Raw genomic sequence first — 43637 nt, forward strand, 5'->3', positions numbered from 1 at the left:
AGCCGACATCTATGTTGGATGTCCTGACGCCATCGCGAGCAAGCTCGGCTCCTACAGGGGTGGCGGTGATCAGGTAGCGGCGGTAGACGGCTCCAACTGCCTTTGCGCCAGCCAGATTTCCTCCTGCAACCACTGGCTGAACACCTGCAATTGCGGCAGCGACTGCTCGGGGCGGGTCACCAGCCAGTACGACTGATGGCCTTCGACGTGCACGTTGAGCACCTGGGTCAACTGACCGCTGGCCAGTTCCGGCGCGACCATGTGCCAGTCGGCGATGGTGATGCCCAGGCCGTCGATGGCGGCGCGAATGGCCAGGTCGAGCAGGTCGAATTCGTACCCGCCCTGGGTGTCGACGCCGCTGATGCGCGCGGCGTCCAGCCAGTGTTTCCAGGTCAGGTAACGCTGGTCTTCCCGGGCCAGCACATGCAACAGCGTCAGGCGATTGAGGTCGATGCCCTGCTCGCTCCACTCCCGCGCATACAACGTCGGTGCGCACACCGCGATGTGCCGTTCCTGAAACAGCAGCGAACTGTCCAGGCCATCCCATTCGCCGTCGCCAAAACGGATCGCGCAATCGAGCGTACTGGTTTCCGCCAGACTGTCCTGCAAGCGGGTGGTGATGCTCAACTCCAGCTCCGGATGCTTCTCGCGCAGGCGCCCCAGACGTGGCATCAGCCAGCGATTGGTGAAGGTCGGCGGCGCATTGATATGCAGGCGGTTGGCATGGGATTTCTGCTGGATGCTGCGCACCGTCAGCTCGATCTTGTCGAAGGATTGATGCAATGCCCGTAGCAATACCCGACCGGCGCTGGTCAACTCCAAGTGATGATGGCGCCGCTCCAGCAGGTTCTCGCCCAGCTGTTCTTCCAGCTGCCGCACCTGACGGCTCACGGCACTCTGGGTGACGTTTAGCAACTCGGCGGCGCGGGTGAAGCTGCCCGTGCTACCGGCCACTTCGAACGCTTTGAGCGCATTCAGGCCGGGCATTTTGCGTTTCATGAAAGGCTCTCAAGGACCAGTGACGAGGCGGCAAGGATCACATGGGAGCGGCACATTGTCCTACAGGATTTTTTAAGTAACATGCATTCGAGGAAGGTTTAAGCGGATTTTTAATCGTTTGTTCAACGCACCTCAGATCGCAAGACTTGCCGGCATCTCTAATAAAAATAGCCGAGAGCTGCCACATGCCCTTCCCCGCTTCTTTGCGCCTCAGCCCTTCGTATCTCGCTCTACTCTGCACCTTTGCGGCCCCGGCCATGGCCGTGCAAGTCACTGACAACCTCGACCTCGGCGGCGCCGTTCGTGCCCGCTGGGATTACGATCCGGATCGCGACATCCAGAAGTTCGGCCTGGACACGGTGTTCCTCAGCGCCAAATACAACTCCGACAGCTGGATCGGTGAGGCTCAGTACCGTTTCTACGGTCGTTCCTATCCCTACCAGTACACCAAGAATTACGGCGATATCCAGTTCGCCAAGTTCGCGTGGGTCGGCTACAAGTTCAACCCCGATCAGCAGGTGCAAGTGGGCCTGAACACGGTGCCGTTCGGTTTGCAGCCGTACTTCGGCAGCACCTTCTACGAAACCCTGGGCAACGTCATCGGCCTGGAAGACGTGCAACAAGTCGGTGCCAAATACGTCCAGCAATCGGGCGACTGGAACATCCAGGCCGGTTACTACCTGCGCCCGGCGTGGCAAGGCAAAGGCACCAGCAATGGCGTCACCTACTCCAGCGTAGTGTCGGAAGCCGACAGCTATGTGGCCGACGGTAGCGACAATCAGGAGCGCAACACCGCGGTACTGCGCGTGGCCAAGGCGCTGGACCTGGGGCCGTGGAAATCCGAGGTCGGTCTCTCCGGCCTGACCTCCAGCCTGCAGAACCGCGACACCAACGATGACGGCCGCCGCAACGCCGTGGCCTTGCATTACCTGGGCAAGAACGGCCCGTGGGAAGTGCAGTTGCAGGCAGCACGACAACAGATGTCGCCGCGCAACCCCGGCAGCGACGAAGTGGTGACCCTCGGCGGTTACGACGGCACCTACAACATTGCCAGCCGCGGCAATCTGTACGTGGCGGACCTCAGTTACGACGTGGCCGGCAAGTACCTGTTCGATCAGGTGAGCGGGGTGAAGCTGTACGCCAACTACAGCGCCTTCGACAAATCCGCCAGCGACTTCGAGACCTCGGAACGGGTGATCCTCGGCACATCGTTCTCCTTGAGCAAACTGTGGATCGCCACTGAATGGATATTCGGCAAGAACGATCCATACATCGGCGGCAGCAGCTACACCCAGAGTCTGGGGGCTGGCGGGACGGATCATTGGGAGAATCAGTTGTACATGAACATCGGGTATTACTTCTGAGGTCCTGAGGACGCCTTCGCGAGCGGGCTCGCTGCCGTTTCGTTTCAGACCAGCAGCGATTTCAGGTCGTTGTACAGCGCCTCTGGAATCTGCACGCCCTCCGCCAGGCTGCGCACCCGCGCTGCATAACGTCGTTGTGACGGCAAGCGTGCGCCCTGCCCTTCGATGCCCTCGAACAACGTTTCCGCTCTGGCCAGATGTTGTTCGGTGGCGTCGCCCAAAAAGCGCCGGGGGTCCAGGGCGATGATCAACTCGCCATGGTACGGCGACGACTTGCTGCCGCCGTCGTAAGCCAGCGACTCGGCGCTGGTCAGGTCACCGATCAGCGGCCCGGCGATCAGCTCCACCATCGCCGCCAATGCCGAACCCTTGTGCCCGCCGAACGTCAGCATCGCGCCGCTGTCGAGCACCACGTTGGCGTCGGTGCTTGGCTGGCCCTGTGCGTCCACGCCCCAACCCTCGGGAATCGCCTTGCCGGCCCGGCGATGCAACTCGATGTCGCCACGGGCAATCGCGCTGGTGGCGAAATCGAACACAAACGGGTCGCGCCCCGCGCGTGGCCAACCGAAAGCGATGGGATTGGTGCCGAACACCGGCACGCGGCCGCCGGCAGGCGCCACCCAGGCATGGCTCGGATTACACGCCAGCGCCACCAGCCCGGCAGCGGTCAGTTGCTCGATCTCCACCCACAGTGCCGAGAAGTGCACACAACGGTTGATTGCCAATGCGGCAATGCCATTGTCGCGAGCCTTTTGTGCCAGTAACGGCAACCCGGCCTGAAACGCCAACTGCGAAAAACCACCGCCAGCATCCACCCGCACGATCGAAGGCGCCTGATCGATCACCTGCGGCTCGGCATCGGCCGACACCTTGCCGGCCCGCAGGGAATTCACGCAGCCCAGTACCCGGTATAAACCGTGGGAGGCACAGCCGTCGCGTTCACCGGCAATCACCGTCGCCGCCACCGCTTGCGCATGGGCCGGATTGAAACCGTTGTGCAGCAGGATCGATTCGGCCAGCTCGCGGGCCTGGATCAGGGTCAATCGAATCATGGTCATCTCCTTGAACAGACCGCTCAGGGTGGTCTATCCGGGGCGAGATGGCTTGATGGCTTTGGCCGTTGACGACGACGAAATCGGCACAGCGCGGGCGCACTAGACCTTCGGCTGGTGACTGGTCACGCAGTGGATGCCGCCGCCACCGGCCGAGACGGCATCGATGTTGAGCTGCACCACTTCGCGCTCCGGATACAGTTGAGTGAGCAGATCAAAAGCTTTGCGGTCTGCAGCCTTGTCACCAAACTGCGGCGCAATGATCGCCCCGTTGATCACGAAGTAATTGATGTAGCCGGCGGCGAAGTCCGGATTGTTCTTGCTGAACTTGCTCTGCCGTGGATTGAGCGGCGGCGACACGGTGTGCACCTGCAACCGGCGGCCATCGGCGTCGGTAGCGTTTTTCAGTATCTCCAGATGGGCTCGGGTGACCTTGTAGTCGTAGGACTCGGGGTCGTTGTCGAGGTTGGCGATCACCACGCCCGGCTTGACGAAACGCGCATAGAAGTCGACGTGAGCATCGGTGATGTCCTTGCCCTTGATGCCCGGCAACCAGATGATTTTGCGCAACCCCAGGCGTTCCTTCAGCTCCTGTTCGACCTCGGCCTTGCTCCAGTCGGGGTTGCGGTTTTTATTGAACCAGCTGCTTTCAGTCATGATCCCGGTACCGTGACCATCCACCTCGATGCCACCGCCCTCGCCCACCAATTCACTGCGCAGGTATCGGGCCTCTTCGGTCTCGGCAACCAGCGCGGCTAACTGAGCATCTTTGCTGTGTCGTTGTTTGTTGCCCCAGCCGTTGAAATTGAAATCCACCGCGCCGAGTTCGCCCTTGCCGTCGACGACAAAATTGGCACCGATGTCGCGCATCCAGATGTCGTCGAGTTCGGTGATGACGTAGGTGATGTTCTTCGAACCGCAATGTTCTTCGGCCAGATCCCGTTCGCTGTCGCGACAGAACACGGTGACCGGCTCATAACCGGCGATGGTCCGCGCGATCAGGCCCAGTGCCGCTTGCACGTCGGCGGTGAAGTCTTCCCAGATGGCGTCCTGCGCGCCAAACGCGATGAACGCCTGTTGGTGCTTGTCTCCTTCGTCCGGCATGTACCAACGACCCTCGCCCGCCGCCAACACTTGCGCGGGGCTCAGACCAAGGCCCATGAAGGCGGCTGTCACACCGGCGGCAACCGATACCTGTTTGATGAATTCGCGACGCGTTGACATGTGTCTGTTTCCTGAAAAAGGGGCAAAGGCCGGCGTTGTGCGCCGGCCCGGAATCATTGGCTTGTGGCCGTCTTGAACTTGGTCCAGGTGCGCATGCGTGCGCGCATGTCGGCCTGGGGAATGTCTTTGCCCGGGATCAATCGAGCATAGGTGGCTTCGTCGATGTAGATGTCCGGGTTGTCGCGCATCGTTGCATCGACGTCCGGACGGGCCTTGGCATTGGAAGTCGGGTAACCGGTGAAGTTACTGATGGCCGCCATGTTCTGCGGACGCATGACGAAGTTGATGAACGCGTAGGCGTACTCCGGATGTTTGGCGTCGACCGGGATCGCCATGGTGTCCATCCACACCGTGGTGCCTTCGCGGGGGATGCGGTACTGGAAGTCGCTTTTCTTGCCGGCGGAATCCGCCGTGCGTTGCGCCTGGGTCATGTCGCCGCTGTAGCCGAGGGACAGGCACAGGTTGCCGTTGACCAGATCGGTCACCGGTTGCGACTGGAACTTGCGAATGTACGGTCGCAATTTCATCAGCAGTTCGCTCGCTGCCTTCAAGTCTTCCGGCTTGCCGCTGCGTGGGTCGCGACCGAGATAGTTGAGGACCACCGCCAGCGCTTCATCCGGCGAGTCGATCATCGAAATGCCGCAGTCAGCAAACTTCGCCGCCAGTTCCGGCTTGAACAGCATGTCGAGGCTGTTGACCGGGGCGTCGGGCACGCGCTGCTTGATTTGCTCGGCGTTGTAAGTCAGGCCGATGGTGCCCCAGGTGTAAGGGACGGTGGCCTGACTCGAATGCTCGTATTGCCTGCGCAGCTTTTGCAGGCCGGGCTCGATGTCGGCCAGCTCAGTGAGTTTCGAGCGATCCAGCGGCATCAGGCTGCCGGCGCGCACCAGGCGCTCGGCCACGGTGTCGCCGGGGAAGATCAGGTCATAGCCGCTGCCGCCCGCGAGCATCTTGGCTTCCAGGGTTTCGCTGCCATCCATCACGTCGTAGATCACCTTGATCCCGGTTTCGGCGGTGAAGCGGCTCAGGGTGTCTTCGGCGAAATAATCGGCCCAGTTGTACAGCCGCAGGGTTTTCTCCTCGGCGTGTAGCGACGGCACCGTGCAGCACAGTGAAAAACCCAGGGCGGCGAGCAAGCGTTTGTGGGAAACGTGCATATCAAACTCCTTGAGTGTTCCAGCGTGAGTTGATGTGGCGCCCGTCCTGGCTCAACAACGTCCCGTACATGTCCGGACGGCGGTCGCGGTAGATGCCCCAGCTCAGGCGCTCTTCGCGCATGGCCGCGAGGTCGAGGCTGTGCACCAGCAGGCCGGTGCTGTCACGGTCGGCCTCGGCGAGCAATTTGCCCTTGTGGTTACAGATGAAGGACGAGCCGTAGAAATTCATCTGCAACGCTGGATCGGTGGTCGCGGCTTCCCGGCCGACGCGGTTGGACGCCACCACCGGCAGGATGTTGGCCGCCGCATGACCGCGCATGGTCATTTGCCAATGGTCGCGGGAGTCCAGGCTCGCACAGCCCGGTTCAGAGCCGATCGCTGTGGGAAACAGCAAGACCTCGGCGCCCATCAAGGCCAGGCAACGTGCCGTCTCGGGGAACCACTGATCCCAGCAGATGCCCACGCCGATGCGGCCGAACGCGGTGTCCCAGACACGGAAACCGGTGTCGCCGGGGCTGAAATATTCTTTCTCCTGATAGCCGATGGCGTTGGGAATGTGGGTTTTGCGGTAAACACCCAGCAGGCGTCCATCGGCGTCGGCCACGCAAAGAGAATTGAAATACGCGTTGCCGGCCTTCTCGAACCAGCTCAGCGGCAGGACCACGCCCAACTCCCTCGCCAATGCGGCAAAGCGCTTGAGGACCGGGCTTTCGCGAAACTCCTCGGCCAGGGCCAGGTGCTTGTGATTTTGCTCGATGCAGAAATACGGCGTGGCAAACAGCTCTTGCAGCAGGATGACCTGGGCACCCTTGGCCGCTGCCTCGCGGACAAGCTGTTCGGCTTGGTCGAGGTTGTTTTTCAGGTCCCAGGTGCACGGCATCTGGGTGGTGGCGATTGTCAGGAGCGTCATCGCTTCAACCCTCCAGCGGCCAGGCAGGCTGTTGCTGGGTGATGCAGTGCACACCGCCGCCGCCATGGGCCAGATGATTGATTCGCACCGGCACCACTTCACGTCCGGGGAATGCCTGGGCGAGCGTTTCGGCGGCCACATCATCGGCCGCGATGCCGTAGGCCGGCATGATGATCGCGCCGTTGGCGATGTAGAAATTGGTGTACGAGGCGCAGAACACTTCGGCTTCGGTGTCCACGGCGTCGCTGGCCTCATACAACTCGATCAATTCGAACTTGCGCCCTTGTGCATCGGTAGCCAGTTCCAGCGCACGACGGTTTTCACGGGCCACTTCGGCGTACACCGATTGTTTGTCGTGGGTAGCGTCGACCAGCAAAACGCCGGGACGGGCGAATGCGCACACGCCATCGACGTGGCCGTCGGTCATGTCGCCGGTGACGTAGTCCGGATCGCCCGGCAGCCAGATGGTTTTCTTCACGCCGAGCAGCCGCGCAAAGATTTCCTCCATCTCGGCCTTGTTCATGCCGGGGTTGCGATTGGGGTTGAGCAACACCGATTCGGTGGTGATCAGCGTGCCTTCGCCGTCAACATGGATCGCCCCGCCTTCGTTGCTCAGCGGCGTACCGAAACATTCAAACCCCAAGTGATTGAGCGCGCGGCGCCCCAGGCTTTCGTCGAGGTTGTGCGCCGACTTGCCGCCCCACGCGTTGAAGCGCCAGCTCACCCCGGCCAGGCCTTGCTGCGGATGGCAGACGAAACTCGGGCCGGAGTCGCGGCACCAGCTGTCGTTCACCGCCCACTCGATCAGTTCGATGTTCGGCCCGCACAACGCTTTGGCGCTGGCGACCGCCGATGGATCGACAACCATTTTCACCGGTTCGAAACGGGCAATGGCATTGGCCACGCGGGCGAAGTCTTCTTGCACGTTGGCCAATGTCACGCGCCATCCGGACTCCCACAGCGCCTTATTGTGCGGCCAGACCATCCAGGTCGCCGCGTGCCGGGCCCACTCGGCGGGCATGATCCAACCGGTGTTTTTATTGTCGTTCTGCTGCATGATGCTCTCCAGGTGAAATCGGCCTTTCAATTAAGTCATTGTGTTCAATGAAAAACGCCTTGGCGGTGTTGGCATGCATGCTACGGCTGTAAAAACGGGCAAACAAACGATGGATTTTGCGGACAACTGATTAGAGAAACTTATCGATATGCTCAAACACTGGCCGCCACTGAGCACGCTTCGCGGCTTTGAAGCCGCCGCACGGCTGGGCAGCTTTCACAAGGCCGCCGACGAGTTGAACCTCACTCAGTCGGCCATCAGCCAGCAGATCCGCAGCCTTGAGGCGTATCTCGAACAACCGCTGTTCTTTCGCAGCGGACGCAGCGTCAGCCTGACCGATGCCGGGCATGATTTGCTCAGCACCACCCAGGCTCTGCTCCAGCAATTGGCCGTGGGCATTCGACGCCTGGGGCAATATCAGAAGCCCAATCAACTGGTGCTCAACACCACGCCGGCGTTCGCCCGCCACTGGCTGCTGCCGCGTCTGGCCGATTTTCGCCAACAGCATCCGGAGGTCGATCTGTGGATTTTCAGCACCGATGAAGTGCCTGACATGGCGACGCAAACGATCGACATCGCGGTGCGCGACGACATCAGTTCCCAGGCCGAATGCAGCTTCAAGGTTTTATGCGCCGACCGCCTCTATCCGGCGTGTCATCCGAACCTGCTGACGCAGCCACCGGCACAGCGCACCACCTTGCATGGCGAACGGGAAATGGACTGGAGCCATTGGGCGGTGGAGGCCGGTATCGATGTCGGCCAGCAGGATCAAGGGCTGAACTTCTCCGACCCCGGCCTGCTGCTGGATGCCGCCTGCGCGGGGCTCGGCATCGCGCTGGTCAGTCAGCTACTGAGTCGGCAAGCACGCGCCAACGGCCTGTTGCAGCCTTTGGTGGAGCAGACCATTCGTGGGCCAAACTGGGCTTTGTTGACTCATCGGGACAGCGAGAGCAATGCGCGCAGTTTCAGCGAGTGGCTGGTCGAGAACCTGCCGGACGAAAAACCGAGGTCGGCAATATCGCTGACATAGCGGCAATACTTCGAAGTGGTTTTCGTCGGCACGCCATGATGAATTCAACCGCACCGGGCTTTTTCGTCTAGCGTGGATGGAGTGCGTTCAATTGACCCAGTCCTTTCATGAGATGGAGTTCGATGATGAAAACTTTCGCTTCCTGGCTGACGATTTCGCTGTTGAGTGTATTGCTTTGCGCCTGCGCTGCGGTCGATGCCGGGAGCGGTGGCGCGGGTGAAATGGAGATTCGCTCGGGCAAGATCGAGCAGATTTCGCAGGTACAGATGCAGACCAATCATGACAGTGGCGTCGGGGCGATCCTCGGCGGTATCGGCGGCGTTGCGCTCGGCAGTCTGATCGGGCGTGGCACTGGCCGGGATGTTGCGATGGTCGCCGGCGCCCTTGCGGGTGCGGCCGGCGGTAACTACGCGGAGAAGAAACAATATGACCAGCCCAAGGACGCGCAGCAGATTATTGTTCGAACCAACAGCGGCGTACTGGTTTCGGTGACTCAACCGATCAATCCGTCACTGACCAAAGGCATGAACGTTTATGTTGAAGGGGCCGGCAGCGAAGCGCGCGTGGTGCCCCAGGGGTAGTCCGTTGTCCTGCCCGTTCAAACGGCAGGCTTTACGAAACAGGAGTCATCAAAATGCGAATCCTGAAAACAATGGTCGTGGCGTTGCTGCTATCTGCTGGCCTGACGCCTTATATCGGCATCGCCCATGCGGAAGGTGACGTTTCAAAAGACGTCAGGGATGGCATGCGTGACGTGGACAAAGACATCGATCGCGACGGAAAAGATATCGATAAAGAAGCCAAGGAACTGGATAAGGAACGCCATAAAGAAGACAAGCATCTTGATAAGGAAGAGAAAAAACATCTTTGATGTTTTTAATACCAAGGTGCCTTTTATCTCGCAGAAAACAGCTGTGTTACTTGAATGAAACACATGCAGTTCATCGCCCGGAAGTTACGCTGGATCCAATAAACTTGCGCGCCACTTTTCCTGTTCTACACTCGAAAAGTTGCGCGTAAAAACGACTCAATACCAAATACAACGTGGCGTTTAATATTACGCGGTGACGGTTGATCACCTTCGGCAACGCACAGGCGAACTACGCCCGCTAGTTCCCCGCCAAGCCACCGAAGGTCGCGATCATGCCCAGAGCTTTCAGCGTCCGCCCCTTTGCCCTTTGCGCGAGCCTGGCGGCAGTTGCCTTGAGCGGTTGTGCGACACAGCAGTCTGCTGAGCCCGCCTCCCAACCTCTGCGCCAGAATCCTGAGTTCACCTACGATGCCAGCGGCGTGACCCACGCCACGCTCACGGCGGCCGAGCAGCAGGTCAACGTCGGGAATGAGCGTTACGTTTCCCTGGTGTTCAACGGCGATTACGATTCGCCACTGATTCGTACGCGCCCCGGCGGGACCATGGCGATCCGTCTGGATAACCGCATGGACGAGATCACCAACCTGCACTTCCACGGCATGCAGGTGTCGCCCCTGGACGAAGGCGACAATATTTTCCGCGTGACCCAGCCTCACAAGGTGGGCGAATACAACGTCAAACTGCCGCTCGCACACAGCCCCGGTGCCTACTGGTATCACAGTCATTTCCATGGCGGCTCCCAGCGTCAGGTGTCGGCCGGGATTGCCGGGCCGATCCTGGTCGATGGCATGCTCGATCCGTTTCCCGAACTCAAGGGCATCAAGGAACAAGTGCTGGTCCTGCGTAATTTCCAGAAAACCCTGACCGGCAAAGTCGCCAGCGAGATCATCACCAGCGCCCCGTCGATTCGCACGATCAATGGCCAGGAAGTGCCGACCATCGACATCAAGCCCGGAGAAACCCAGCTCTGGCATTTCATCAACATTGCCGCCAACCAGTACTTCCGGATTCGTATCAACGGCCAGTCGATGCAGGTGTTGTCCCGTGACGGCAACACGGTGACGCGCAGGGTCGATGCCGATCAGGTACTGATCGGGCCGTCGGCGCGTTTCAGTGTGTTGGTGGTCGGGCCACCGGAGGGTTCCTACGAAGTCGAAACCGGTTCCGGAAACACCGGACCGGCGGGCGATCAGTACCCGATGGCCAAGTTGGCGATCCTGCGTTCAAGCGGCCAACAGGTGGCGACCAAACAGATCACCAGCGCCTATCCGCCGGCCGAGGACTTCAGCAAGATCGCGGTGAACAAGACGCGCCAGTTTGCTTTTCAGGATTCGGACACCGACCCCAATGCGTTCCTGATCAACGGCACACGCTTTGAGCTGGACCGGGTCAACACCACGGTCAAGCTCGGTGATGTCGAAGAATGGCGGCTGTTCAACCCGTCCCAGGAGTTGCACCAGTTCCACATTCACCAAGTGGATTTCCAGGTCACCGAGTTCAACGGCAAACCGGTGCAGTTCAGCGGCTATCGGGACAACGTGTTCATTCCCGCAACAGGTTCGATCACCGTGCGAATCCCCTTTCGCGATCCGGTGATCCTCGGCAAGTTCGTCTACCACTGCCACATCCTCGAACACGAGGACGGCGGCATGATGCAGGCGATTCAGGTGGTCAAGCCGGAGGACTACGAGCAGGCGGTCAAGCTCGAACCCCTGGGCGGGCTGTACGGTGAAAACAACCAGTTGTGCTCCTACCTGCGCAACACCGGACAGGACCCGAAAGCGTCCAGCCCGCTGAAACCGCTGATCAACTAAGGGGGGGCACGCCATGTACAACTATCGCTTGGCTGTGTTGTTGGTGGGATCGGTGTGCGCCGTCGAATCGACGCTCGCCGATGACGGGCAATACCCCAACGTCGGCATGGATTACGACGCGACCTTTCAATATGACCACACGCATGGCGATTCGCCCCAGGGCGGCAATCGCAACACCGGGGACGCGTACCCGGACATCAACACCACGTTCTACTTTCGCTTCACCCACGATCAGCAGATTCAACTGGCCACCGAGATCAATCCCGTCGCCGGGCCAGAGCCTGGGCAAAAGCGTTTCTTCGAAGACGTGGGGCTGGTGATCAACGACCTCAACTACTACCAGAACAACGCCAACTCGGCCTTTTCGGTCGGCAAATACCATGTGCCGTTCGGTCGCGCGCAGGACCAGGCGCCCGGCCTCTACACCAATGATTACGTCGCCACCTACGACCTCGACGGCATGCTCGGTGGCACAGTGGCGTACCGCTTTTTCGACCAGAAGCTGGGGATGATCGAACCCAACCTGAGCGTGTACACCGCGGACAATTCGTTTCTCGGTCGGCCGTACCTGCGCCATGGCGAGAAGTTGCAGCGCAGCGATGGCGGTCCGTCGAATACCGGCAAGCTCGATTCCTATGCGGTGACGGTGAACTGGATAGCGATTCCGGCGGTGCCTTATCTGGAGATGCAGGCCGGTTATATGTTCAACAAAAAGGCCGAAGACGAGACGCAGCCCGATCCACCAGGCGAAGACGATGAAACCATCAAGATCGCCTCGGCCCGCTACATCTGGGCCTATGCGCCGAGCACCGATCTTGAGCCGACGCTGGCGGGGCGTTATTTCGATATCGTGCCCTTCGTCGAATTCGCCGATGTCGACAACGAGGACGGCATCAAGGGCAACGACACCCGCTATCTGACCACCTCGCTGACCTTCGATTTCGGCGACTGGGCGCTGGGTGCGACGCGTACCGACAAGCATCGCGAATCGACCGGGGGCGCGGATCACCAGGACTACCTCAACGAGTTGAGCGTGACCTACAACATCACCGGCCAGATCAAACTTGGCTTGTCTGCCGGCACCCAGAAAGAGGACGGCCAGATGTCCGAACTGCTGGGACTGGCGTTGACCTATTCGGGAGGGTACTGAGCCATGAAGTGGCTAATGGCGTTGCTATTGGCGGCAACGGCGGCGAGTTCGACGGCTGCGACCCGCACCGACATCGGCGGGCCGTTCCAGCTGACCAACCAGAATGGCCAGCGCGTCACCGAACGCAGTTTTGGCGAGCCGGCGTTGCTGTATTTCGGCTTCATGACCTGTCCCGCCATTTGCCCAACTGACTTGGCGAAAATGGCCCGCATCAGCCGGCAGCTGCAACAGCAGCAGGGCATCAACGTGCGGCCGATTTTCGTGACCATAGACCCGGAACGGGACACGCCGAAAAAACTGAAGACCTACGTGAATTACTTCGCCAGTGACTTCGTCGGCTTGACCGGTTCGGCGCAAGACATCGTGCGCATCACGGACGCTTATCACGTGTATTACAAGAAAGTGCCTACGGGGGATAAACCGGACGAGTACATGATGGACCACTCGACCATCCTGTTTTTAATCGATAGCCAGGGCCGTTACCTCAAGCATTTCGGACGTGGGCTGGATGAAAAGGAAATCGAGAAACAGGTGGTCACTGCATTGGCGGATGCAGCGGCTGGACGCTGACGGGAGATTGCAATGAAATCAGTGTCTGGACATCAGCCCGTGTAGAACTCCGAACCGCAAACCCGGCTCCGAAGGCGTCATGTGTGCGATGCCGAAGACCTTGAACGCCGCCAGCATCAATACCAACCCTCCCGGCAAACTGCTCAGGCGATGGGCTTGCAGCCCCGCCAGCCGCAGCTTTTTGACATGCCCGACTTCGAGCAGACGCAGCGACAGGCGCAGCAGTCCGCTGTAGGTGATGCCGGTTTCTCCATAGTCGTTCAACCCATTGGCACTGAGGATCTTGGCCAGCATGCGCGCGGTGCCTGAAGAGCCAATGGTCTGCTGCCAACCCTGCGCGCGATAACGACGGGCGACCTTGTCGAACTCAAGCGTCGCTACCCGTTCGGCTTCAAGCAGCGCCTGGGCGGTGATGTTGCCGCCGGCAAAATAACGCGCTCCAAAAGTGCCGCTGCCAATCGCAATACTCTCGGTGACCAGCAACTGAGGGCCGCGTCCCAGAATCAATTCGGTGGAACCGCCGCCGATATCCACCACCAGTCGCATGCTCTCTGAACCGGGGTTGGTATGGGCGACACCCGCGTACACCAGTTGCGCTTCTTCCTGCCCCGAGATCACGTCGATACGAAACCCCAAGTGGCGTTCGGCGCTGGCCAGGAACAATTGCGCATTGTCAGCTTCGCGCACGGCGCTGGTCGCCACCGCCCGCACTCGCCCGGCTTCGAAGCCACGCAGTTTCTTGCCGAATCGCGCCAGCGCCTGCCACCCCCGATCCAGCGCCATTTCGTCTAGTGCCCCACCCTGAAACCCTTCGGCCAGGCGCACAGGTTCGCGCAGGGTTTTGACTTCCTGAATCATCATCTGGCGGTTGCGTTTGACTGGCTGGCCAATCATCAGGCGAAACGCATTGGAGCCCAGGTCAATGGCCGCAAACAGAGAGCTGTCACCTTTCATGGTGGGGATTCCCGGCAGTTTCATCGGCCTGCGAATGGCGTGCCGCAGGGCGGTTTGCGCCGATCCTGCCATGCGCTCAGTGACACGACGATGACAGGCCGATGAATTTCGCCATCACCTGTTCGTCACCACGTCGTCACATGCGCGGGCCTAGCATGGGCACTTCCAACTTCGTCGGGAGTTCTGACCATGCTGTTGACCAACGACACCCTGATGCAACGCATCCACCGCGAACTGCTCGATCACAGCGACGAAGAACTGGAGCTGGAGTTGCTGGAGGACGATCACGACCTCGAAGCACTGTTCGATGATCATCTCGGCGAGAGCCCGGAAAGGCAGGAACGTCGCCGTTACTTCAGCGAGCTGTTCCGCCTGCAAGGTGAGCTGGTGAAGTTGCAGAGTTGGGTGGTGAAGACCGGGCACAAGGTGGTGATCCTGTTCGAAGGGCGCGATGCGGCGGGCAAGGGTGGCGTGATCAAGCGCATCACCCAGCGGCTCAATCCTCGGGTCTGCCGGGTCGCCGCCCTGCCCGCCCCCAACGACCGCGAACGCACCCAGTGGTACTTTCAGCGCTACGTTTCGCACCTGCCGGCGGCGGGTGAAATCGTGTTGTTCGACCGCAGTTGGTACAACCGCGCGGGCGTCGAACAAGTCATGGGGTTCTGCAACGAGGACCAATACGAAGAGTTCTTTCGCACCGTGCCGGAGTTCGAACGGATGCTCGCCCGCTCTGGCATTCAGTTGATCAAATACTGGTTCTCGATCTCCGACCAGGAACAGCATTTGCGCTTTCTCAGCCGCATCCACGACCCGCTCAAACAATGGAAACTCAGCCCCATGGACCTTGAATCCCGTCGGCGCTGGGAGGCCTACACCAAGGCCAAGGAAATCATGCTCGACCGCACCCACATCGCCGAAGCGCCGTGGTGGGTGGTGCAAGCCGACGACAAGAAAAAGGCCCGGCTCAACTGCATCCATCACCTGCTCGGGCAAATGCCCTACGAAGAAGTCGAACTACCGGTGATCGAACTGCCGGAACGCGTACGCCAGGAAGACTACTCGCGCAGCCCGACACCACCGGAAATCATCGTGCCGCAGGTGTATTGAGGACGCAGGCTCGATTGTGCGCTTTGATGCGGGCGCACAATCGCTGTCATCACTCTGTAACCTGGTTGCCGCAATACTCACGCCATACACCGCGTGCTTTTTTATTGCTGCCTTCATAGGCGGCTTTTTTTTGCCTGATGTTTGAGTGACGACTTTATCGGCATAATCGCTTACGGTTCATACCTGGAGCGTATTAATGACCGCAGAAAGCTACGACCAGCTCGCGATTTTTGCCGCCGTCGCACAGGAGCGCAGTTTCACTCGCGCTGCCGCCAGACTGGGCATGTCGCAACCTGCTTTGAGCCGTGCCATGCGCCAACTGGAAGAACGCCTGGGTGTCCGGCTGCTGGCTCGCACCACGCGCAGTGTGTCCGCCACAGAAGCAGGCGAACATTTGCTGCAGGTGATCGCTCCCCGCTTCGAAGAGATCGATACAGAACTGGCATTGCTCAGCGAATTCCGTGACAAGCCGGCAGGCAAATTGCGCATTACCGCGGGCGAGCATTCGGCGATTACCATCCTGCATCCCGTGCTCGCGAAGGTGCTGCCCGACAACCCGGATCTCAGTATCGAAATCATCGTCGACTACGGCCTGACCGACATCGTCGCGCAAGGCTTCGACGCTGGAGTACGGTTGGGCGAGCAGGTCGCCAAGGACATGATCGCGATGCGCATCGGTCCCGACATGCGCATGGCGGTTGTCGGCTCCCCGGCATACTTCGCCCGGTACTCGAAACCCGTCGTTCCGGGCGATTTGACGGGGCACAACGGCATCACTTTGCGCATGCCCACCTACGGTGGTCTGTACCTTTGGGAGTTCGAGAAGAACGGGCAAGAGCTGAAGGTGCGAGTCGAAGGACAACTGGTGTTCAACAACATCGCCATGCGCCTGGAGGCTGCCCTTCAGGGGTTGGGATTGGCCTATATGCCGGAAGATCTGGTGCAGGAACATGTCGCGCAAGGTCGATTGATTCGCGTGCTGGCCGACTGGTGCGAGCCGTTCTCTGGCTATCACCTCTACTATCCGAGCCGGCGCCAGAGTTCACCGGCCTTCACCTTGCTGCGCGAAGCTCTGCGCTATTTGGGCTGAGCGGCGTCCAACGCCTCGCCCGCACGCCTGGCCGCTTCAACATCACCCTGCTCTGCCAGCAACTGGACCAATTGACGCAATTGCGCAGCGCTCAGGCTGACTCGCAGGCTGGCGGCCATGTGCGAGCGCAACTGCGACTCGACGCCGGGGGTGACGGCCAGCGCCGCGACCGTGGCCAGCTCACGACTTTGCCAGTCCAGGTTGTCGCGCTCGAAAATGTCGCCGAACAAATGCGCTTGCAGGTATTGGTTGATGACCGGGACGAAATCGAACAATGGCCCTTGCACAGGCGCGCCGGCAATGCGCGTCTGGTTGGCCTTACCCGCCGCCAGCAGTTCGCTGCCGGACGGAATCGCGCGACCGGGTTCGCGCCCCGGATCGTCCTGAACGCCACGTTGTTTGCGCGCCTCCACGACTTTCATCAGCTCGCCGAGCGCGTTGAGACTGCGGGGAAAACCGCTGTAGGCGTAGAGTTGCACCAGTATTTCTTTCGCTTCGCTGACGGTCAGCCCTGCATCCAGTCCCCGGTTCAAGGCAACCTTGAGCCCCGGCATGTCGCTCGTGGCCATGGCAGCCGCTATCAATGGAATGGCTTGCTGTTTGGCGGACAGTTCCTCAGAGACTGGAAATTCTTTGGTCGTCGACGGTGGCGTCACAGGATCATGGGCACTGTATTGATCATCGGTGACCTTCTCCAGCCAATCCACACTCTTGCCGTCGACCGCGCCGGTCACGGCCAGGTGAGTCATGGCGCTCGAGGGTGCGGCACCGTGCCAATGCTTGACGCCCGGCGGGCAGACGATCACGTCGCCCGGATGGATTTCCTGTACAGGCCTGCCCCATTCCTGGGTCAAGCCGACACCGGAGACCACCACCAAACGCTGGCCTGCAGGATGGGTATGCCAGGCTGAACGTGCGCCCGGTTCGAAGGTGACGTACGCACCGGACGCATTGATCTCACCGGAAGCCGGAAATAACGGATCGACACGCACCCGCCCGGTGAAAGAATCCGCCGGCCCCGCGACCGAAGTCTGACTGCCTGCCCGGCTGATCGGCTGGGCGGCTCGGGTTTCACTGGCACCGTCGGCGCAGGCAAAGGGGGCCGCAGCACACACCGCGATCCCCAAAAGGGTATTTTTCATGATGAGGGTTCCTTCAAATCAGAGGGTTCTGGCGTAGAACGCGGTCAACTGGTCCATGGCGACGTCCACATACTCGGGCACCCAATAGGTTTCGATGTGGGTCGCGCCGTCGATGGTGAACAGTTTCTTGTCCTGTGTTCCCGTGGCCTTGGCGAAAGCCTGCTCGGACATGTACAGGCTGTCGGCCTTGCTGCCCGCGATCATCAGTAACGGTTTGTCGATCAGCTCGATCTGATTGGTGGCGTCGAAACGCATCAGGTCCAGCAGGCTGCTCGTGGTGTAGCGGAAGGTCGAGTTCGGGTGTGCGTGGATCTTGCCGTAATACTCGAAGCCCTGGCGATACAGATCAAACGGCAGCTTGGCGATCTGCTCATCGGTCAGTTTGGCATCGCCGGTATAGAGAATTTCTCCACCGGCCGCTTCCTGTGCGCGCGCGGCGGACGCCTGCTGCAAGCGCTGCTCAATGGTGGACAGTTGCGAATCCCGGTAGCCATTGCGACGCACCAGCCCTGAGTTGAACATGCTCAGGGTCGCGATCGACTGGAAGCGCTTGTCGGTTTGCGCCGCCGCCAACGAATAACCACCACCGCCGCAGATGCCGAGCAATCCCAGCCGCGCCGTATCGACGCCAGGATAACCGGCGATGAAATCCGCCATGCCATGGATGTCTTCGATGCGGTTCGATGGCTTGTCCACATTGCGCGGCTCACCGCCACTGACGCCCTGATACGCCGCATCTGCCGTGATGGTGATGTAGCCCTGATCAGCCAGACGCTGGGCATACAAGCCGGCAACCTGCTCTTTCACCCCGCCGTTGGGATGCGCCACGACGACCACCGGGTATTTCTTGGTCGAGTCATAGTTGGCTGGGGTGTAAACGTTGGCGGAGATATCCAGGCCGTTGAGCTTGTAGGTGACCGTATGGATATTGACCTTGCCCGGCTCGTTTTTGGTGATGGCGCCACCATAAGTCAGTGTGAACGGATTCTGCTTGTAGTCAGCGGCCTCAACCTCGACGCCAGACATCCCGATCATGGCGGCCATGAAAGTGGCCTTAACTGCGCTTCGAATCATATGAATGCTCCTGCCGATGTTTTTTAATCGAGGTTTTTTTCTGCGAGAAACTTCGAAACCAGATCCGCGATCTCGACGTTGTTGATGTCCGAAAACGGAAAGTGGCTGTTGCCTGTGATGCCGATTTGCGGCAAATGAATGAGCGTGACGTCACCGCCATGCCGGTTCACCGTGTCGCGCCATAGCCGCGCCATTTCAAGCCGCGCGCGCCAACTGTCTTGTGCTGGCAGCCGTACCGGTTTGTCGGGGATGTTGTCGCCATAGAAGATGACGACGGGGATCCGGGTCAGCGCTTCGAACTGCGCCTTCGATACAACGTGTGCCGAGAGCGTGTCGAATGCGCTGGGAATTGGTGGGGGCGCTTCACCCTCCGGAAACACGAAACTGCTGCCCGGTTCGAACGCCACGATGGCCTTCACATTTCGGCTTTTGATCGCCGTCAGCCAACCGGGACCGCCACCCTGCGAGTGGGTGAACAGAATCGCAGGGCCGGTCTTTTCCAGAAGCGCGCGGACGCCATCGGAAACCACCTCGATGTCGTAGGGACCGGTGTTGGGCGTCATCGAACGGAAGAACTGTTCCTGTGCAGCCTGCCCTTGTGGAAACTGACTACCTTCAAAGGTATTTGGCCAGACACCGATGCGGAACTGGTTGAACCACATCTGCTCATCCGGTATCGGCTTGATCGTCGCTTCAACCAGACTGCGGCCCGCATCGCCACGGCGCGGCTGGTCGATCAACCAGGTGGAAAAGCCGCGACGCAAAAAGATGTTCTGGAACCCTTCACGTCCGTCTGCCGTGGTCTCCCAGGACTTTGCCGATTGTCCTGCGCCATGCCACATGACAATCGGCAGCGGACGAGCGTCGACCGGGACCTGATAGAACGCGTAGACATGGTCCCCGTGGTAGCTCTGACCATCGGGAATCATCGGTTTGTAGGGATCAAACTTGCCTGGCTGGGTGATTCGCCCGCCGCCGGCGATCAGGCTGCCCTGATCCTTGATAACCAACGGACTGCGGTCATCGGCACTGACGAATGCGCTGGTGTATAGCGCGACACACAGAGAGCCGGCCTTGGCTGTTGCGGGAATGAACTTGCGGATAAGTGGCTGGATCATCAATTGCTCTCGGCTTGTCATCGCAGAGAGCAACTTACCTTTTAAGGTATTGATTGATAAACAGCACTAATTGGATAGCACTGATACCAAAATCACATAACTGTTTGTTGCGTCCGAACCTACGGATCCACCTGCCCCATCAACTCCGCCACCGATTCCTGGCGCTTGGCATAACGCTGCGCCAGCACCGCACAGACCATCAATTGAATCTGATGGAACAGCATCAGCGGCAGGATCAAGACGCCGATGGTGCTGCCGGCGAACAACACCTGGGCCATCGGTACGCCGGTGGCCAGGCTTTTCTTCGAGCCGCAGAAGAGGATGGTGATGCGGTCTTCCTGATTGAAGCCGAAGACTTTGCCCAGCACGGTGGACGCGACCAGCACCAGGCCCAGGACCACGCAGCAGGCCACGACCAGACCCGCCAGGTCGCGCAACGGGATCTGGTGCCAGATGCCTTCGTTCACCGCTTCGCTGAACGCGCCGTAGACCACCAGCAAAATCGAACCCTGATCAACGAATTTCAGCCAACTCTTGTTGCGCCCGACCCACGCGCCGATCCAGCGCCGCGCGATCTGCCCGGCAATGAACGGCAGCAGCAATTGCACGCTGATTTTGACGATGGCATCGAGGGTCGAGCCGCCGTCGCCGTGCACGTCCAACAGCAGCGTCACCAGCAATGGCGTGAGGAAGATCCCGAACAGACTGGATGCGGCGGCGCTGCAAATCGCTGCCGGCACGTTGCCGCGCGCCAGCGAGGTAAAGGCAATCGCCGACTGCACGGTGGCGGGCAACGCACAGAGGTAGAGCATGCCCATGTACAGGTCGGCGCCGATCATCGGTGACAGCACCGGTTTGAGCGCCAGGCCGATCAGCGGGAACAGCACGAAGGTCAGGCTGAACACCAGTAAATGCAGGCGCCAGTGGCCGGCGCCGGCAATGATCGACTCGCGTGACAGCTTGGCGCCGTGCAGGAAAAACAGCAGTGCGATGGCGGCGTTGGTCAACCAGCCAAAGCCCACCGCCACTTGTCCGCTGGCGGGCAGCAAACTGGCGAGCAGCACCACGCCAATCAGGGTCAGGGTGAAGTTGTCGGGCAAGAAGCGAGGGCGAGTCATCGGGATCATCCGGGTTAGCCAGGAACGTGAGCCCGACTCTAACGCGCCTAAGGATTGCCGACTAACGCTAGTAAGCCAGTAGATAGCGCCTAACGGACAAAGCAACCGGTCTCCCGCTTTTCATCGCCTTCCGACCAGAAACCCGAATCAGGCTCTTGCACAACCGGTATTATGGTATACCATCATACGCACAGACACATTCCACCCTGATACGGAGCAGCTCATGAGTTTCGAAATCCGCAAGATCGTCAGCTACGTCGAAGAAACCTTCATCGAAGGCGGCAAGGCCACCGACACGCCCGTGACCATGGTCGGGCTGGCCGTGGTGATGAAGAACCCGTGGCTGGGCAACGGTTTCGTCGAAGACCTGAAACCGCAGATCCGCGCCAACTGCTCCGACCTCGGCGCGCTGATGGTTGAGCGTCTGGTGGGCATCATCGGCGGTGCCGAGAAAATCGAAGCCTATGGCAAGGCTGCCGTTGTGGGTGCCGATGGCGAAATCGAACACGCCTCCGCGGTGATCCACACCCTGCGCTTCGGCAACCACTACCGCGAAGCGGTCAAGGCCAAGAGTTACCTGAGCTTCACCAACAAGCGCGGCGGCCCGGGCACGTCGATCCAGATCCCGATGATGCACAAGGACGACGAAGGCCTGCGTTCGCACTACATCACCCTGGAAATGAAGATCGAAGATGCCCCGCGTGCCGACGAAATCGTCGTGGTGCTGGGTTGCGCCGACGGCGGCCGCCTGCACCCACGCATCGGCAACCGCTACATCGACCTGGAAGAACTGGCCGCCGAAAAAGCCCAGTAAGCCGGTCGGTCACTACAACAAGAAGGTATGCAGGAGCGCTCCATGATTCGGCTCACCGCTGAACGCACCCCGGCTGGCACCAGTTACCTGGCGACCGGCCAAGGCCAGCCCGTGGTCTTGATCCACGGCGTGGGCCTGAACAAAGAAATGTGGGGAGGCCAGATCGTTGGCCTGGCCACGAAATACCGCGTCATTGCCTACGACATGCTGGGTCATGGCGCCAGCCCGCGCCCGGAAAACGGCACGCCGCTGCTCGGTTATGCCGACCAGTTGCTGGAGCTGCTCGATCATCTGCAACTGCCCAAGGCAGCGGTGATCGGTTTTTCCATGGGCGGGTTGGTGGCGCGGGCTTTTGCCCTGCATTACCCGCAACGCCTGCAAAGTCTGGTGGTGCTCAACAGCGTGTTCAATCGCACCGCCGAACAACGTGCCGGTGTCATCGCCCGCACCAGTCAAGCCGCCGAACACGGGCCGGATGCCAATGCCGAAGCGGCACTGTCACGCTGGTTCAGCCGCGAATATCAAGCGGCCAATCCGGCGCAGATCGCGGCGATTCGCCAGACGCTGGCAGGCAATGACCCGCAGGGTTACCTGACCACCTACGAATTGTTTGCCACTCAGGACATGTACCGCGCCGAGGACCTGGGCAACATCCAGGTGCCGACGCTGATCGCCACCGGCGAGCTGGACCCTGGCTCGACCCCGGACATGGCCGAGCAACTGGCCCAACGGATTCCCGGCGCGACGGTTGCCGTACTCGCCGAGCAGCGGCATATGATGCCCGTAGAATCGCCGCGCCTGGTCAACCAGCTATTGCTGGAGTTTCTCGACACGGCGCACGCCCGACAAAACCATATAAAGGGGATCGTTGCATGACACTCGCACGCTTCCAGATGTGCATCGGCGGTGAATGGGTCGATGCCCTGTCCGGCAAGACTTTTGAAAGCCTCAACCCGGCGCTGGCCGAGCCTTGGGCCGAACTGCCCGATGCCGACGAAGCCGATGTCGAGCGCGCCGTGCAGGCTGCGCAGACCGCTTTCGACAGCCCGGCCTGGCGCGGCTTGACCGCCACCGCTCGCGGCAAATTGCTGCGGCGCCTGGGCGACCTGATCGCCGAAAACAAGGAACAACTGGCGCAGCTGGAAAGCCGCGACAACGGCAAGCTGATCCGCGAAACCCGCGGTCAGGTCGGCTATCTGCCGGAGTTTTTCCACTACACCGCAGGCCTGGCGGACAAGCTCGAAGGCGGCACCCTGCCGCTGGACAAGCCGGACCTGTTTGCCTACACCGTGCACGAAGCCATGGGCGTGGTCGCCGCGATCATTCCGTGGAACAGCCCGCTGTACCTGACTGCGATCAAACTGGCACCGGCACTCGCCGCCGGCAACACCATCGTGATCAAGCCGTCGGAGCACGCCTCGGCGACCATTCTCGAACTGGCCCGATTGGCACTGGAAGCCGGGATTCCGCCGGGCGTGGTCAACGTCGTCACCGGTTACGGCCCGAGCACCGGCGCCGCCCTCACCCGCCATCCGCTGGTGCGCAAAATCGCCTTCACCGGCGGCGCGGCCACGGCCCGGCATGTGGTGCGCAGCAGCGCCGAAAACTTCGCAAAATTGTCGCTGGAACTGGGCGGCAAATCACCGAACATCATCTTCGCCGACGCCGACCTCGACAGCGCGATCAACGGTGCGATCGCCGGGATCTATGCCGCCTCCGGGCAGAGCTGCGTGTCCGGTTCGCGGTTGTTGGTGCAGGACGAAATCTACGACGAATTCGTCGGTCGCCTGGTGGAACGCGCCCAGCGCATCCGCATCGGCAACCCGCAGGAAGACAGCAGCGAAATGGGCCCGATGGCCACCGCGCAGCAACTGGCCGTGGTCGAAGGTTTGGTGGCCGATGCCATCGCTGAAGGCGCAAAACTGCGCCTGGGTGGCAAGCGTCCAACCAACGTCGGTGACGGTTGGTTCTACGAACCGACGCTGTTCGAGTGCGACCGCAACTCGATGAAGATCATGCAGGAAGAAGTTTTTGGCCCGGTGGCCTCGGTCATCCGTTTCAAGGACGAAGCCGAGGCGCTGGCGATTGCCAACGACTCACAGTTCGGCCTCGCTGCCGGCATCTGGACCCGCGATCTGGGCCGCGCCCATCGTCTGGCCCGGGACGTGCGTTCGGGGATTATCTGGGTCAACACCTACCGCGCGGTGTCGGCCATGGCGCCGATCGGCGGCTTCAAGAACAGTGGCTATGGACGCGAAAGCGGCATCGATTCGGTGCTGGCCTACACCGAGCTGAAAACGGTGTGGATCAACCTTTCCCAGGCGCCAATGCCTGACCCGTTTGTGATGCGCTAGGAGTCCTGCGAAATGATCGAACCCGGCATTTACAAAGACGTGATGAGCTCGTTCCCGTCCGGCGTCACGGTGGTCACCACCCTGGGCCCGGACGGCGGCATCGTCGGCATCACCGCCAGCGCCTTCAGTGCGCTGTCGATTGACCCGGCACTGGTGCTGTTCTGCCCCAACTACGGCTCCGACACTTACCCGGTACTGCGCGACAGCAAGCAGTTCGCGATTCACTTGCTGTCCGCCGACCAGACCGCCGAAGCCTACGCCTTCGCCGGTAAAGGCAAGGACAAGGCCAACGGCATCGACTGGCACCTGAGCGAACTGGGCAACCCGATCCTCGCCAAGGCCACGGCGATCATCGAGTGCGAACTGTGGCGTGAATACGACGGCGGCGACCACGCGATCATCGTCGGCGCGGTGAAGAACCTGATCCTGCCCGAGCAACCGGTGACACCGATGATTTATCACAAGGGCAAGTTGGGCCCGTTGCCGACCCTGGCCTGACAGAACAATGCAAAACCCTGTGGGAGCTGGCTTGCCAGCGATGACGGCGTCACATTCAACATCAATGCTGACTGATCTACCGCTATCGCTGGCAAGCCAGCTCCCACAGGGACTGAGGTGAAACAGATCATGAGTAACGAAAAGTACGAAAAAGGCCTGAAGATCCGCACCCTGGTGTTGGGGGAAGCCTATGTGAATCGTTCGATCGAGAACGCCGACGACTTTACCCGTCCCTTGCAGGAAATGGTCACAGAGTACTGCTGGGGCCATGTCTGGGGCCGCGAGGGTTTGTCGCTCAAGGAACGCAGCATGATCAATCTGGCGATGATCTCGGCGCTCAACCGGCCGCATGAACTCAAACTGCATGTGCGCGGCGCCTTGCGTAACGGCTTGAGTCGTGAGCAAATACGCGAAATTCTGCTTCAGGTCGGTATTTATTGCGGAGTGCCCGCAGCCGTGGACAGTTTCCGGCTCGCCCGTGAAGCCTTCGCCGAAGCCGACGCCGAGGCCTCCAGTTAACCCCTCGGCTGTTTTGATGCCCGTCTGGCATGGACAGCCAACTTAAAGAGCGGACCCCATGAAACGCCTGCCACTCGACGACAGCTTCAAGGTCAATCGCAACCCCGTTACCCTGCGCGAAATCGTGCTGGATAAACTGCGAAGCGCCATCATGAACTTCCAGCTTCTGCCGGGAGACCGTCTGGTCGAACGCGATCTGTGCGATCGCCTGGGCGTGAGCCGCACATCGGTCCGCGAAGCCTTGCGTCACCTGGAATCTGAAGGCCTGGTCGAGTTCGCCGACGCCAAGGGCCCGCGCGTCGCGATCATCACCCTGGCCGATGCGGTCGATATCTACGAACTGCGTTGCGTGCTCGAAGGCCTGATCGTCCAGCTGTTCACCCTGCGCGCCAAGGCCAAGGACATCAAGGCCCTGGAAAAAGCCCTGGAGGTCAACCGTCAGGCGCTCAAGGAAGGTGAACTGCAACAGGTCATCGACTCGGTGCAGGGTTTCTACGACGTATTGCTCGAAGGCTCCGGCAACCACGTCGCGGCCACTCAATTGCGCCAGTTGCAGGCGCGGATCAGCTACTTGCGCGCGACCTCGGTGTCCCAGGAAAACCGACGCGGCGCGAGTAACCAGGAAATGGAAAAAATGGTCGAGGCGATCAAGAGCGGCGATCCGCTGGCGGCGCATCAGGCGTGCGTCGATCACGTGCGCGCCGCAGCAGCCGTGGCGCTCGACTACCTCAAGCGCAAACAGGAAGAGACCGGGGCGATCCCCGCGATCACCCAGCCCATCGCGTTGAAAGAACCACGCATAGGTCGCTGATCATGTTCAGCCCGAGCTTTTGTCCAAAGTGCGGCAGCGCTGACCTCGGTCAGCAACTGCCGCCGGGTGATACGCACGAGCGCCTGATGTGCCGCGGCTGCGGCTACATCCACTACGTCAATCCGAAAATCATTGCCGGCTGCATCATCGAGCAGGACGGCAAATACCTGCTGTGCCAACGCGCGATCCCGCCGCGTCCCGGCACCTGGACGCTGCCGGCGGGCTTCATGGAAGCCGGCGAGACCACCGAACAGGCGGCGTTGCGCGAAGTCTGGGAAGAGAGCGGCGTACGCGCGGAAATCCTCTCGCCCTACTCGATCTTCAGCGTGCCGAAGATCAGCGAGGTGTACATCATCTTCCGCGCCATCGCGCTGGAGATCACCGGCCAGTACGGGCCGGAAACCCTCGACTACAAATTCTTCGCGCCTGAGGACATTCCTTGGGACAGCATCTATTACCCGGCGATCCGGCAGATCCTCGAGCGCTACATCGAGGAACGCCAGGCCGGGGTCTATGGCATTTACATCGGCAATGATGATAGTGGCAAAATCCATTTTATCCGCTGAATTCCCCCCATCCCTGTGGGAGCTGGCTTGCCAGCGATGGTCGTCAACGATGACGCGTTTTTTCAGGATTAGCGCGGTGCGTTTGCGTACATCGCTGGCAAGCCAGCTCCCACAAGTTATGCGGTGTCTGTTATAGCGGCGCCACACCCTCGACAATGACGATCTGCGCCTCGCCCGCCCCCTCCCGGTACCCTTTCGCTTCCTGATATTCCGGCGACCGATAACAGGCCAGCGCCTGCTCATACGAATCAAATTCGATCACCACATTACGCTGTGCTACCGCCCCTTCCAGCACTTCACTGCGCCCACCACGCGCGAGCATCCGCCCGCCGTACAAAGCAAACGCCTTCGGCGCTCGTTGGGTGTATTGGCTGTATTGATCGGGTTCGGTGATGTCCACGTGAGCAATCCAGTACGCCTTCATAAGTGACCTCGCAGTTTGTTTTGTATCATGGTATACCATAATACCGATAAAAACAGACACTGAGATTCGAGCATGGCTTTCAACAGTATTGAAGAAATCATCGAAGATTATCGCCTCGGAAAAATGGTCCTGCTGGTCGACGACGAGGACCGTGAAAACGAAGGCGATCTGCTGCTGGCCGCCGACTGCTGCACCGCCGAAGCCATCAGCTTCATGGCTCGTGAAGCCCGCGGCCTGATCTGCCTGACCCTGACCGACGACCATTGCCAGCGCCTGGGGCTTGAACAGATGGTGCCGAGCAACGGCAGCGTGTTCAGCACCGCGTTCACCGTGTCCATCGAAGCGGCCATCGGCGTCACCACCGGCATTTCCGCCGCCGATCGCGCGCGCACCGTAGCGACCGCCGTCGCCCACGGGGCCAGTGCTGCGGACATCGTGCAACCCGGCCACATCTTCCCATTACGCGCCCGCGAAGGCGGCGTGCTGACCCGTGCCGGGCATACCGAGGCCGGTTGCGATTTGGCACGTCTGGCCGGCTTCACCCCGGCTTCGGTGATCGTTGAAGTGATGAACGACGACGGCACCATGGCCCGACGCCCGGACCTGGAAGTGTTCGCGCGCCGGCACGGGATCAAGATCGGCACCATCGCCGACCTGATTCACTATCGCCTGAGCACCGAGCACACGGTCGAGCGCATCGGCGAACGCGAGCTGCCTACCGTGCATGGCACCTTTCGTCTGATCACCTTTGAGGATCGCATCGAGGGCGGTGTCCACATGGCAATGGTCATGGGAGACCTTCGTCGCGAGGAAGCGACGCTGGTACGCGTGCATGTGATCGACCCGCTGCGCGATCTGGTCGGCGCCGAATACAGCGGCCCTTCCAACTGGACGCTGTGGGCCGCACTGCAACGCGTGGCTGAAGAAGGTCGCGGCGTGGTCGTGGTGCTGGCCAACCACGAATCGTCGCAGGCATTGCTCGAACGCGTGCCGCAACTGACTCAGCCGCCCCGGCAATTCAGCCGCTCGCAATCGCGGATCTATTCGGAAGTGGGGACCGGTGCGCAGATTTTGCAGAACCTGGGCGTGGGCAAGCTGCGGCATCTCGGGCCGCCGTTGAAGTATGCGGGATTGACCGGGTATGACCTGGAGGTGGTCGAGAGCATCCCGTTTAGCGAATGAGTCTCGGTTGACCCTATTTCCCTGTGGGAGCGGGCTTGCTCGCGAAAGCGGTGCATCAGGCAACCCAAATGGCGACTGACATTCCCTCTTCGCGAGCAAGCCCGCTCCCACAATGGATTCGAGTCGTCTTGCAATCTTCAACTGAAGCACTTTTCCCTGATAGCCGGTAAGGCAAATCGCTTGCACAAAGTTTGGAATACCATAATATGATATTCCATAGACCGGACAGTCAGAACCGACTCGACGGACCTACAGCTCCCGATAGCCGGGCAGTGAAAGCCCCGCTCATAAACACAACAATGAGGGCGTGAAGATGGTGTTGAACAAACGTGTTACCGCAGTGTTTTTTGCGGGACTGCTGAGCGTAACCAGCCAAGCGTTGATGGCCGCCGAGAGCGTCAACTTTGTCAGTTGGGGCGGTAGCACCCAGGATGCGCAGAAGCAGGCCTGGGCCGATCCGTTCAGCAAGGCCAGCGGCATCACCGTGGTTCAGGACGGCCCGACCGACTACGGCAAACTCAAAGCCATGGTCGAGAGCGGCAACGTGCAGTGGGACGTGGTCGACGTCGAAGCCGACTTCGCCTTGCGCGCCGCCGCTGAAGGCCTGCTCGAACCCCTCGACTTCAAAGTCATCGAGCGCGACAAGATCGACCCACGGTTTGTCAGCGATCACGGTGTCGGCTCGTTCTTCTTCTCCTTCGTCCTCGGCTACAACGAAAGCAAGCTCGGCGCCAACAAGCCTCAGGACTGGTCCGCGCTGTTCGACACCAAGACCTGGCCCGGCAAACGCGCGCTCTACAAATGGCCGAGCCCTGGCGTGCTGGAACTGGCGCTGCTGGCCGATGGCGTTGCCGCCGACAAGCTCTATCCGCTGGACCTGGATCGCGCCTTCAAGAAACTCGACACCATCAAGAAAGACATCGTCTGGTGGGGCGGCGGCGCGCAATCGCAACAACTGCTGGCCTCCGGCGAAGCGAGCATGGGCCAGTTCTGGAACGGCCGGATTCACGCACTGCAAGAAGACGGCGCTCCGGTCGGCGTGAGCTGGAAACAGAACCTGGTGATGGCCGACATCCTGGTCATTCCAAAGGGTTCGAAAAACAAGGACGCGGCGATGAAGTTCCTGGCCAATGCCAGCAGCGCCAAAGGACAGGCCGACTTCTCCAACCTGACCGCCTACGCCCCGGTCAACGTCGACAGCGTGGCGCGCCTGGATTCGGTGCTCGCCCCTAACCTGCCGACGGCCTATGCAAAGGATCAGATCACTCTTGATTTCGCGTACTGGGCCAAGAACGGTCCGGCCATCGCGACACGGTGGAACGAATGGCTGGTCAAATGAAAATGACGGCAACCGCGTCCCGTCCATCCACGCCAGTCGGGAGCGCCACCGGCGCTGCCGGCAACGCCGCTGCGATGACGCAATCCCCGACCCTGGCACAGCGCTGGCGTGGTTCGAGCAACCTGATCCCGGCCCTGCTGTTCCTCGGCCTGTTCTTCCTCGCGCCATTGATCGGCCTGCTGCTGCGCGGCGTGCTGGAACCGGTGCCTGGTTTGGGCAACTACGAGCAACTGTTCGCCAACTCGGCGTATGCGCGGGTCTTGCTCAACACCTTCTCAGTGGCCGGACTGGTGACATTGTTCAGCCTGTTGCTGGGCTTCCCGCTGGCTTGGGCGATCACCCTGGTGCCGCGTGGCTGGGGCCGCTGGATCCTGAACATCGTGCTGTTGTCGATGTGGACCAGCCTCCTCGCCCGCACCTACTCCTGGCTGGTATTGCTGCAAGCCTCCGGGGTGATCAACAAGGCGCTGATGGCGATGGGCATCATCGATCAACCGCTGGAGATGGTGCATAACCTCACCGGCGTGGTGATCGGCATGAGCTACATCATGATCCCGTTCATCGTGCTGCCGTTGCAGGCGACCATGCAGGCCATCGATCCGATGATTCTGCAGGCCGGTTCGATCTGCGGCGCCAGTCCGTGGACCAACTTCTTCCGGGTGTTCCTGCCGCTGTGCCGGCCGGGGCTGTTTTCCGGTGGCTTGATGGTGTTCGTGATGTCCCTCGGTTACTACGTCACCCCGGCGCTGCTCGGTGGTGCGCAGAACATGATGCTTCCCGAGTTCATCATTCAGCAGGTGCAGTCGTTCCTCAACTGGGGCCTGGCGAGCGCCGGTGCCGCGTTGCTGATCGTGATCACGCTGGTGTTGTTCTACTTCTACCTGAAGCTTCAGCCGGAATCCCCGGTTGGCGCCAGCAACGCGAGGTAAGCCGTCATGCTCCTGACCCCCAATGCCATGAGCCGACGCATGCGCTTCGGCCTGTATTTCACCACCGGGCTGATCGGTCTGTTCCTGCTGCTGCCGATCGTGTTCATCGTGCTGCTGTCGTTCGGCTCGTCGCAATGGCTGGTGTTCCCGCCACCGGGCTGGACGCTGAAATGGTACGGCCAGTTCTTCTCCAACGCCGACTGGATGAACGCGGCGATGGCCAGCCTGAAGGTCGCGGTGCTGACCACGTTCTTCGCCGTCGCCCTGGGCCTGCCGACCGCGTTCGCCCTGGTGCGTGGCCGCTTCCCCGGCCGGGAAATGCTCTACGGCCTGTTCACCCTGCCGATGATCGTGCCGCTGGTGATCATCGCCGTGGCGGTGTATGCGCTGTTCCTGAAACTCGGCTACACCGGGACCATGTTCGCCTTCGTCGTCAGCCATGTGATCGTCGCGTTGCCGTTCACCATCATCTCGATCATCAACTCGCTGAAGCTGTTTGATCAGTCAATCGAGGATGCCGCGGTGATCTGCGGCGCCTCGCGCCTGCAAGCGGTGTTCAAGGTGACCTTTCCGGCGATTCGTCCGGGCATGGTGGCCGGCGCCCTCTTCGCTTTCCTTGTGTCGTGGGATGAAGTGGTGCTGAGCGTGATGATGGCCAGCCCGACCCTGCAAACCCTTCCCGTGAAAATGTGGACCACTTTGCGCCAGGACCTGACGCCCGTGATCGCCGTCGCTTCGACGCTGCTGATCGGCCTCTCGGTACTGGTCATGGTCATCGCCGCTGCCTTGCGCCGGCGCAACGAAATCAGCGCCTGAGCGCCCAGGAGTACGACATGAGTGCAGTGATCAAAGATGCCGCGCAGCAAGATGACAAACCCCTGGTCAGCCTGCGTAACCTGAACAAGCACTACGGCGACTTTGCCGCCGTGGACAACATCTCGCTGGACATCAAGGACGGTGAATTCCTGACCTTCCTCGGTTCCAGCGGCTCCGGCAAAAGCACCACGCTGTCGATGCTCGCCGGCTTCGAAACCCCGAGCAGCGGCGAGATCCTGGTCAACGGCCAGTCGCTGGTGAACGTGCCGCCGCACAAACGCGACATCGGCATGGTGTTCCAGCGCTACTCGCTGTTTCCGCACCTGTCGGTGCGCGACAACATCGCGTTCCCGCTGGCCATCCGCAAACTCGCCGCCGCCGAACGCGAGCGCCGGGTCGATGCCATGCTCAAACTGGTGCAACTGGAGCAGTTCGCCCATCGTCGCCCATCGCAACTCTCCGGCGGCCAACAGCAACGGGTCGCCATTGCGCGGGCGCTGGTCTACGAACCACGCATCCTGTTGATGGACGAACCGCTCGGCGCGCTGGACAAGAAACTGCGGGAAGACTTGCAGGATGAACTGCGCCAACTGCATCGGCGCCTGGGCATCACCATCGTCTACGTGACCCACGATCAGGAAGAAGCCATGCGCCTGTCCCAGCGCATCGCGATTTTCAGCCACGGCAAGATTGTCGGCTTGGGCAGCGGCTACGACTTGTACCAGAACCCGCCGAATGCCTTCGTCGCCTCGTTCCTCGGCAACTCGAACTTCCTCAAGCTCAAGGCCCAAGGCAACGCCGTGGCGACTTTTGAAGGCCAGGCGTTGTCGATTCGCCTGAGCGCCGGACTGAAAACCGACCAGGATGTGTTGCTGATGGTGCGCCCGGAAAAAGCCGTCGCCCTGAGTGTGCAGCAAGCGATCCAGCAACCGCTGGCCGCCGGCTGGAACGAAGTCTCGGCCAAGGTCGTGGAAGTGTTGTTCCTCGGCGAAAGCCAGACCTGCAGCGTGGTGACTTCTGGCGGTACATCGATGACCGTCAAAGCGCTCTCGGCAGCGGGCATGCCGCTCAAAGCGGGTGATCCGGTGCAAGTGCGCTGGGCTACGGCGGACGCGTGCGTGTACACCGAATGGGCGGAAAGCGATCTGAACAAGGCCGCTGGCGCACATTGATTCAAGAGTCACCCTCGGGTCGCCGCAACGTCGGGTTGCGGCGGCCTTTTTTTCGCCTGACGCACACGCAAAAAATCCCGCCCGGACACATCCGGGCGGGATTCGTTTAATCAACTCGCATCAAGCAATCGGAATCAACGGATCCGCCGCCGCCCACGCCGATGCACGATCTGCCGGCGGATAGATCCACACGGTGTTGATCTGCGTCTTCAGTTCCTTGCCTTCCTGCCCGGTCAGTTTCACCTGGCGATCCCAACCTTCGGTGTACACCGCACCCCACGCACCCAGATCCAGGCAGGTGACGTATTTAGGCTGGCGGTATGGCGTCGGGTCCACGCCGAGGATCTGCGCAGCCACGTTGTTGCCGGCATGACGGCCCAGCACGATGGCGTGCTGGCAGGTCATCAGCGCGTAGTTGCCGATGTCATCGCTGGCCGCGTAAGCGACGTCGCCGGTCGCGTAGATATCGTCCTGGCCGATGACCTTGAGGTGTGCATCAACGTGCAGACGGCCAAGGTGATCGCGTTCGGCCGGGATCTGCTCGGTCAGCGAACTGGCGCGTACACCGGTGGTCCAGACCACGGTCCTGGCGTCGATGCGCTGGCCATCGGACAAGGTCACACCGTTTTCGTCGACGGATACGACCGAGGCTTTGAGGTGCCACTTCACGCCGGTTTCAACACTGGCTTCAGCGATTTTCTCGGCGATTTGCGGGCCCATGGAGCCGCCAACCTTGTCGCCGCGATCAACGATGATCACGTTGATATCTGCTCGATCACCCAGGATGGCGCGCAAACGAGTGGGCATTTCAGTCGCCGTTTCGATCCCGGTGAAGCCTCCGCCGGCCACCACGACGGTGTTGCGTGCCTGGGTTTCTGGCTGGTTGACCAGGGCCTTGAGGTGGTTTTCCAGGCGTATGGCCTGTTCGATCTGGTCGACGTCGAACGCATGTTCAGACACGCCGGGAGTGTTCGGCAGTGCGAGGCGACTACCGGTGGCCAGAACGAGTTTGTCGTAGATGCAGACTTGTTTATTGCCCGAGGCATCGATATAGCCAACGCTTTTTTGCGCAACGTCGATGGTCTCGGCAGCGCCCTTGATGAACTTCACGCCGACGTCATCGAACAGCTTGCCAATTGGAGCGGCCAGTTGGTGGGCATTCGGCTCGTAGAAACGTGGACGAACGCGCAACTCGGCCTGAGGCGCCAGCACCGTCACGTCGTAGTCGCTGTGGCCGTGAATGTCGAACAGACGCGTGGCGCTCAAAGCGGTCCACATGCCACCGAAACCTGCGCCGATTACCAAAATGTGCTGTTTCATTTGTCACTCCAGGGGCATTGAATTTTGTTGAAGGATCAGTGCGTCGTTGCGCGCTTTTTTGTTGAAAGACGCTGTTCGCTCCAGATCTGACAACGGCGACTCTATTGATCCGAGTTAAAAGCCGCAACAGATTTTTTTCAATGGTTCGCATCGATCAAATCGATACTCATCAGGAACCCCCGTAAACCGGCATTTCTAAAGGCCTCAGCACGAAAACGAAAAATCTGCGCATTGATTGTCCAGCTAACGATCAGCTGGTAATATTTGCGACAACATTAGTCGGAGATCGATATGTCTCTTTACAGCGCGGGTGTCGAGTACGGCATCCACTGCCTGATTTTCCTGGTGGGCAATGGCGGCGACTCCCGCGAAGCGAGCGTGCGCGACCTGGCAGAGTTGCAAGGCGTGCCTCTGGACTATCTGGCGAAAATCTTCACCAAACTGGCCAAGGCAAAACTGGTGGTCGCCACCGAAGGCGTGCGTGGAGGGTTCAAGCTGGCCCGCCCTGCCGACGAAATCACCCTGCTGGATATCGTCAACGCCATCGACGGGCGCAAGGCTATTTTCGAATGCCGGGAGATTCGCGGCAGATGCGCGCTGTTCGAAGGCGAAGCCCCCGCGTGGGCGCTGGACGGCCACTGCTCGGTGCATGGCGCGATGTTGACGGCGCAGAAGCGCATGGAAGAGGCGCTGGACCAGCAAACCATTCTGGACATTGCCCGCAAGGTCGGACGCAAAGCCCCGGCTGAATTCAGCGAAAAGGTCGACAACTGGATGAATGATCGCCGGGAAAAGAAAGGCACCGGCGGCGCCCAGACAAGCGACGATCAGCTTATCCAGGTCACCGAAATCTCCGACTGAAGCCTACAGGCAGTCACGCACTGCCTGGCGCATCGCGCCTGACTTGGCCCAGGGCGGCCCTTGGTAAAGCGAAACCCGGCTGCCGTCCTTGTACTTCACGATATCCAGCACTTCATCGGCCGTGATGATGCTCGGCGCTGTGATCCGGTAGCCGTTGGAAATCGATGCCTGAGTCGTCTTGGAAATCTCCTTTTGCCATGCTGGCAAGACGCACGCTGCTACGTCCTTGGGTATCTTGTCACTCTGCTTGTTGTAATTCGGCTCGCCTGGCACCAGGGACGCCGGCAACGAGCAACCCGCCAGCAACGCCAAAACGGCTCCCCCCATCAACATCCGACTCTGCATGAAGCTTCCTTAAATCCTGAAAAAATAAAATGTAGCCTGCTACCGCGCGGACATCCATGAACCGCATCGCACTTTAGCGACTGGCGTTGTGATCACCGGGGTCCGCGCATGTCCGCTCGTTCAAGCAATTCATCCATCGTTCAAAGGCCTCGTGTTGCCATTGGCTGACACGCTCCCATTCCGGCCCACTGAGCTGATGCTCGGAAATGAGATTCATCATTTCACTGGTGGCCGCATCCAGATCGGCGATCAGCTCATGGGCACGCGCCTTGAAGTCATCGGTTGTCGTCATTTTTGAACTGACCCCGCCCTGCCGAAAAATCGGTACTTCACTACGACAGCGAATTTTGCCGATCGCGCAAATTTCCCGACCAAAGGACGCGTTGCGGCTCCGGAAGAACACAATGCCCCATAGCACAAATGGGTCTAAAATTTCGAAGCACAGAGTTACAGGAGGTCATCATGTGGCTTAACGAATCGGAACAGGCACTTCGGCGCGATCTGCAAGGCTTGGCCTCGGATCTGCGCTGGTCGGCGGTCGAGCTTTTACGCATCGCAGAGCAGTTGCGCCTGACTGGCAACGACGTCGATGCAGAAGCGGTCAGGAGGCTGTGCGACTTGTTTCAGGGTGATGAGCAGCGGCTGTCTGGTTATGCCGAAGAAGTGAAGGCCAAAATCATTACCCGCAACAAGGCCCAATGACCGCTAACCAACCGCACTGACACAACAAAAAGCCCCGGCGTGCCGGGGCTTTTACGTAGCGTCAATGCGCTTACTGGTTGCTGGCTTGCCTGCTCGACCGCGATTTGTAGCCCGGAAGAGACGCCGCAAACGCCAGTGCTTCCTCCCGGCTACCAAATGACCCCAGCCGGTCACCTTTGGTGCAGACCCGCCAGGGGCCGTTGTTCACGCTGAGTACGTCATAACCGTTCATGTGCATTTTGTTCAGCATCGGAACACTCATGGTCACCTCCATCTCGGCAATGATATCCAAGGCTAACGCACCTACCTTACACCCACACCTCGCGAATATGACGACCAGACGTCGTGTCAGGATTCCGGCACTTTCAGGCGCCTCAACCGCTCCAAACAGCCAGATACCGGTGAAACGGGAGCAGGCTCGAATATTGCAGTTTCATGACAGTTTGATGACAACCAGTATTCAGGTAACACATGAAAGTACGCGCAACCGTCATTTGCGAGCTGGATCGACACATACTGCTGGTGCGCAAACCAAGGTCTCGCTGGACATTGCCCGGCGGCAAGGTCGAGCCCGGTGAAACCACCGCGGGCGCGGCAATGCGCGAGCTACAGGAAGAAACCGGGCTCGGCGCCGACGACATGCTGTACCTGATGGAACTGGAAACCGGCAACACCCGCCACCATGTCTTCGAGGCATCGGTGCTGAATGCCCAAGCCGTTCGGCCGCAAAACGAGATCTTCGACTGCATCTGGTTCCCGCTTGATTCAGTGCAGAACCTCAACACCAGCGACGCCACGCTCAGGATCGTCAAAGCCTTTCAGCGTCGCTTGTAGTCCAGCACGGCGTCAGCCCTGATCGCCGCCACCCACCGGCATGATCATGCCGGTGATATACGACGCTTCATCGCTGGCCAGAAACAGAATAGCCCCGGCCTGTTCATCCAGCGTGCCATATCGTTTCATCAAACTGCTGTCGAGGGTCTGGTCGACGATCTGCTGATACCAGATTTTTTCCTCGGCACTTTGCTCGGCCGTGTTGCGGGGCACGCGGCGTGGCGGCGCTTCGGTGCCGCCAGGTGCAGTGGCATTGACCCGCACCCCGCGCCCGGCGGTTTCGAACGCCAGGCAGGCGGTCAGCGCATTCACTCCGCCCTTCGCCGCGCCATACGGCACGCGGTTGACGCTGCGGGTGGCGATCGACGAGACGTTGACGATTGCACCGCTGCCCTGCTCCAGCATGAACGGCAATGCGGCATGGCAGCACCACAACGTCGGGAACAACGAGCGACGGACTTCTGCCTCGATCTGCGACGCTTCGTAATGCTCGAACGGCTTGGCCCAGATCGTGCCGCCGACGTTATTGATCAGTACATCGAGACGCCCGAAACGCTCGACAGCGGTTTGCATCACCCGGTCGCATTCCTCGTACTGCTCAAGATCGGCGGTCAGCGCCAGCACTTGGCAATCCGGCGCCAATTGCTGCTGCAACTCGAACACCAGTTCGGAGCGATCGACCAGAATCAACTTCGCCCCTTCCGCCGCCATGCGTTCGGCGACACGTCTACCGATGCCTTGGGCGGCGCCGGTGATCAGCGCGACTCTGTCTGTGAATCTGTCCATGAGCACCTCACGCCGCGCTGGCGGCGAATTTTTCGTAGTAGAAGTTCGCCGGCGCGATGCCTTTTTCGCGAATGAACTGGCTGACCGCCTCGACCATCGGCGGCGGGCCGCACAGGTAGACGTCGACGTCACCATCGTTCAAATGCTTTGGCTCAATGTGCTGGGTCACGTAGCCCTTGAGCGGGTGCTGACTGTCCGGGCTGGCGACGCAGGCGCTGTAAGTGAAATTCGGGATGCGCGCAGCGAAGGCTTCCAGACGATCGAGTTCAACCAGGTCAAAATCGTGAGTCACGCCGTAGATCAAATGCAGCGGATGATCACTGCCCTGCTCGGCAATTTTTTCCAGCATCGCGGTGAACGGCGCCAGCCCGGTGCCACCCGCCAGCAACAGCAACGGACGGCGGATATCGCGCAGGTAAAAACTGCCCAGAGGACCGGCCAGACTCATGCTGTCGCCCGCCTTGGCCATGCCGGTGAGGAAACTGCTCATCAGACCGCCCGGCACGTTGCGAATCAGAAAACTGACCTCGCCGTCGCGCTGCAACGAGCTGAACGAGTACGCGCGAGTCTGCTCGCTGCCGGGAATGCCCAGGTTCACGTATTGCCCCGGCAGGAATGCCAGTTTGCTCAACGCCTCGCCCTTGATCGACAGCGCAATAGTGCTGTCGGACAACTGGCGCACGGCGCTGATGGTCGCGTCGTAACTGGCCTGACGCGTGCGGCAGACTTCCGAGGAGGTCGGCACCCGCACCACACAATCACTCTGGGCGCGCATCTGGCAGGTCAGGACAAAACCCTGTTCGGCCTCTTCCGCGCTGAGGGCGTCTTCGATGTACTCCTCGCCCAGATCGTAGCGGCCGGCTTCGGCAAAACACTTGCAGGTGCCGCAGGCGCCGTCGCGGCAGTCCAGCGGAATATTGATGCCCTGGCGGTACGCAGCATCGGCCACGGTTTCGCCCACATTGGCGTCGATGAACCGGGTGACGCCGTCTTCAAAATTGAATGCAATGGAATGGGTCATGACGGCAGCCTCACAAGTGGTAAACATCGATGACCTGGCGAACGTAGTCGTTCTTCAGGATCACTTTCTTGGCCTTGATCAGCGGGTTTTCACCGCGCACGTCGAGGGTGTAGAAGCTGCTGCCGAAATAGCTGTCGACGGTCTTGTAGCGAAAGCTCAGGGTGTGCCAGTTGAAGCGCACCTTGCACAGTCCGTCGGCTTGTTCCAGCAGCTCGATGTTGCTGATGTTGTGGGAGGTGCGGGTGTCCGGCACGCTGGCGCTGGAGCGCTCGGTCTTGATGCGGAAGACGCGGTCTTCCAGGCCGGTGCGGTTGCCGTACCAGATCAGCGAGATTTCCCGCTGCGGGTCTTCGGTCAACTCGTCGTTGTCGTCCCACGACGGCATCCAGTACGTCGCGTCGGGGGCGTACATTTCCAGCCATTCGTCCCACTGGCGGTCGTCGAGGTAGCGCGCTTCGCGATAGAGGAAATCGCGCACCGCTTCATAGGAAATGCTCATTGCACGTCCTCCACGGCGATCAGCTTGGACTGCTCGGCTGCCAGCGCCTTGAGCATGGTCTGCTGCCAGTATTTGTGTTGCAGTACGAACAGGCCTTCGTCCTCGGTGCGCACACCGCTGAGCAGGGGATGCAAGTCGATTTCCTTGGCTGCCTCGTCGGCGCCTTCGATCCAGTGTTCGGCGCCGCGGGACATGTCGTTCCACGTCGTGACGCTGCCCTGGTAACTGGTCTGGCAGGAGCGGAATTCTTCCAGATCGTCCGGCGTAGCCATGCCGCTGACGTTGAAGAAGTCTTCGTACTGACGAATCCGGCTGGAGCGCGCGTGGTCGCTTTCGCCTTTGGGGGCGATGCAGTAAATGGTGATTTCCGTACGGTTGACCGAGATCGGCCGGGCGATGCGAATCTGCGAACTGAACTGGTCCATCAGGTACACGTTCGGGTACAGGCACAGGTTGCGCGAGTTCTCGATCATCCAGTCGGCGCGGGCCTTGCCGAAATCTTGCGCCAGCTCATCGCGACGCTCGTACAGCGGACGGTCCTCAGGGTTGGACCAACGGGTCCAGAGCAGCATGTGGCCCTTGTCGAAGGAATAGAAACCACCGCCCTGCTTGGCCCAGCTACCGGCGCTCATGGTCGGGTTGGTATCACCGGCTTCGCGCTGTTTGCGTTGGTTCTGGGTGGCCGCGTAGTTCCAGTGCACGGAGCTGACGTGGTAACCGTCGGCACCATTTTCGGCAGTGAGCTTCCAGTTGCCTTCGTAGATGTAGCTGGAAGAACCGCGCAGCACTTCCAGGCCATCGGCGGACTGGTCGACGATCATGTCGATGATCTTCGCCGACTCGCCCAGGTGCTCGACCAGCGGCAAGACATCAGCCTTGAGACTGCCAAACAGGAAACCCCGATAGGACTCAAAACGCGCAACCTTGGTCAGGTCGTGGGAGCCTTCGCAGTTGAAACTCGAAGGATAACCGGCGTTGGCCGGATCCTTGACCTTGAGCAACTTGCCGGAGTTGTTGAACGTCCAGCCATGGAACGGGCAGGTGTAGGAGCTCTTGTTGCCGGACTTATGCCGGCACAGCATCGCGCCGCGGTGGCTACAGGCGTTGATGAAGGCGTTGAGCACACCGTCCTTGTTGCGCGCGATGAAGATCGACTGGCGCCCCATGGTGGTGGTGTAGAAATCGTTGACGTTGGGGATCTGGCTTTCGTGGGCCAGATACAGCCAGTTGCCTTCGAAGATGTGTTCCATCTCCAGATCGAACAACCGGGGGTCGGTGAACATCTCGCGTTTGCAGCGATAGAGGCCCTGCTCGGGATCGTCTTCAAGCAGGGAATGCACGTATTCGGGTCGCAGGGTCATGGCCGCCGCCTCCATTGTTATTGTTCAGGCAATGCCAATGCTAGGACGGGACAATGGGGCGGACTATCCGCGGGGTGCAGACCTTTATCCGTTTTGTGCAGATCACTCAAACGTGTTTTTTTCGCCTCGGGCCACAGCGCAATTTCGGAAACGCCCTACATAAATGCTTACAACTCCTGTCGTAGACTGCCCTCCCTACTACAAGGAGTAGTAACTATGGCCAATCATGGCTACATGACCATTAACGGCAAACATCAAGGACTGATCTCCGCGGGTTGTTCAACCCAAGAGTCTATTGGAAATAAATACCAGGTCGCGCACCGGGATGAAATCATGGTGCTGTCCTACAGCCACAACATGGCCAATCTCGGAAACATCAACAAATCGACGCACAGTCCAATCATCATCACGAAGAACGTCGACAAATCATCTCCCCTGCTTGCTCAAGCACTTTCAAACAGGGAGGAAATAAACTGCACGATCAATTTCTACCGAACTTCGCCCGTCGGCATGCAGGAAAAGTTCTATTCGGTATCCATCAATGGCGGCGTTATTACTGATCTGACGCTTGAAGTCCCCCATGCCATTTTTCAAAGTGACGCAGAGCCGCAGGAGCAAGTGGCCATTCGTTACCGCGATATCAGCTGGACCCACTACATCGCCAAAACCTCCGGGTACAGTTCTTGGGGCGAACAGGAATGAAGCCACCCCGCCATGAACTCCGGGACGTCAGCAGCGCTGCCGGAAAACTGATCGGACAGGCCCGCACTATCAGCGCTCGCCATTTGCTCTACGGCACACACCGCGAGCAGTTCAATCGCGAAGTCACCTATTACGCCAAACGTATTGCCGACGATGTCGCCCAAGCGCGCAAAACCCCGGAAGAAGGCCTACAGGCACTTCTGCAAGAGCAGCGTGACCTGCTTACCCAATCTCAAGCCATGACACGCAAAGCACGGAGCGCCATAACCGATACGGTTCGAAGAATCCCGAAATCAAGGCTCACCCAACCCGTAGCAAAACCTGACCCCGGACGTTTACTACGTTTTGTCCATGCGCAAAACCTCAAGAGTGCGAATAGGCCCGACACATTCAAAGCAGTCGCCTCTCCGCACCCCGTGCCCGACTTGAAGTTCTTTCCCCGCGAGCACTGGCCAGCACCCATTACATTGGAAGATCCCGGTTTCTACGTTGTCCCCAGAAGCACAACCGCTGACAAACTGCAGCAGCAACTGTTCACTACCGCCTCACCCGTCATCATCGCCAAGTTCAAATCCTTGAATCCGAACCTGGATCAAATAAAAGCCGGAACACTGATTGTTCTAAGCGACCCGAACAATCATCAATGCACTCGCGAAGAAGCGTTGTTGATGGACGCAGCGAGCAAGGTAAATAAAGCACTGGAGCCCCTCAGCGCGGAAGAAGCCGATTTCATGGCGCGTCACTATGACGAAATAGCCTTCTTTCTTTCCAAGGGCTCACTCGGGGCCAGCGCGGGCCTGGCCATGTTCTCCAAGAATCTGGACAGCGTGAAACTCATCCTTAGTGACATCGAAGCGTTGCACACACAAACCTTCCAAGCCAAGGGGCATCTTAACGTTCCCGAGTTCTATGCCGAACGTAAACGCTTGCTGACGCAACTGAATACCCAACTCACCACCCTGACAAAAAAGAGTATTGGTTTTCCGGATCATCCCAATTTGAAAAGCGTCTTGGGCATCTCCAGCAAAAGCCTCGTCCATCGCTGGAGAAAGTCTGGTGTCGTCGACCATATACCTGGTTATGCCACGCACATTGAAGGCGTCGCGAAGGCTGCGAAGTACGTCAAGTATGGCGGCTGGGTTGGTACTGCTGTGGGTGGTGGGGCGTCGGTGGTTAAGGTTCAGGGGGTTTGTTCGGCAGGTGATGAAGAGGCGTGTGAGAAGGTGAAGTTTACTGAGGCTGGAAGTTTTACAGGTGGGATAGTCGGGGGGGCAGCTACTGGCTTCATTCTTACTGGTTCAACTGCTGGCGTCATCTGTGCTGCTCTCGGAGTACCTACTGGTGGGGCAGGAACATTCGCATGCGGATTAGTCGTAGTTGGGTTGAGCTCTTTGGCGGCAGGAGAAGTCGGGGGAAGGTTCGGCGAAATGATAGGTGAGAAAATTTACGAGGAAATCAAATGAGCCTGAGCACTGCCGACAGAGTATTTCTTTACGCCTGCCTTATAGACGTTGGAGGCTTAATTTTGTTTGTTGGCATAGCTCTTCATCTCGCTTACACCAAGACAAATTTAATGTTGAGTCATTTATCAAATTGTCCTGCGGTAAAGATTTGGGCGCCGCTCATGAACGGCGGGCCTTGGGGGCGATTAATTTTGCTGGGGCGCATAATGGGGGTTGTAACAATGCCTGGCATCTACTTGCGTGATGGAGGTGCTAACGCAGATGACCTTAAAAGCTTCCCGACAGACCTCAAACTAAAACTGGCGATTATGCAGTGGACTGGCTGGGGATTGTCATTACTAATGTTCGGCTTAGCCGCAGTTGGAGAATTCAATCTTTTTGGAGTTACCTCGCGGTAACCACATCTCAATGCCGCTTTCTAAGCGTATCCGAAGGCAACTCCCCAAACTGCTTCCGATAACTGTCCGAAAACCGTCCCAAATGCAGGAAACCGTAATCCATCGCCACCTCCGTAACATTGCGCACGTTGCAGGTCGGGTCGCTCAGGCAGGCGTTGATGCGTTCCAGGCGTTTCTGGCGGATGTAGTTTTTCGGCGTGACCCCGGCATTGCGTTCAAACAGGCCGTACAGCGAACGCAGGCTCATGCTGGCCTGGCGCGCCAGTTCTTCGCTGTCGATGTCCTGCTTGAGATGATTCGCGATGTAATCGGCAATTGCTTCGAAAGTGGCAGTCTGCGAGCCCAATTCAAGGCGGCTGACGTTGGTCTTCATCAGGCCGAGCATCTTGCTGGCGATGATCTGCGTGTAATGCTCCTGCACCCTGGGAATCTGCTCGGTGGACTCGGCTTCCTGGCAGATCATTGCCAGCAAGTTGACGAAGCCTTCCAGCTCATTGAGTTGATAACGGTTCTCCAGAAACCGCACACCCTGCCCCGGATAGCGCCAGCGCTGCTCATCGCAGACGGACTCGAACAAATGGGTGGGGATTTTGAGGATGAATTTTTCGCAATCGGCGGAATAGGTCAGGTCCACCGGATCGTCGGGGTTGATCAGCAGTAGTTCACCCGGCGCGAAGTAATGCTCCTGGCCGTGCCCACGCCACAGGCAGTTGCCGCGCAACAGCACTTGCAGGTGATAGATGCTCTCCAGCGCGCCAGAGGTGACTCGCACACTGGCGCCGTAGCTGATACGGCACAGGTCGAGGCTGGCGAACTTGCGATGATCGAGACTGGCCAGCGGGCTGCCGGCGCGAGGCATGAGGATGCAGTGGTTACCGACGTGCTGATTGACGTAGCCCGACACCGCATAAGGGTCGGCATGGTCGAATACTCTGCTGCGCTGACTCAACAGTTGAGCTTGCATCATCGGGTCACTCTCGTTGTTGTTATAGGTTGCTTCGGGTCATTCTAGGGCAGTCCTTGCAGCTGTGTATCAATGCACTGACCTGCGGGCGGTTCAGCGAACAACGCAAATCCCCTGTAGGAGCTGCCGAAGGCTGCGATCTTCTGGTCTTGAAAG

The 43637-nt window shown here is 59.8% G+C and carries 48 protein-coding genes; 27 read left to right on the plus strand and 21 right to left on the minus strand.

Going from position 1 to position 43637, the window contains the following annotated elements; translation table 11 throughout:
• Nucleotides 1–69: 69 nt before the first annotated feature.
• Nucleotides 70–999 (minus strand): LysR substrate-binding domain-containing protein, encoded by a 930-nt coding sequence (locus ACW9JC_RS09215; RefSeq protein ID WP_416128403.1) that lies wholly within the window; start codon nucleotides 997–999, stop codon nucleotides 70–72.
• A gap of 185 nt (nucleotides 1000–1184) precedes the next feature.
• Between ACW9JC_RS09215 and ACW9JC_RS09220 the strand changes: the two genes are divergently transcribed.
• Nucleotides 1185–2363 carry a hypothetical protein gene (locus ACW9JC_RS09220; protein ID WP_457454771.1) on the plus strand — a complete coding sequence of 393 codons (1179 nt, stop codon included), beginning with the start codon at nucleotides 1185–1187 and terminating at the stop codon, nucleotides 2361–2363.
• A 44-nt stretch (nucleotides 2364–2407) separates the two neighbouring features.
• Here ACW9JC_RS09220 and ACW9JC_RS09225 read toward each other — a convergent pair whose 3' ends face one another.
• The 5 genes from ACW9JC_RS09225 to ACW9JC_RS09245 all read right to left on the minus strand — a co-directional run bounded on the left by ACW9JC_RS09225 (nucleotide 2408) and on the right by ACW9JC_RS09245 (nucleotide 7763).
• Nucleotides 2408–3415, minus strand: coding sequence for an Ldh family oxidoreductase (locus ACW9JC_RS09225; RefSeq protein ID WP_457454772.1), 1008 nt, complete (start codon nucleotides 3413–3415; stop codon nucleotides 2408–2410).
• A gap of 102 nt (nucleotides 3416–3517) precedes the next feature.
• Entirely contained in the window at nucleotides 3518–4639 is a 1122-nt protein-coding gene (locus tag ACW9JC_RS09230) for an agmatine deiminase family protein (protein ID WP_457454773.1), read from the minus strand.
• 53 nt (nucleotides 4640–4692) lie between these two features.
• Entirely contained in the window at nucleotides 4693–5796 is a 1104-nt protein-coding gene (locus tag ACW9JC_RS09235; protein ID WP_457454774.1) for an extracellular solute-binding protein, read from the minus strand.
• Between the two features lies 1 nt (nucleotide 5797).
• Nucleotides 5798–6706, minus strand: a complete 909-nt coding sequence (gene aguB, locus ACW9JC_RS09240) for an N-carbamoylputrescine amidase (RefSeq protein WP_457454776.1) — start codon at nucleotides 6704–6706, stop codon at nucleotides 5798–5800.
• Between the two features lie 4 nt (nucleotides 6707–6710).
• Nucleotides 6711–7763 carry an agmatine deiminase family protein gene (locus tag ACW9JC_RS09245; protein WP_457454777.1) on the minus strand — a complete coding sequence of 351 codons (1053 nt, stop codon included), beginning with the start codon at nucleotides 7761–7763 and terminating at the stop codon, nucleotides 6711–6713.
• A 148-nt stretch (nucleotides 7764–7911) separates the two neighbouring features.
• Between ACW9JC_RS09245 and ACW9JC_RS09250 the strand changes: the two genes are divergently transcribed.
• The 6 genes from ACW9JC_RS09250 to ACW9JC_RS09275 all read left to right on the plus strand — a co-directional run bounded on the left by ACW9JC_RS09250 (nucleotide 7912) and on the right by ACW9JC_RS09275 (nucleotide 13198).
• Nucleotides 7912–8793 carry a LysR substrate-binding domain-containing protein gene (locus ACW9JC_RS09250; RefSeq protein WP_457454779.1) on the plus strand — a complete coding sequence of 294 codons (882 nt, stop codon included), beginning with the start codon at nucleotides 7912–7914 and terminating at the stop codon, nucleotides 8791–8793.
• 125 nt (nucleotides 8794–8918) lie between these two features.
• Complete coding sequence (locus tag ACW9JC_RS09255; RefSeq protein ID WP_338586080.1) at nucleotides 8919–9374, plus strand: outer membrane lipoprotein; 456 nt, start codon at nucleotides 8919–8921, stop codon at nucleotides 9372–9374.
• 53 nt (nucleotides 9375–9427) lie between these two features.
• On the plus strand, nucleotides 9428–9664 hold the full coding sequence (locus ACW9JC_RS09260) for a hypothetical protein (RefSeq protein WP_457454781.1): 237 nt from the start codon (nucleotides 9428–9430) through the stop codon (nucleotides 9662–9664).
• 272 nt (nucleotides 9665–9936) lie between these two features.
• Nucleotides 9937–11478, plus strand: coding sequence for a multicopper oxidase family protein (locus tag ACW9JC_RS09265; protein WP_457454782.1), 1542 nt, complete (start codon nucleotides 9937–9939; stop codon nucleotides 11476–11478).
• Nucleotides 11479–11491: 13 nt separating this feature from the next.
• Nucleotides 11492–12628, plus strand: a complete 1137-nt coding sequence (locus ACW9JC_RS09270; RefSeq protein ID WP_457454783.1) for a hypothetical protein — start codon at nucleotides 11492–11494, stop codon at nucleotides 12626–12628.
• A gap of 3 nt (nucleotides 12629–12631) precedes the next feature.
• Nucleotides 12632–13198 carry an SCO family protein gene (locus ACW9JC_RS09275; RefSeq protein ID WP_457454785.1) on the plus strand — a complete coding sequence of 189 codons (567 nt, stop codon included), beginning with the start codon at nucleotides 12632–12634 and terminating at the stop codon, nucleotides 13196–13198.
• An 18-nt stretch (nucleotides 13199–13216) separates the two neighbouring features.
• Here the strand turns inward: ACW9JC_RS09275 and ACW9JC_RS09280 are convergent, their stop codons facing one another.
• A complete protein-coding gene (locus ACW9JC_RS09280) occupies nucleotides 13217–14152 on the minus strand; it encodes a Ppx/GppA phosphatase family protein (protein WP_457454786.1) in 936 nt (311 codons plus the stop codon).
• 189 nt (nucleotides 14153–14341) lie between these two features.
• Here ACW9JC_RS09280 and ppk2 point away from each other — a divergent pair, with 189 nt between their 5' ends.
• Both ppk2 and ACW9JC_RS09290 read left to right on the plus strand, forming a co-directional pair.
• Nucleotides 14342–15259 carry a polyphosphate kinase 2 gene (gene ppk2 / locus ACW9JC_RS09285; RefSeq protein ID WP_416129637.1) on the plus strand — a complete coding sequence of 306 codons (918 nt, stop codon included), beginning with the start codon at nucleotides 14342–14344 and terminating at the stop codon, nucleotides 15257–15259.
• A gap of 196 nt (nucleotides 15260–15455) precedes the next feature.
• Nucleotides 15456–16349, plus strand: coding sequence for a LysR family transcriptional regulator (locus ACW9JC_RS09290; RefSeq protein ID WP_338586071.1), 894 nt, complete (start codon nucleotides 15456–15458; stop codon nucleotides 16347–16349).
• Here ACW9JC_RS09290 and ACW9JC_RS09295 read toward each other — a convergent pair.
• From ACW9JC_RS09295 to ACW9JC_RS09310, 4 genes are all read right to left on the minus strand, one after another.
• Nucleotides 16337–17491 (minus strand): (R)-mandelonitrile lyase, encoded by a 1155-nt coding sequence (locus tag ACW9JC_RS09295; RefSeq protein WP_457454789.1) that lies wholly within the window; start codon nucleotides 17489–17491, stop codon nucleotides 16337–16339. The two genes, ACW9JC_RS09290 and ACW9JC_RS09295, sit on opposite strands and share 13 nt — an antisense overlap.
• Before the next feature lie 18 nt (nucleotides 17492–17509).
• Nucleotides 17510–18565: an alpha/beta hydrolase gene (locus ACW9JC_RS09300; protein WP_457454791.1), complete on the minus strand. Its 1056-nt coding sequence runs from the start codon at nucleotides 18563–18565 to the stop codon at nucleotides 17510–17512.
• Between the two features lie 23 nt (nucleotides 18566–18588).
• The gene (locus ACW9JC_RS09305; protein ID WP_457454792.1) at nucleotides 18589–19683 is read right to left on the minus strand and encodes an alpha/beta hydrolase; all 1095 of its coding nucleotides are present in this window, start codon (nucleotides 19681–19683) and stop codon (nucleotides 18589–18591) included.
• Between the two features lie 119 nt (nucleotides 19684–19802).
• Entirely contained in the window at nucleotides 19803–20801 is a 999-nt protein-coding gene (locus ACW9JC_RS09310) for a bile acid:sodium symporter family protein (protein WP_457454793.1), read from the minus strand.
• Between the two features lie 223 nt (nucleotides 20802–21024).
• On the opposite strand from ACW9JC_RS09310, the gene ACW9JC_RS09315 reads away from it, so the two are divergent.
• From ACW9JC_RS09315 to ACW9JC_RS09345, 7 genes are all read left to right on the plus strand, one after another.
• Nucleotides 21025–21615 (plus strand): amino acid synthesis family protein, encoded by a 591-nt coding sequence (locus ACW9JC_RS09315; RefSeq protein WP_427629667.1) that lies wholly within the window; start codon nucleotides 21025–21027, stop codon nucleotides 21613–21615.
• Between the two features lie 42 nt (nucleotides 21616–21657).
• Nucleotides 21658–22491, plus strand: coding sequence for an alpha/beta fold hydrolase (locus tag ACW9JC_RS09320; RefSeq protein ID WP_448108457.1), 834 nt, complete (start codon nucleotides 21658–21660; stop codon nucleotides 22489–22491).
• The gene (locus tag ACW9JC_RS09325) at nucleotides 22488–23969 is read left to right on the plus strand and encodes an aldehyde dehydrogenase (RefSeq protein WP_457454796.1); all 1482 of its coding nucleotides are present in this window, start codon (nucleotides 22488–22490) and stop codon (nucleotides 23967–23969) included. Before ACW9JC_RS09320 ends, ACW9JC_RS09325 begins: the two co-directional genes overlap by 4 nt.
• Nucleotides 23970–23981: 12 nt before the next feature.
• The gene (locus ACW9JC_RS09330; RefSeq protein ID WP_416129633.1) at nucleotides 23982–24467 is read left to right on the plus strand and encodes a flavin reductase family protein; all 486 of its coding nucleotides are present in this window, start codon (nucleotides 23982–23984) and stop codon (nucleotides 24465–24467) included.
• A 129-nt stretch (nucleotides 24468–24596) separates the two neighbouring features.
• A complete protein-coding gene (locus tag ACW9JC_RS09335) occupies nucleotides 24597–24986 on the plus strand; it encodes a carboxymuconolactone decarboxylase family protein (protein WP_457454798.1) in 390 nt (129 codons plus the stop codon).
• Between the two features lie 58 nt (nucleotides 24987–25044).
• Nucleotides 25045–25797: a GntR family transcriptional regulator gene (locus tag ACW9JC_RS09340; RefSeq protein ID WP_338586061.1), complete on the plus strand. Its 753-nt coding sequence runs from the start codon at nucleotides 25045–25047 to the stop codon at nucleotides 25795–25797.
• Between the two features lie 2 nt (nucleotides 25798–25799).
• A complete protein-coding gene (locus ACW9JC_RS09345; protein WP_338586060.1) occupies nucleotides 25800–26363 on the plus strand; it encodes an NUDIX hydrolase in 564 nt (187 codons plus the stop codon).
• Nucleotides 26364–26493: 130 nt separating this feature from the next.
• Here the strand turns inward: ACW9JC_RS09345 and ACW9JC_RS09350 are convergent, their stop codons facing one another.
• Nucleotides 26494–26787 carry a DUF1330 domain-containing protein gene (locus ACW9JC_RS09350; protein ID WP_457454801.1) on the minus strand — a complete coding sequence of 98 codons (294 nt, stop codon included), beginning with the start codon at nucleotides 26785–26787 and terminating at the stop codon, nucleotides 26494–26496.
• 72 nt (nucleotides 26788–26859) lie between these two features.
• Here ACW9JC_RS09350 and ribBA point away from each other — a divergent pair, with 72 nt between their 5' ends.
• The 5 genes from ribBA to ACW9JC_RS09375 all read left to right on the plus strand — a co-directional run bounded on the left by ribBA (nucleotide 26860) and on the right by ACW9JC_RS09375 (nucleotide 32225).
• Nucleotides 26860–27969: a bifunctional 3,4-dihydroxy-2-butanone-4-phosphate synthase/GTP cyclohydrolase II gene (gene ribBA, locus ACW9JC_RS09355; RefSeq protein WP_457454803.1), complete on the plus strand. Its 1110-nt coding sequence runs from the start codon at nucleotides 26860–26862 to the stop codon at nucleotides 27967–27969.
• A 313-nt stretch (nucleotides 27970–28282) separates the two neighbouring features.
• Entirely contained in the window at nucleotides 28283–29308 is a 1026-nt protein-coding gene (locus ACW9JC_RS09360) for an ABC transporter substrate-binding protein (RefSeq protein ID WP_338586056.1), read from the plus strand.
• Nucleotides 29305–30237: an ABC transporter permease gene (locus tag ACW9JC_RS09365; protein ID WP_457454804.1), complete on the plus strand. Its 933-nt coding sequence runs from the start codon at nucleotides 29305–29307 to the stop codon at nucleotides 30235–30237. Before ACW9JC_RS09360 ends, ACW9JC_RS09365 begins: the two co-directional genes overlap by 4 nt.
• Before the next feature lie 6 nt (nucleotides 30238–30243).
• On the plus strand, nucleotides 30244–31053 hold the full coding sequence (locus ACW9JC_RS09370; RefSeq protein WP_223521529.1) for an ABC transporter permease: 810 nt from the start codon (nucleotides 30244–30246) through the stop codon (nucleotides 31051–31053).
• Between the two features lie 17 nt (nucleotides 31054–31070).
• Nucleotides 31071–32225 carry an ABC transporter ATP-binding protein gene (locus ACW9JC_RS09375; protein WP_457454806.1) on the plus strand — a complete coding sequence of 385 codons (1155 nt, stop codon included), beginning with the start codon at nucleotides 31071–31073 and terminating at the stop codon, nucleotides 32223–32225.
• A gap of 120 nt (nucleotides 32226–32345) precedes the next feature.
• On the opposite strand, the gene ACW9JC_RS09380 is transcribed toward ACW9JC_RS09375, so the two are convergent.
• Nucleotides 32346–33545, minus strand: a complete 1200-nt coding sequence (locus tag ACW9JC_RS09380) for an NAD(P)/FAD-dependent oxidoreductase (protein WP_457454807.1) — start codon at nucleotides 33543–33545, stop codon at nucleotides 32346–32348.
• Nucleotides 33546–33836: 291 nt separating this feature from the next.
• Between ACW9JC_RS09380 and ACW9JC_RS09385 the strand changes: the two genes are divergently transcribed.
• A complete protein-coding gene (locus ACW9JC_RS09385) occupies nucleotides 33837–34406 on the plus strand; it encodes an RrF2 family transcriptional regulator (protein WP_457454808.1) in 570 nt (189 codons plus the stop codon).
• Between the two features lie 3 nt (nucleotides 34407–34409).
• On the opposite strand, the gene ACW9JC_RS09390 is transcribed toward ACW9JC_RS09385, so the two are convergent.
• Together ACW9JC_RS09390 and ACW9JC_RS09395 are read right to left on the minus strand one after the other, a co-directional pair.
• The gene (locus ACW9JC_RS09390; RefSeq protein WP_448108464.1) at nucleotides 34410–34751 is read right to left on the minus strand and encodes a hypothetical protein; all 342 of its coding nucleotides are present in this window, start codon (nucleotides 34749–34751) and stop codon (nucleotides 34410–34412) included.
• Nucleotides 34752–34824: 73 nt separating this feature from the next.
• Complete coding sequence (locus ACW9JC_RS09395) at nucleotides 34825–35043, minus strand: hypothetical protein (protein ID WP_457454819.1); 219 nt, start codon at nucleotides 35041–35043, stop codon at nucleotides 34825–34827.
• A gap of 170 nt (nucleotides 35044–35213) precedes the next feature.
• Between ACW9JC_RS09395 and ACW9JC_RS09400 the strand changes: the two genes are divergently transcribed.
• Complete coding sequence (locus ACW9JC_RS09400; RefSeq protein ID WP_338586049.1) at nucleotides 35214–35453, plus strand: hypothetical protein; 240 nt, start codon at nucleotides 35214–35216, stop codon at nucleotides 35451–35453.
• Nucleotides 35454–35523: 70 nt separating this feature from the next.
• On the opposite strand, the gene ACW9JC_RS09405 is transcribed toward ACW9JC_RS09400, so the two are convergent.
• Nucleotides 35524–35715 carry an SPOR domain-containing protein gene (locus ACW9JC_RS09405; RefSeq protein ID WP_338586048.1) on the minus strand — a complete coding sequence of 64 codons (192 nt, stop codon included), beginning with the start codon at nucleotides 35713–35715 and terminating at the stop codon, nucleotides 35524–35526.
• A 209-nt stretch (nucleotides 35716–35924) separates the two neighbouring features.
• Between ACW9JC_RS09405 and ACW9JC_RS09410 the strand changes: the two genes are divergently transcribed.
• Nucleotides 35925–36287, plus strand: coding sequence for an NUDIX hydrolase (locus ACW9JC_RS09410; RefSeq protein WP_338586047.1), 363 nt, complete (start codon nucleotides 35925–35927; stop codon nucleotides 36285–36287).
• A gap of 12 nt (nucleotides 36288–36299) precedes the next feature.
• On the opposite strand, the gene ACW9JC_RS09415 is transcribed toward ACW9JC_RS09410, so the two are convergent.
• From ACW9JC_RS09415 to benA, 4 genes are read right to left on the minus strand one after another with little or no spacing between them, the layout of a single operon-like run.
• Nucleotides 36300–37073: a 1,6-dihydroxycyclohexa-2,4-diene-1-carboxylate dehydrogenase gene (locus ACW9JC_RS09415; protein WP_338586046.1), complete on the minus strand. Its 774-nt coding sequence runs from the start codon at nucleotides 37071–37073 to the stop codon at nucleotides 36300–36302.
• A gap of 7 nt (nucleotides 37074–37080) precedes the next feature.
• Nucleotides 37081–38094, minus strand: coding sequence for a benzoate 1,2-dioxygenase electron transfer component BenC (gene benC / locus ACW9JC_RS09420; protein WP_338586045.1), 1014 nt, complete (start codon nucleotides 38092–38094; stop codon nucleotides 37081–37083).
• 10 nt (nucleotides 38095–38104) lie between these two features.
• Nucleotides 38105–38593, minus strand: coding sequence for a benzoate 1,2-dioxygenase small subunit (gene benB, locus ACW9JC_RS09425; RefSeq protein WP_448108469.1), 489 nt, complete (start codon nucleotides 38591–38593; stop codon nucleotides 38105–38107).
• Nucleotides 38590–39954, minus strand: a complete 1365-nt coding sequence (benA, locus tag ACW9JC_RS09430; protein WP_457454810.1) for a benzoate 1,2-dioxygenase large subunit — start codon at nucleotides 39952–39954, stop codon at nucleotides 38590–38592. The genes benB and benA overlap by 4 nt, the downstream gene beginning before the upstream one ends.
• Before the next feature lie 216 nt (nucleotides 39955–40170).
• On the opposite strand from benA, the gene ACW9JC_RS09435 reads away from it, so the two are divergent.
• Genes ACW9JC_RS09435 through ACW9JC_RS09445 form a run of 3 tightly spaced genes read left to right on the plus strand, consistent with a single transcriptional unit; the run spans nucleotide 40171 to nucleotide 42517 of the window.
• On the plus strand, nucleotides 40171–40656 hold the full coding sequence (locus ACW9JC_RS09435) for an Hcp family type VI secretion system effector (protein ID WP_457454811.1): 486 nt from the start codon (nucleotides 40171–40173) through the stop codon (nucleotides 40654–40656).
• Nucleotides 40653–42119: a hypothetical protein gene (locus ACW9JC_RS09440; RefSeq protein WP_457454813.1), complete on the plus strand. Its 1467-nt coding sequence runs from the start codon at nucleotides 40653–40655 to the stop codon at nucleotides 42117–42119. The genes ACW9JC_RS09435 and ACW9JC_RS09440 overlap by 4 nt, the downstream gene beginning before the upstream one ends.
• Nucleotides 42116–42517 (plus strand): hypothetical protein, encoded by a 402-nt coding sequence (locus ACW9JC_RS09445; protein ID WP_457454815.1) that lies wholly within the window; start codon nucleotides 42116–42118, stop codon nucleotides 42515–42517. The genes ACW9JC_RS09440 and ACW9JC_RS09445 overlap by 4 nt, the downstream gene beginning before the upstream one ends.
• Nucleotides 42518–42524: 7 nt before the next feature.
• Here the strand turns inward: ACW9JC_RS09445 and ACW9JC_RS09450 are convergent, their stop codons facing one another.
• The gene (locus tag ACW9JC_RS09450) at nucleotides 42525–43484 is read right to left on the minus strand and encodes an AraC family transcriptional regulator (protein ID WP_457454817.1); all 960 of its coding nucleotides are present in this window, start codon (nucleotides 43482–43484) and stop codon (nucleotides 42525–42527) included.
• Between the last annotated feature and the right edge of the window lie 153 nt (nucleotides 43485–43637).

The sequence above is a fragment of the Pseudomonas sp. SDO5591_S426 genome (genome assembly GCF_054070755.1).

Bases quoted from the DNA above. Each gene is read 5' to 3' on its own strand.
- ACW9JC_RS09215 (WP_416128403.1), bottom strand. From the start codon at position 999: ATGAAACGCAAAATGCCCGGCCTGAATGCGCTCAAAGCGTTCGAAGTG.
- ACW9JC_RS09220 (WP_457454771.1), top strand. From the start codon at position 1,185: ATGCCCTTCCCCGCTTCTTTGCGCCTCAGCCCTTCGTATCTCGCTCTA.
- ACW9JC_RS09225 (WP_457454772.1), bottom strand. From the start codon at position 3,415: ATGATTCGATTGACCCTGATCCAGGCCCGCGAGCTGGCCGAATCGATC.
- ACW9JC_RS09230 (WP_457454773.1), bottom strand. From the start codon at position 4,639: ATGTCAACGCGTCGCGAATTCATCAAACAGGTATCGGTTGCCGCCGGT.
- ACW9JC_RS09235 (WP_457454774.1), bottom strand. From the start codon at position 5,796: ATGCACGTTTCCCACAAACGCTTGCTCGCCGCCCTGGGTTTTTCACTG.
- aguB (WP_457454776.1), bottom strand. From the start codon at position 6,706: ATGACGCTCCTGACAATCGCCACCACCCAGATGCCGTGCACCTGGGAC.
- ACW9JC_RS09245 (WP_457454777.1), bottom strand. From the start codon at position 7,763: ATGCAGCAGAACGACAATAAAAACACCGGTTGGATCATGCCCGCCGAG.
- ACW9JC_RS09250 (WP_457454779.1), top strand. From the start codon at position 7,912: ATGCTCAAACACTGGCCGCCACTGAGCACGCTTCGCGGCTTTGAAGCC.
- ACW9JC_RS09255 (WP_338586080.1), top strand. From the start codon at position 8,919: ATGAAAACTTTCGCTTCCTGGCTGACGATTTCGCTGTTGAGTGTATTG.
- ACW9JC_RS09260 (WP_457454781.1), top strand. From the start codon at position 9,428: ATGCGAATCCTGAAAACAATGGTCGTGGCGTTGCTGCTATCTGCTGGC.
- ACW9JC_RS09265 (WP_457454782.1), top strand. From the start codon at position 9,937: ATGCCCAGAGCTTTCAGCGTCCGCCCCTTTGCCCTTTGCGCGAGCCTG.
- ACW9JC_RS09270 (WP_457454783.1), top strand. From the start codon at position 11,492: ATGTACAACTATCGCTTGGCTGTGTTGTTGGTGGGATCGGTGTGCGCC.
- ACW9JC_RS09275 (WP_457454785.1), top strand. From the start codon at position 12,632: ATGAAGTGGCTAATGGCGTTGCTATTGGCGGCAACGGCGGCGAGTTCG.
- ACW9JC_RS09280 (WP_457454786.1), bottom strand. From the start codon at position 14,152: ATGAAAGGTGACAGCTCTCTGTTTGCGGCCATTGACCTGGGCTCCAAT.
- ppk2 (WP_416129637.1), top strand. From the start codon at position 14,342: ATGCTGTTGACCAACGACACCCTGATGCAACGCATCCACCGCGAACTG.
- ACW9JC_RS09290 (WP_338586071.1), top strand. From the start codon at position 15,456: ATGACCGCAGAAAGCTACGACCAGCTCGCGATTTTTGCCGCCGTCGCA.
- ACW9JC_RS09295 (WP_457454789.1), bottom strand. From the start codon at position 17,491: ATGAAAAATACCCTTTTGGGGATCGCGGTGTGTGCTGCGGCCCCCTTT.
- ACW9JC_RS09300 (WP_457454791.1), bottom strand. From the start codon at position 18,565: ATGATTCGAAGCGCAGTTAAGGCCACTTTCATGGCCGCCATGATCGGG.
- ACW9JC_RS09305 (WP_457454792.1), bottom strand. From the start codon at position 19,683: ATGATCCAGCCACTTATCCGCAAGTTCATTCCCGCAACAGCCAAGGCC.
- ACW9JC_RS09310 (WP_457454793.1), bottom strand. From the start codon at position 20,801: ATGACTCGCCCTCGCTTCTTGCCCGACAACTTCACCCTGACCCTGATT.
- ACW9JC_RS09315 (WP_427629667.1), top strand. From the start codon at position 21,025: ATGAGTTTCGAAATCCGCAAGATCGTCAGCTACGTCGAAGAAACCTTC.
- ACW9JC_RS09320 (WP_448108457.1), top strand. From the start codon at position 21,658: ATGATTCGGCTCACCGCTGAACGCACCCCGGCTGGCACCAGTTACCTG.
- ACW9JC_RS09325 (WP_457454796.1), top strand. From the start codon at position 22,488: ATGACACTCGCACGCTTCCAGATGTGCATCGGCGGTGAATGGGTCGAT.
- ACW9JC_RS09330 (WP_416129633.1), top strand. From the start codon at position 23,982: ATGATCGAACCCGGCATTTACAAAGACGTGATGAGCTCGTTCCCGTCC.
- ACW9JC_RS09335 (WP_457454798.1), top strand. From the start codon at position 24,597: ATGAGTAACGAAAAGTACGAAAAAGGCCTGAAGATCCGCACCCTGGTG.
- ACW9JC_RS09340 (WP_338586061.1), top strand. From the start codon at position 25,045: ATGAAACGCCTGCCACTCGACGACAGCTTCAAGGTCAATCGCAACCCC.
- ACW9JC_RS09345 (WP_338586060.1), top strand. From the start codon at position 25,800: ATGTTCAGCCCGAGCTTTTGTCCAAAGTGCGGCAGCGCTGACCTCGGT.
- ACW9JC_RS09350 (WP_457454801.1), bottom strand. From the start codon at position 26,787: ATGAAGGCGTACTGGATTGCTCACGTGGACATCACCGAACCCGATCAA.
- ribBA (WP_457454803.1), top strand. From the start codon at position 26,860: ATGGCTTTCAACAGTATTGAAGAAATCATCGAAGATTATCGCCTCGGA.
- ACW9JC_RS09360 (WP_338586056.1), top strand. From the start codon at position 28,283: ATGGTGTTGAACAAACGTGTTACCGCAGTGTTTTTTGCGGGACTGCTG.
- ACW9JC_RS09365 (WP_457454804.1), top strand. From the start codon at position 29,305: ATGAAAATGACGGCAACCGCGTCCCGTCCATCCACGCCAGTCGGGAGC.
- ACW9JC_RS09370 (WP_223521529.1), top strand. From the start codon at position 30,244: ATGCTCCTGACCCCCAATGCCATGAGCCGACGCATGCGCTTCGGCCTG.
- ACW9JC_RS09375 (WP_457454806.1), top strand. From the start codon at position 31,071: ATGAGTGCAGTGATCAAAGATGCCGCGCAGCAAGATGACAAACCCCTG.
- ACW9JC_RS09380 (WP_457454807.1), bottom strand. From the start codon at position 33,545: ATGAAACAGCACATTTTGGTAATCGGCGCAGGTTTCGGTGGCATGTGG.
- ACW9JC_RS09385 (WP_457454808.1), top strand. From the start codon at position 33,837: ATGTCTCTTTACAGCGCGGGTGTCGAGTACGGCATCCACTGCCTGATT.
- ACW9JC_RS09390 (WP_448108464.1), bottom strand. From the start codon at position 34,751: ATGCAGAGTCGGATGTTGATGGGGGGAGCCGTTTTGGCGTTGCTGGCG.
- ACW9JC_RS09395 (WP_457454819.1), bottom strand. From the start codon at position 35,043: ATGACGACAACCGATGACTTCAAGGCGCGTGCCCATGAGCTGATCGCC.
- ACW9JC_RS09400 (WP_338586049.1), top strand. From the start codon at position 35,214: ATGTGGCTTAACGAATCGGAACAGGCACTTCGGCGCGATCTGCAAGGC.
- ACW9JC_RS09405 (WP_338586048.1), bottom strand. From the start codon at position 35,715: ATGAGTGTTCCGATGCTGAACAAAATGCACATGAACGGTTATGACGTA.
- ACW9JC_RS09410 (WP_338586047.1), top strand. From the start codon at position 35,925: ATGAAAGTACGCGCAACCGTCATTTGCGAGCTGGATCGACACATACTG.
- ACW9JC_RS09415 (WP_338586046.1), bottom strand. From the start codon at position 37,073: ATGGACAGATTCACAGACAGAGTCGCGCTGATCACCGGCGCCGCCCAA.
- benC (WP_338586045.1), bottom strand. From the start codon at position 38,094: ATGACCCATTCCATTGCATTCAATTTTGAAGACGGCGTCACCCGGTTC.
- benB (WP_448108469.1), bottom strand. From the start codon at position 38,593: ATGAGCATTTCCTATGAAGCGGTGCGCGATTTCCTCTATCGCGAAGCG.
- benA (WP_457454810.1), bottom strand. From the start codon at position 39,954: ATGACCCTGCGACCCGAATACGTGCATTCCCTGCTTGAAGACGATCCC.
- ACW9JC_RS09435 (WP_457454811.1), top strand. From the start codon at position 40,171: ATGGCCAATCATGGCTACATGACCATTAACGGCAAACATCAAGGACTG.
- ACW9JC_RS09440 (WP_457454813.1), top strand. From the start codon at position 40,653: ATGAAGCCACCCCGCCATGAACTCCGGGACGTCAGCAGCGCTGCCGGA.
- ACW9JC_RS09445 (WP_457454815.1), top strand. From the start codon at position 42,116: ATGAGCCTGAGCACTGCCGACAGAGTATTTCTTTACGCCTGCCTTATA.
- ACW9JC_RS09450 (WP_457454817.1), bottom strand. From the start codon at position 43,484: ATGATGCAAGCTCAACTGTTGAGTCAGCGCAGCAGAGTATTCGACCAT.